Source organism: Erwinia sp. E602 (genome assembly GCF_018141005.1).
Lineage (GTDB): Bacteria > Pseudomonadota > Gammaproteobacteria > Enterobacterales > Enterobacteriaceae > Erwinia.
This window is the reverse complement of the sequence record NZ_CP046582.1, coordinates 4,460,972-4,518,642: the sequence shown is the minus strand read 5'-3', so window position 1 is coordinate 4,518,642 and position 57,671 is coordinate 4,460,972. Positions and strand designations below refer to the sequence as shown.

Genomic DNA, 57,671 nt, shown 5'->3' with positions numbered 1-57,671 from the left:
ATCGGCCACGTTGACCACGGTAAAACTACCCTGACTGCTGCTATCACCACCGTTCTGGCTAAAACCTACGGCGGTTCTGCACGTGCATTCGACCAGATCGATAACGCGCCAGAAGAGAAAGCTCGTGGTATCACCATCAACACTTCACACGTTGAATATGACACCCCAAGCCGTCACTACGCACACGTTGACTGCCCAGGCCACGCCGACTATGTGAAAAACATGATCACCGGTGCTGCGCAGATGGACGGTGCAATCCTGGTTGTTGCTGCGACTGATGGCCCAATGCCACAGACCCGTGAGCACATCCTGCTGGGTCGCCAGGTTGGCGTTCCGTTCATGATCGTATTCATGAACAAATGCGACATGGTTGACGACGAAGAGCTGCTGGAGCTGGTTGAAATGGAAGTTCGTGAGCTGCTGTCTGCTTACGATTTCCCAGGCGACGACATCCCGGTTGTTCGCGGTTCAGCACTGAAAGCCCTGCAGGGTGAAGCTGAGTGGGAAGCAAAAATCATCGAGCTGGCTGGTCACCTGGATTCTTACATCCCGGAGCCAGAGCGCGCGATTGACAAGCCATTCCTGCTGCCTATCGAAGACGTATTCTCCATCTCAGGCCGTGGTACCGTTGTTACCGGTCGCGTAGAGCGCGGTATCGTTAAAGTTGGTGAAGAAGTTGAGATCGTTGGTATCAAAGATACCGTGAAATCAACCTGTACCGGCGTTGAGATGTTCCGTAAGCTGCTGGACGAAGGCCGTGCGGGTGAGAACTGTGGTATCCTGCTGCGCGGTATCAAGCGCGAAGATATCCAGCGTGGCCAGGTTCTGGCTAAGCCAGGTTCAATCAAGCCACACACCAAGTTCGAATCTGAAGTGTACATCCTGTCCAAGGATGAAGGCGGCCGTCATACTCCGTTCTTCAAAGGCTACCGTCCACAGTTCTACTTCCGTACAACTGACGTGACCGGTACCATCGAACTGCCAGAAGGCGTAGAGATGGTAATGCCAGGCGACAACATTCAGATGGTTGTTACCCTGATCCACCCAATCGCGATGGACGACGGTCTGCGTTTCGCCATCCGTGAAGGCGGCCGTACCGTGGGTGCAGGTGTTGTTGCTAAAGTTATCGCTTAATCGCTGATAATATTTGACGCAACGCACGAGAAAAGGGCATCATTTGATGCCCTTTTTCTACGCTGTAACATAGAACCTGGCTCATCAGTGATTTTCGGTCATAATCATTGCTGAGGCAGGCTCTGTAGCACGGCGTAAAAACCCATAATTTTCAAGTATGTCTTGAGATTAATGGCTATGCCGGGTGGTGCCTTTGCACATTATTCGGTTCGGTTGCCTCGTTTTGCGGGGCAAAAGTGTTTCTGATTTATTCTGGCAGGTTGGTTTATGAGTGCTAATACCGAAGCTCAAGGGAGCGGACGCGGCCTGGAAGTGATCAAGTGGTTAGGTGTGGCAGTACTGCTGATCGCTGCTATCGTCGGCAACTATTACTATCGCGGCGTGACTCTGCCGCTGCGCGCGCTGGCCGTCGTTGTTCTGATCGCAGCCGCAGCAGGCGTTGCCCTGCTGACCATCAAAGGCAAAGCGACACTGGCTTTCGCCCGTGAAGCCCGCACTGAAGTTCGCAAAGTCATCTGGCCTACTCGTCAGGAAACGTTGCACACCACGTTAATCGTTGCCGCGGTAACTGCCGTGATGTCACTGATTTTGTGGGGGCTGGATGGCATTCTGGTCCGTCTGGTATCGTTTATCACTGGCCTGAGGTTCTAAGATGTCTGAAGCCCCAAAAATGCGCTGGTACGTCGTTCAGGCGTTTTCCGGTTTTGAAGGCCGCGTATCGCAGTCGCTGCGCGAGCATATCAAATTACACAATATGGAAGAGCTGTTTGGCGAAGTCATGGTTCCAACCGAAGAAGTGGTTGAGATCCGTGGTGGCCAGCGCCGCAAAAGCGAGCGCAAGTTCTTCCCGGGCTATGTGCTGGTGCAGATGGTCATGAACGATGCCAGCTGGCACCTGGTGCGCAGCGTGCCACGCGTGATGGGCTTTATCGGTGGTACATCTGACCGTCCGGCGCCGATCAGCGATAAAGAAGTTGACGCGATCATGAACCGTCTGCAGCAGGTTGGTGACAAGCCACGTCCTAAAACGCTGTTTGAGCCGGGTGAACTGGTTCGCGTTAGCGATGGTCCATTTGCGGACTTCAACGGCGTGGTGGAAGAAGTCGACTACGAGAAAAGCCGCCTGAAAGTATCTGTTTCCATCTTCGGCCGTGCTACGCCGGTTGAGCTGGACTTCGGTCAGGTTGAGAAAGGCTAATCCCCTTTGCGCACAGTGCGAAAAATCGCGCTGTGCGGCATAAAATTTACACAATTGTCCTGAACGGATGGTTGCGAAAGGCGCGAAATTGCACTATTATTTCGCGCCTTTTGTTTTTACACGCTGGCAACGGCGGGTAAATATTAATCACGGGGAGCTTCTCACGAAGCGTTATCACCCAATAGAGGAATTATCATGGCTAAGAAAGTACAAGCCTACGTTAAGCTGCAGGTTGCAGCTGGTATGGCAAACCCGAGCCCACCGGTTGGTCCAGCTCTGGGTCAGCAAGGCGTTAACATCATGGAATTCTGTAAAGCGTTTAACGCCAAAACAGAATCCCTTGAAAAAGGTCTTCCAACTCCGGTTGTGATCACCGTTTACTCTGACCGTTCTTTCACCTTCGTTACCAAAACCCCTCCTGCAGCAGTACTGCTGAAGAAAGCGGCTGGTATCAAGTCTGGTTCTGGCAAGCCGAACAAAGACAAAGTAGGTAAAGTATCCCGTGCTCAGGTACGTGAAATCGCAGAAACCAAAGCTGCGGACATGACTGGTGCTGACGTTGAAGCGATGACTCGCTCAATCGAAGGTACTGCTCGTTCCATGGGCCTGGTTGTAGAGGACTAAGAAATGGCTAAGCTGACCAAGCGCATGCGCGTGATCCGTGACAAAGTTGATTCAACTAAACAGTATGACATCAACGAAGCTGTTGCTCTGCTGAAAGAACTGGCTACTGCTAAGTTCGTTGAAAGCGTTGACGTAGCGGTAAACCTGGGCATCGATGCTCGTAAATCTGACCAGAACGTGCGTGGTGCAACTGTACTGCCACACGGTACTGGCCGTTCCGTTCGCGTTGCCGTATTTGCCCAGGGCGCAAACGCTGAAGCTGCTAAAGCAGCCGGCGCTGAGCTGGTAGGTATGGAAGATCTGGCTGACCAGATCAAAAAAGGCGAAATGAACTTCGACGTGGTTATCGCATCTCCTGATGCAATGCGCGTTGTTGGCCAGCTGGGTCAGGTTCTGGGCCCACGCGGTCTGATGCCAAACCCGAAAGTCGGTACTGTAACCCCTAACGTTGCTGAAGCAGTGAAAAACGCTAAAGCGGGTCAGGTTCGTTACCGTAACGACAAAAACGGTATCATCCATACCACTATTGGTAAGGTTGACTTCGATACCGATAAGCTGAAAGAAAACCTGGAATCCCTGCTGGTTGCGCTGAAAAAAGCAAAACCTTCTCAGGCGAAAGGCGTTTTCATCAAGAAAGTTAGCCTGTCCACCACCATGGGTGCTGGCGTGGCAATCGATCAGGCTGGCCTGAACGCTGCTGCTAACTAATCTGCTTTACGTGGGCTAAATTTTCATCTAGAATCTTTGGCCCATTGTTCTGTTATTATGCAGAACTTCTAATCGAGTCATTCGAGTTGTAGCAAAGCGGCAACTGAGTGAATCCACAGGTGCGTAGTTCACTACGTGACTGGGGTGAATGAAGGCAGCCAACGCAGCGGCAGCTTGAAGGACGATGTATTAGACAGATTTTTAGGTTGGAGCCAGGCCTATCCTGGCCTCCGTCCAAGACCGCAGGTGTTTCGCAAGAGACTTAATTTCCTGCGTAGACGGTGACAGAACCAAAAGAATATTTTTATAGTCTTTGCTGGATCTGCTCACCGTGTTTTAGCGCCTGGCCGTGGTAACACGGTTCAGGTGAAGTGAGTTCCGGGGAAATTCATCTCCGGCTAAAATCCAGGAGCACAAGCTAATGGCCTTAAATCTTCAAGACAAACAAGCGATTGTTGCTGAAGTCAGCGAAGTAGCCAAAGGCGCGCTGTCTGCGGTAGTTGCGGATTCTCGTGGCGTTACCGTAGACAAAATGACCGAACTGCGTAAAGCAGCTCGTGAAGCTGGCGTAGTGATGCGTGTTGTTCGTAACACCCTGCTGCGTCGCGTTGTTGAGGGTACTCAGTTTGAGTGCCTGAAAGACACCTTCACCGGTCCTACCTTGATTGCATATTCTATGGAACACCCGGGCGCTGCTGCTCGTCTGTTCAAAGATTTCGCGAAAGCGAATGCAAAATTTGAGGTTAAAGCTGCGGCCTTTGAAGGCGAGCTGATCAGTGCGGCTCAGATCGACCGCCTGGCAACTCTGCCTACCTACGATGAAGCAGTTGCACGCCTGATGGCAACCATGAAAGAAGCCGCTGCCGGCAAACTGGTTCGCACTCTGGCTGCTGTTCGCGATCAGAAAGAAGCTGCTTAATCAGCCTTTCTTTTCACGTTCATTTGCTTACGTATAAACTTTTTCTGAATTTAGGAACACGAAATGTCAATCACTAAAGACCAAATCATTGAAGGCGTTGCAGCTCTGTCTGTAATGGAAATCGTTGAACTGATCGCCGCTATGGAAGAGAAGTTCGGCGTGTCTGCTGCTGCAGCTGTTGCTGTTGCTGCTGGCCCGGCAGAAGCTGTTGAAGAAAAAACTGAGTTCGACGTTGTACTGAAAGCTATCGGCGCTAACAAAGTTGCCGTGATCAAAGCAGTACGTGGCGCAACTGGTCTGGGCCTGAAAGAAGCCAAAGACCTGGTTGAGTCTGCACCTGCTGCCCTGAAAGAAGGCATCAGCAAAGACGACGCAGAAGCTCTGAAGAAATCTCTGGAAGAAGCTGGCGCAGAAGTTGAAGTTAAATAAGCCAACCTTCCAGGTTGCAGCTTGAGTCTGACATTACGTTAGCTCAGGCTGATGGCTGGTGACTTTTTGGTCACCAGCCTTTTTGCGCTCTATAGCATCAATGGTCTTTCACACTGTTTAGCCATTGATTAGCTTAATATCTTTCTCTATCGACGACTTAATATACTGCCATCCCTCCATGGGCTCCCCGCCCGGAAAGCGGCAATGAAATGGTTTAAGCGTGATAGAAAGAGGTATTACAAAAGGCGTTCTGCCTTTTGCACAACACAAAACAGCGTTGCATGAACTGTCCCCTCTGGACGGACAGAAAGGTTCTACTTTTCAGCGAGCTGAGGAACCCAATGGTTTACTCCTATACCGAGAAAAAACGCATTCGTAAGGATTTTGGAAAACGTCCACAAGTACTGGACATTCCTTATCTCCTTTCTATCCAGCTTGACTCGTTCCAGAAGTTTATCGAGCAAGATTCGGAAGGTCAGTATGGTCTGGAAGCAGCATTCCGTTCCGTATTCCCGATCCAAAGCTATAGCGGTAACTCTGAGCTGCAGTACGTCAGCTACCGTTTAGGCGAACCTGTCTTTGATGTGAAAGAGTGTCAGATTCGTGGCGTCACGTACTCTGCACCGCTGCGCGTTAAACTGCGCCTGGTGATCTACGAGCGCGAAGCGCCGGAAGGCACCGTTAAAGATATCAAAGAACAAGAAGTATACATGGGCGAAATCCCGCTCATGACTGACAACGGTACCTTTGTGATCAATGGTACCGAGCGCGTTATCGTTTCTCAGCTGCATCGTAGCCCTGGTGTCTTCTTCGACAGCGATAAGGGTAAAACCCACTCGTCGGGTAAAGTGCTGTATAACGCACGTATCATCCCTTACCGCGGTTCATGGTTAGACTTCGAGTTCGACCCGAAAGATAACCTGTTCGTCCGTATTGACCGTCGCCGTAAACTGCCTGCGACCATCATTCTGCGCGCGCTGAACTACACCACTGAACAGATCCTTGACCTGTTCTTCGATAAAGTGGTGTACCAGATCCGTGATAACAAGCTGCAGATGGAGCTGGTCCCGGAACGCCTGCGCGGTGAAACTGCGTCCTTCGATATCGAAGCGAACGGCACCGTTTACGTCGAAAAAGGTCGTCGCATTACTGCGCGTCATATTCGCCAGCTGGAAAAAGATGACGTTCAACACATCGAAGTTCCGGTTGAATACATCGCGGGCAAAGTCGTTGCTAAAGATTACATCGACGAAAGCACCGGTGAGCTGCTGGTTGCGGCGAACATGGAGCTGTCGCTGGATCTGCTGGCTAAACTGAGCCAGTCCGGTCACAAGCGCATCGAAACGCTGTTCACCAATGACCTGGACCACGGTTCGTACATGTCCGAAACCGTGCGCGTCGACCCAACCAACGATCGCCTGAGCGCGCTGGTTGAGATCTACCGCATGATGCGTCCTGGTGAGCCACCGACGCGTGAAGCGGCTGAAAACCTGTTCGAGAACCTGTTCTTCTCAGAAGACCGCTACGACCTGTCTGCGGTGGGTCGTATGAAGTTCAACCGTTCTCTGCTGCGTGATGAGATCGAAGGTTCCGGTATTCTGAGCAAAGACGACATCATTCAGGTGATGAAGAAGCTGATCGGGATCCGTAACGGTATTGGCGAAGTGGATGATATCGACCACCTCGGCAACCGTCGAATTCGTTCCGTTGGCGAAATGGCTGAAAACCAGTTCCGTGTTGGTCTGGTGCGCGTTGAGCGTGCGGTTAAAGAGCGTCTGTCCCTGGGCGATCTGGACACCCTGATGCCTCAGGACATGATCAACGCCAAGCCAATCTCGGCGGCGGTGAAAGAGTTCTTCGGTTCCAGCCAGCTGTCACAGTTTATGGACCAGAACAACCCGTTGTCTGAGATCACGCACAAGCGTCGTATCTCTGCACTGGGCCCGGGCGGTCTGACGCGTGAGCGTGCAGGCTTCGAAGTTCGAGACGTACACCCGACTCACTACGGTCGCGTATGTCCAATCGAAACGCCGGAAGGTCCAAACATCGGTCTGATCAACTCCCTGTCCGTGTACGCACAGACTAACGAGTATGGTTTCCTGGAAACCCCATACCGTCGCGTGCGCGATGGCGTGGTGACCGACGAAATTCATTACCTCTCTGCGATTGAAGAGGGTAACTACGTTATCGCTCAGGCTAACACCAACCTCGACGACGAAGGTCACTTCGTAGACGACCTGGTGACCTGCCGTAGCAAAGGCGAGTCGAGCCTGTTCAGCCGCGATCAGGTTGACTACATGGATGTATCCACCCAACAGGTGGTTTCCGTCGGTGCGTCACTGATCCCGTTCCTGGAACACGATGACGCCAACCGCGCATTGATGGGTGCAAACATGCAACGTCAGGCCGTACCAACCCTGCGCGCGGATAAACCGCTGGTAGGTACAGGTATGGAGCGCGCGGTAGCGGTTGACTCCGGCGTAACTGCCGTAGCGAAACGTGGTGGTACCGTACAGTACGTTGATGCATCCCGTATCGTTATCAAAGTTAACGAAGACGAGATGTACCCTGGCGAAGCCGGCATCGACATCTACAACCTGACCAAGTACACCCGTTCGAACCAGAACACCTGCATCAACCAGATGCCATGCGTGAACCTGGGCGAACCGATTGAACGTGGCGACGTGCTGGCTGACGGTCCTTCAACCGACCTCGGCGAACTGGCTCTTGGCCAGAACATGCGCGTAGCGTTCATGCCGTGGAACGGCTACAACTTCGAAGACTCCATCTTAGTCTCCGAGCGCGTAGTACAGGAAGACCGCTTCACCACCATCCACATCCAGGAACTGGCGTGTGTCTCTCGTGACACCAAGCTGGGGCCGGAAGAGATCACCGCTGACATCCCTAACGTGGGTGAGGCTGCGCTCTCCAAGCTGGATGAGTCTGGTATCGTTTATATCGGTGCAGAAGTGACCGGTGGCGACATTCTGGTTGGTAAGGTAACGCCGAAGGGTGAAACTCAGCTGACGCCAGAAGAGAAGCTGCTGCGTGCGATCTTCGGTGAGAAAGCGTCTGACGTTAAAGACTCTTCCCTGCGCGTGCCTAACGGCGTGTCAGGTACCGTTATCGACGTTCAGGTCTTCACCCGCGATGGCGTAGAGAAAGACAAGCGCGCGCTGGAAATCGAAGAGATGCAGCTGAAGCAGGCGAAGAAAGACCTGTCTGAAGAGCTGAAGATCCTCGAAGCGGGCCTGTTCAGCCGTATTCAATACCTGCTGGTTGCCGGCGGTGTGGAAGCGGACAAACTGGACAAGCTGCCTCGCGAGCGCTGGCTGGAACTGGGCCTGACCGACGAAGAGAAACAGAACCAGCTGGAACAGCTGGCTGAGCAGTACGACGAGCTGAAGCACGAGTTTGAGAAGAAACTTGAAGCCAAGCGCCGCAAAATCACTCAGGGCGATGACCTGGCACCTGGCGTGCTGAAAATCGTTAAAGTGTATCTGGCCGTTAAACGTCAGATCCAGCCTGGTGACAAGATGGCAGGTCGTCACGGGAACAAAGGTGTTATCTCCAAGATCAACCCGATCGAAGATATGCCATACGATGAGAACGGTACGCCGGTCGATATCGTACTGAACCCGCTGGGCGTTCCATCGCGTATGAACATCGGTCAGATTCTTGAAACTCACCTGGGTATGGCTGCGAAAGGCATCGGCGAGAAAATCAACGCCATGCTGAAGAAGCAGGAAGAAGTGTCCAAGCTGCGTGAGTTTATTCAGCGCGCCTACGATCTGGGCACCGACGTGCGTCAGAAAGTTGACCTGAACACCTTCACCGACGACGAAGTGCTGCGTCTGGCAGAGAACCTGAAAAAAGGTATGCCAATCGCCACTCCGGTGTTTGACGGCGCGAAAGAGAGCGAGATCAAAGAGCTGCTGCAGCTCGGCGGCCTGCCTTCTTCTGGCCAGATCACCCTGTTCGACGGTCGTACCGGTGAGCAGTTCGAGCGTCAGGTTACCGTTGGCTACATGTACATGCTGAAACTTAACCACCTGGTTGATGACAAGATGCATGCACGTTCTACCGGTTCCTACAGCCTGGTTACTCAGCAGCCGCTGGGTGGTAAGGCGCAGTTCGGTGGTCAGCGCTTCGGTGAGATGGAAGTATGGGCACTGGAAGCATACGGTGCCGCATATACCCTGCAGGAAATGCTGACCGTGAAGTCTGATGACGTTAACGGCCGTACCAAGATGTATAAAAACATCGTTGACGGCAACCATCAGATGGAACCGGGCATGCCAGAATCCTTCAACGTACTGTTGAAAGAGATTCGCTCGCTGGGTATCAACATCGAGCTGGAAGACGAGTAATCACTCCCCCACCTTCGGGATGCACGTCGCTAACGCGCCGGCAGCCTGAAACCGGGGGGTACTCGCACTTGCTGTACTGGTTACAGGGCGCCCGGGTCACTCCGGGCGTTTCTGAGAAGTCTCACTCCGACGGGAGCTAATCCGTGAAAGACTTACTTAAGTTTCTGAAAGCACAAACTAAGACCGAAGAGTTTGATGCGATCAAGATCGCGCTGGCATCGCCAGACATGATCCGTTCATGGTCTTTTGGTGAAGTTAAGAAGCCAGAAACCATCAACTACCGTACGTTCAAACCAGAACGTGACGGCCTTTTCTGTGCGCGTATTTTCGGGCCAGTAAAAGACTATGAGTGCCTGTGCGGTAAGTACAAGCGCCTGAAACACCGTGGTGTGATCTGTGAGAAGTGTGGCGTTGAAGTTACACAGACCAAGGTTCGCCGTGAGCGCATGGGCCACATTGAGCTGGCTTCCCCGACTGCGCACATCTGGTTCCTGAAATCGCTGCCTTCGCGCATCGGTTTACTGCTGGATATGCCGCTGCGTGATATCGAACGTGTGCTGTACTTCGAATCTTACGTGGTGGTTGAAGGTGGTATGACCAACCTCGAAAAGCGCCAGATCCTGACTGAAGAGCAGTATCTTGACGCGCTGGAAGAGTTTGGTGATGAATTCGACGCCAAAATGGGTGCGGAAGCGATCCAGGCCCTGTTGAAAAACATGGATCTGGAGCAAGAGTGCGAGCAGCTGCGTGAAGAGCTGACCGAAACCAACTCCGAAACCAAGCGTAAAAAGCTGACCAAGCGTATCAAGCTGCTGGAAGCGTTCGTACAATCTGGTAACAAGCCAGAGTGGATGATCCTGACCGTGCTGCCGGTACTGCCACCGGATCTGCGTCCGCTGGTTCCGCTGGACGGCGGTCGTTTCGCGACATCAGATCTGAACGATCTGTACCGTCGTGTGATCAACCGTAACAACCGTCTGAAACGCCTGCTGGATCTGGCTGCGCCAGACATCATCGTACGCAACGAAAAACGTATGCTGCAGGAAGCGGTCGATGCGCTGCTGGATAACGGCCGTCGCGGACGTGCGATCACCGGTTCGAACAAACGTCCTCTGAAATCTTTGGCCGACATGATCAAAGGTAAACAGGGTCGTTTCCGTCAGAACCTGCTGGGTAAACGTGTAGACTATTCAGGCCGTTCGGTTATTACCGTAGGTCCATACCTGCGCCTGCACCAGTGTGGTCTGCCGAAGAAAATGGCACTGGAGCTGTTCAAACCGTTCATCTACGGCAAGCTGGAGCTGCGTGGTCTTGCTACCACCATCAAAGCCGCTAAGAAAATGGTTGAGCGTGAAGAAGCTGTCGTCTGGGATATCCTGGATGAAGTGATCCGCGAACACCCGGTCCTGCTGAACCGTGCACCTACCCTGCACCGTCTGGGCATCCAGGCGTTTGAGCCAGTACTGATCGAAGGTAAAGCGATTCAGCTGCACCCGCTGGTTTGTGCGGCATACAACGCCGACTTCGATGGTGACCAGATGGCTGTTCACGTACCGCTGACGCTGGAAGCCCAGCTGGAAGCGCGTGCGCTGATGATGTCGACCAACAACATCCTGTCCCCTGCGAACGGTGAGCCAATTATCGTTCCTTCTCAGGACGTTGTACTGGGTCTGTACTACATGACCCGTGACTGTGTTAACGCCAAAGGCGAAGGCATGGTGCTGAGCGGTCCGAAAGAAGCTGAGCGTATTTACCGCGCCGGCCTCGCGTCTCTGCACGCTCGCGTTAAGGTGCGTATCACCGAACATGAGAAAGACGATCAGGGCATCTGGACCTCTAAAACCAGCCTGATCGACACCACCATTGGTCGTGCGATCCTGTGGATGATCGTGCCAAAAGGCCTGCCTTACTCTATCGTCAACCAGGCGTTAGGTAAGAAAGCGATCTCTAAGATGCTGAACACCTGTTACCGCATCCTGGGCCTGAAACCAACGGTTATCTTTGCTGACCAGACCATGTACACCGGCTTTGCCTATGCGGCACGTTCAGGTGTGTCTGTCGGTATCGACGACATGGTGATCCCAGCGAAGAAAGTGGAAATCATCACCGAAGCGGAAGCGGAAGTGGCTGAGATCCAGCAGCAGTTCCAGTCTGGTCTGGTTACCGCTGGCGAACGCTATAACAAAGTGATCGATATCTGGGCTGCGGCCAACGAACGCGTTGCGAAAGCGATGATGGAAAACCTCTCTACAGAAGCCGTGATTAACCGTGACGGTGAAGAAGAGAAGCAGGTTTCCTTCAACAGCATCTTTATGATGGCCGACTCCGGTGCGCGTGGTTCTCCGGCACAGATTCGTCAGCTGGCGGGTATGCGTGGTCTGATGGCCAAGCCAGATGGCTCAATCATCGAAACGCCAATCACCGCGAACTTCCGTGAAGGTCTGAACGTACTCCAGTACTTCATCTCGACCCACGGTGCGCGTAAAGGCCTTGCGGATACCGCACTGAAAACCGCGAACTCCGGTTACCTGACCCGTCGTCTGGTTGACGTGGCGCAGGATCTGGTGGTGACCGAAGACGATTGTGGTACCCACGAAGGTATCATGATGACCCCGGTTATCGAAGGTGGTGATGTTAAAGAGCCACTGCGTGAGCGCGTTCTGGGTCGTGTGACCGCAGAAGACGTGATCAAGCCAGGTACCGCTGACATCCTGCTGCCGCGCAACACGCTGCTGCACGAAGCCCAGTGTGATCTGTTAGAAGAACACTCTGTTGACAGCCTGAAAGTGCGTTCCGTAGTAAGCTGCGAAACTGACTTCGGCGTGTGTGCGCACTGCTACGGTCGCGACCTGGCACGTGGTCACATCATCAACAAAGGTGAAGCGATCGGTGTTATTGCGGCCCAGTCAATCGGTGAGCCGGGTACCCAGCTGACGATGCGTACCTTCCACATCGGTGGTGCGGCATCTCGTGCGGCTGCGGAATCCAGCATTCAGGTGAAGAACAAAGGTACCCTGAAACTGATCAACGCCAAGTCGGTAACTAACTCCGCTGGCAAGCTGGTGATCACCTCGCGTAACGTTGAACTGAAAATGATCGACGAATTTGGTCGTACCAAAGAGAGCTATAAAGTTCCTTATGGTGCCTCCATGGCGAAAGGTGACGGTGAGCAGGTTGCAGCGGGTGAGACCGTCGCAAACTGGGATCCACACACCATGCCGGTTATCACCGAAGTGAGCGGTTTCATTCGCTTCACCGACATGATTGATGGCCAGACCATTACCCGCCAGACGGACGACCTGACCGGTCTCTCCTCGCTGATCATTTTGGACAGTGCTGAACGTACTGCCGGTGCGAAAGATCTGCGTCCGGCGCTGAAAATCGTTGATGCCAACGGTAATGATGTCCTGATCCCTGGCACCGACATGCCTGCGCAGTACTTCCTGCCAGGTAAAGCGATCGTGCAGCTGGAAGATGGCATCAAGATCAGCTCGGGTGATACCCTGGCGCGTGTTCCGCAGGAATCTGGCGGTACCAAGGACATCACCGGTGGTCTGCCACGCGTTGCTGACCTGTTCGAAGCCCGTCGTCCGAAAGAGCCAGCTATCCTGGCGGAGATCAGCGGTATTATCTCCTTCGGTAAAGAGACCAAAGGTAAGCGCCGTCTGGTGATTACTCCGGTTGATGGCAGCGAACCTTACGAAGAGATGATTCCGAAATGGCGTCAGCTGAACGTATTCGAAGGTGAGCGCGTGGAACGCGGTGACGTGGTTTCCGATGGCCCTGAGTCTCCACATGACATTCTGCGTCTGCGTGGCGTGCATGCGGTGACCCGTTACATCACTAACGAAGTGCAGGAAGTTTACCGCCTGCAGGGCGTTAAGATTAACGATAAGCACATTGAAGTTATCGTTCGTCAGATGCTGCGTAAAGCGACCATCGAAAGCGCGGGAAGCTCTGACTTCCTCGACGGTGAGCAGGTTGAGTTCTCACGCGTGAAGATCTCCAACCGCGATCTGGAAAACAACGGCAAAATCGCAGCGACCTATGCCCGCGATCTGCTGGGTATCACCAAGGCGTCCCTGGCAACCGAGTCGTTCATCTCTGCGGCTTCGTTCCAGGAAACCACGCGCGTACTGACCGAAGCAGCCGTTGCGGGCAAACGCGACGAACTGCGCGGCCTGAAAGAGAACGTGATCGTTGGCCGTCTGATCCCAGCCGGTACCGGTTACGCTTATCATCAGGATCGTATGCGTCGTAAAGCCGCGGGCGAAGCCCCGGTTGTACCGCAGGTGACCGCAGATGAAGCTTCTGCCAGCCTGGCTGAACTGCTGAACGCCGGTCTCGGCGGCGGCAACGACGAGTAATCGTCGCTCAGTTATGGCATAGTAAAAACCGCTCTCCGGAGCGGTTTTTTTTTGCTTATGGAAAAGTAATTCGGGATAACACAATGAAAAAAATAAAGTTATTATTGGCCGCGCTGGGCCTGGCGATGACTGCGCCGCTGCTGGCGGCAGAGAACAGCCAGGTACCGCTGCAGAAGGTGTTTAAACAGTGGCAGGTCACCTGCAACAATGTTAACGACTGCGACGTGCGTAATCTGGATGAAGGGCTGCGGATTATTATCGCACGTCAGGCCGGGCCGCAGGGCGCGGTGTCGCTGCGTTTTCAGGGGTTTGGCAATGACGACCCGCAGGGGGTCTGGCTGGACGGGCAGCGCTGGAACAGCGAGCTGAGCTTCTCAAAGGCCGCTGAGGATGACTTTAACGTGGCCAGCACGGACAGCCTGGCGACCGTGCAGCGGTGGGTGCAGGCAAGTAAGAATGCCCTGAAGCTGGCGCTGGCACCGAACGGCGATGCGGCCTCGCTCAGCGGCCTGAACGCAGCGCTGCTGCTGGTGGATGAGCGTCAGGGGCGGCTGAATAATCAGACCGCGCTGCTGAAGGTTGGCAATAACGAACCAGACCAGGTACCGGCCCGGCCACGGCCGCCGGCGTTCAGCTTTACGCCGCCGAAGGTGGTGGCGCTGACCAACGCGCAGGCGCTGATTGACGGTGCGATCAAAGCCAACCTGCCGCTGCTGCAGAAAGAGGGCTGTGAGCCGGACGCGGAAAGTCGCGAACGCAGTGAGGCGCAGCCGCTGAACGCGCAGCAGGCGCTGGTGATGATCAACTGCGGGCTGGGTGCCTATCAGTCCTCCAGCATGCTTTTTATCAGTGACCGTGCTGATGCCACCCGCTCAACGCAACTGACGCTCCCGCTGCCGGTAGCGGGCGAATCGGGCCAGCCGGAACGTCTGAGCTGGTTTACCGAGGGCGGCTACGATCCTGCCGCCGGTGAACTGTACTTTTCAGGACGCGGGCGCGGCATTGCCGACTGCGGCCATAACGGCAGCTGGAAGTATGACGGTAAGGATTTTCATCTGGCCAGCTATAACAACCAGCCGTCCTGTAACGGCGGTGAGCCGGGTGACTGGCCGTCGTTGTGGGTGAGCGAAGCATCCCCCCGCTAGCCCGCCGTTACCAGGGGCCGCTGCAGAACCCGCGTTCAGCAGGGCTGTGAACATTCCTGCTGAACAGGGTCTCAGACGCCGTAAAGCCAACTGACCGGCGGCCCGTTGCCGCCCGGTTACTGCAATGAGGATACTATGCTTCGTCGTTTTTTTAGCTATTACGCGCCGTACAAGAAACTGTTTATGATCGATTTCGGCTGTGCCGTGCTGGCCGGCCTGCTGGAGCTGGCGTTCCCGATGGCGGTGCGCACCTTTATTGATAAGCTGCTGCCCGCGCAGGACTGGCCGCTGATCGTGATCGCCGCCCTGGCGCTGCTGGCGATCTATCTGATCAATACCGGCCTGATGGCGATCGTTAACTACTGGGGACACGCGCTGGGCGTCGGCATTGAGACCGATATGCGCCAGCAGGCGTTTTCCCATCTGCAAAAATTGTCGCTGCGCTACTACGACAACACGAAAACCGGCCATATTATCACCCACGTGACGAAGGATCTGGAGGAGGTGGGAGAAATTGCCCACCACGGGCCGGAAGATCTGTTCCTGGCAATCATGACCTTTATCGGTGCCTTTATTCTGATGGCCAGCGTGCATCTGCCGCTGGCGCTGATCACCCTGGTGATCGTGCCCGGCATGTCGTGGCTGGTCAGCCGTCACGGTTCACAGATGGCGGAGACCTGGCGCAAGCTGTTCAGCCAGGTGGGTAACTTTAATACGCGTATTGAAGAGAGCATTGGCGGTATCCGCGTGGTGAAGGCCTTTGCCAACGAGCAGAAGGAGGAAGCGCTGTTCGCCGATGACAACGCCAGCTACCGCACCACCAAGCTGCGCGCTTACCGCATTATGACCACCAGTATGACCCTCAGCTACCTGAGCACCCGGCTGGTGCAGCTGATCGTGATGGTAGCGGGTACCTGGTACGTGCTGGCGGGCCAGCTGAGCTACGGTGGATTTGTCGGTTTTCTGCTGCTGGTGGAGGTATTCTTCCGTCCGGTGCAGAAAATCTCGGCGGTGCTGGAGAGCTATCCGAAAGGCATCGCCGGCTTTAAACGTTTCACCCAGCTGATTGATACGCTGCCGGATATTACCGACAAACCCGATGCGGTGACGCTGGACGCGGTGCGCGGGGATATTACCTTCGACAAGGTGACCTTCGGTTATCAGGCCGATCGGCCAGTGCTCAGTCAGATCGACCTGACCATTCGCGCCGGTGAAACCATCGCCTTTGTCGGCCCGAGCGGCGCGGGAAAAACCACGCTCTGCTCGCTGCTACCGCGTTTTTATGATGTACAGAGCGGCGTCATTCGCATTGATGGCGTCGATATCCGCGACGTCACGCAACGGTCGCTGCGCGGTCAGATCGGCATCGTGCAGCAGGACGTATTCCTGTTTGGCGGCACCATCCGTGAGAATATCGCCTACGGCCGGCTGGACGCCAGCGAAGAGGCGATCTGGCATGCCGCACGTCAGGCCCATCTGGACGAGCTGATTGCCAGCCTGCCGCAGGGCATGGACACGGTGGTCGGCGAGCGCGGCGTCAAACTGTCGGGCGGCCAGAAGCAGCGTCTGTCGATCGCGCGGATCTTCCTGAAAAACCCGCCAATCCTGATCCTTGATGAAGCAACCTCGGCGCTGGATACCGCTACTGAACAGGCCATTCAGCAGTCGCTGAGTGAACTGTCCGCAGGCCGCACCTCGCTGGTGATCGCCCACCGCCTCAGCACCATTCAGAATGCAGACCGCATTATCGTGGTGGATGATAACGGCATCGTGGAGCAGGGCGATCATCGACAGCTGCTGGCAAAACAGGGGCACTATGCCCGCCTGCATCAGGCGCAGTTTGCCGCACGGTCACCGAACTGATCGGTAAGGCTAACGGTGGCTCGGCGTACAACGGCCGCGTTGCCGTCAGCCTTCACGCCAGGCCGCCGGGAAACTGCACCGGCAATAAAAAGGGGGCAGCAGAGCACCCTCTGCTGCCCCGGGGTGCAAACCGCGCACCAGGCCACATCACATCATTTGAACCGCTGCACGTCCATACTGGTCATGCCGATATCTTTCAGCTGCTCCTGGCTGAGCCCGGCCAGGATCCTGCGGGTGGCTGCCCGCAGGCGCGCGGCCTGCCAGCGGCGGTAAGGCAGGATAAAAATGGTGCGGACGGTGGCCCAGCTGAATGGCCGGGCTGCTCTGTTCTCGTAAAATTCCATGCTGCTCTCCCCTGATGGCGTCTGAGAGAAATTATGCCGTTAGCCGCCCAGTCGATACAGATGCAAAAATTCTCTTTTATTGCCATACAGAACGGGGGATAGTGTGTCTGAATGGTATTTTTCACCGGCATCTGTACTGGTTTTCAGTCGATGTGTGGAAATGAGAGGATACAATGACGCGTTATCAACATCTGGCCGACCTGCTGGCGCAACGCATTGAGCAGGGGTTGTATCAGGGCGGAGAGCGCCTGCCTTCGGTACGCACGCTCAGCGCCGAACACGGCGTCAGCATCAGCACCGTTCAGCAGGCGTACTACCTGCTGGAAGAGAAGCAGCTGATCACCCCGCAGCCGCGCTCCGGCTACTTTGTCACGCCGCGCAAGGCGGTGCCGCCGATCCCGCCGATGACTCGCCCGGTGCAGCGCCCGGTGGAGGTTACCCAGTGGGACCGCGTGCTGGAGCTGGTCAACGCGCGTCTGGATAACGACGTCTTTCAGCTTGGCAGCGGCATGCCCGACGTCAGCCAGCCAACGCTGAAGCCGCTGTGGAAAATTATCAACCGCCTCGGTCAGCAGATGGATCCGCGGATGCTCGCCTATGACAATCTGTACGGTGTGGTCGAACTGCGTGAACAGATTGCCCGCCTGCAGATCGACAGCGGCTGCCAGCTGACGGCGGATGACATTGTGGTGACCACCGGCTGCCACGAGGCGCTGTCGATTGCCATTCGCGCCGTCTGCCAGCCCGGCGACATTATTGCGGTGGAGTCCCCGACCTTCCACGGCACCATGCAGACCCTCAACGGTTACGGCATCCGCGCCATTGAAATTCCGACCGATTCGGTTTCCGGCATCAGCCTCGAAGCGCTGGAACTGGCGTTTGAGCAGTGGCCGATCAAAGGCGTGGTGGTGGTGCCTAACTGCAATAATCCGCTGGGTTTCATTATGCCGGAAGCGCGCAAGCGGGCGCTGATCGCCCTGGCGCAACGTTTTGATGCGGCGATCATTGAGGATGACGTGTACGGCGAGCTGGCGTTTGACTATCCGCGGCCGGCGACCGTTAAATCGCTGGATCTGGACGGCCGGGTGATGCTGTGCAGCTCCTTCTCCAAAACGCTGGCGCCGGGGCTGCGCGTGGGCTGGATCGCGCCGGGGCGCTATTTCGATCGCGTGCTGCACCTGAAGTATATCGGCACCGGCTCCAGCGCGATTCAGGCGCAGCAGGCGGTGGCCAACTTCATTCGTCAGGGATACTACCTGCCGCACCTGCGGCGAATGCGCATGCTCTACCAGCGCAACCTCGAGATCTTCACGCGGCGGCTGCGCCATCACTTTCCCTGCGGCATCTGCGTCACCCGCCCGCAGGGCAGCTTCCTGCTGTGGGTCGAACTGCCCGAACCGTTTGACGTGCACCGGCTGAATCAGGACCTGCGTGAAACGAAAATACAGGTGGCGGTGGGCTCGCTGTTCTCGGCCTCCGGCAAATACCGTAACTGCCTGCGCCTGAGCTACGGGCATCCGTTTACCGATAAAACCGATCTGGCACTGGCCATTATTGGTGCGGCGCTGACGCGGGCGATGGCGGCCTGCATGCCGGAGATGCCGACCGAAGCCGAAGCTACGGACGCGCTGGCGCTGGTGGAGGAAGGCGGGGCCGGTGGGAAAGGATAACCGGCCCCGGCAGCCAGCCGCCGGGCTGACCACGGTTCTACTCTACCCGCTGTGGGCTGCGGGAAAAGCGCGGGTGCGGCGTTATGGAATGCGTATTCAGCGCTATTGATGACGTTGCCTGCGGTGTCATTTTTTTGTGCACGACTACACAAAAAAGAGTGCCGTGACCGGTGTTGCAGGCCTGGTAGCTGAGAAGCCGGAGTCGAAGAGGGTGTTGCCGTGAGGAAGGAAGGCAGCAGCGCGGGTCTGCTGCCTGAACTGAAATAGGTATTCCTCTGGCATCCGGCCGCTCACTACGTTGTCGGGATAGGTTCCGCCAACGTTAACAGCACGGATCTGCTGCCCGATCGTAAGGTGTACGTCCCCCCTGGCGACCGGCCGCTCGCTACCTCATCTGGCCCGGCTCCGCCAGCGCCAGCAGCTGGCGGGTCGCCGCCTGCCAGTCGTCGGCCTGGGTAATCGCGCTGACCACCGCAATGCTGCCGACGCCGGTTGCCAGTACCGCCGGTGCGCGTTGCAGGCTGATACCGCCAATCGCCACGGTGGAGATCCCCTGCAGGCGTTTAACGTGGCGGCTCAGCTCCTCCAGCCCCTGCGGTGCCGACGGCATCTCCTTGGTCCGGGTCGGGAACACGTGCCCCAGCGCAATATAGGAGGGCTGCTCCGCCAGCGCGCGATCCAGCTCGGCGTCGTCGTGGGTGGAAAGCCCCAGGCGCAGGCCGGCGGCATGAATGGCGTCAAGGTTGGCGACGTTCAAATCCTCCTGGCCCAGATGCACGCCATAGGCCTGATGCTTAATCGCCAGCCGCCAGTAGTCGTTGATAAACAGCCGTGCGTTGTAGCGTTTGCCCAGCGCAATGGCGTCGGCAATCTGCTGTTCTACCTCATCCTCCTGACGGTCTTTAATACGCAGCTGGATTGTGCGCACGCCGCACGCCAGCAGGCGGTCGATCCATTCTACGGTTTCCACTACCGGATAGAGCCCAAGCCGGGCTTCGGTGGCGGGGAAGGCACCACGACTCATACATTTTCCTCGGTTTTTAGCGTGTCGGCGCGATGATACAGTTCACCGCCCCGGTTACGGAACTCTTCAGACATCTGCAGCATGCCTATTTCAACTGGCTGTGCTTCGGCTGCCTGGCGGGCAGCGTACTCGCGCACTTCCTGGGTGATCTTCATCGAACAGAACTTAGGCCCGCACATCGAGCAGAAGTGGGCCACCTTGCCGGACTCCTGCGGCAGCGTTTCATCGTGATAGGCGCGCGCAGTATGCGGATCCAGCGCCAGGTTAAACTGATCCTCCCAGCGGAATTCGAAGCGCGCCTTCGACATGGCGTTATCGCGGATCTGCGCGCCCGGATGCCCCTTCGCCAGGTCGGCGGCGTGGGCGGCAATTTTGTAGGTAATCAGGCCCTGCTTAACGTCCTCCTTGTTCGGCAGGCCGAGGTGCTCTTTCGGCGTCACGTAGCACAGCATGGCACAGCCGAACCAGCCGATCATCGCCGCGCCGATACCGGAGGTGAAGTGATCGTAGCCCGGCGCAATATCGGTGGTTAGCGGGCCAAGGGTGTAGAACGGCGCTTCATGGCAGTGTTCCAGCTGTTCGGTCATATTGACCCGAATGCGCTGCATCGGTACATGACCGGGGCCTTCAATCATCACCTGTACGTCATACTCCCAGGCGATTTTGGTCAGCTCGCCCAGGGTGCGCAGCTCGGCAAACTGCGCTTCGTCGTTAGCATCCTGAATTGAGCCGGGGCGCAGGCCGTCACCCAGCGACAGCGCCACGTCATAGGCGGCACAGATTTCGCAAATTTCGCGGAAGTGGCGATAGAGGAAACTCTCCTGGTGATGCGACAGGCACCACTTAGCCATGATCGATCCGCCGCGTGAGACGATGCCGGTCAGGCGCTTCGCGGTCATCGGCACGTAGCGCAGCAGCACGCCGGCGTGGATAGTAAAGTAGTCCACCCCCTGTTCCGCCTGCTCCAGCAGCGTGTCGCGGAAAATTTCCCAGGTGAGGTCCTCAGCAACGCCGTTGACCTTCTCCAGCGCCTGATAGATCGGTACGGTACCGATCGGCACCGGACTATTACGCAGGATCCACTCACGCGTTTCGTGAATATAGCGTCCGGTAGAGAGGTCCATTACCGTATCCGCCCCCCAGCGTGCCGACCACACCAGCTTCTCCACCTCCTCTTCGATCGAGGAGCTGACCGCCGAATTGCCGATATTGGCGTTGACCTTCACCAGGAAGTTGCGGCCGATAATCATCGGCTCAGACTCAGGGTGGTTGATGTTCGACGGGATAATCGCCCGCCCGGCGGCCACCTCCTGGCGCACAAATTCGGCGGTAATGTTCTCCGGCAGGCTGGCACCAAAGCTGTTACCCGGGTGCTGCTGCAACAGCACCTCGCTGCGGATACGCTCGCGGCCCATATTCTCGCGCACGGCGATAAACTCCATCTCCGGGGTGATCACCCCGAGCCGCGCATAGTGCATCTGGGTGACGCAGCGCCCGGCCTGCGCGCGACGTGGGCGCGGCCGCTTTTCAAAGCGCAGATGATCCAGCCCGTCATCCGCCAGCCGCTGCTGGGTGTAGGTGGAGCTCAGTTCGTCGATCTCTTCACTGTCACTGCGCGCGGCAATCCACCCGCTGCGCAGCTTAGGCAGGCCGCGATGCACGTCAATCGCCGCTGCCGGATCGCCATACGGGCCGGCGGTATCGTAGACCGGCACCGGCTCATTCTGCTCCAGCGTGGGATTGTCTTTACTGCCGCCTGTGACGGTCGGGCTGAGCTGGATTTCGCGCATGGGCACGCGGATATCCGGCCGGGAGCCAGTCAGGTAGATGCGTTTGGAATTCGGAAAGGCGGTGCCCTGCAGGGAATCAATAAACTGCTGCGCTTCGGCGCGCTGCTCACGGCGTGATGACTTTTTTTCAACGGTAGACATAGCAAATTCCTGATTAAAGGGAAATATGCTTGCCTGGAGGCGGGAGTAATTTGCACGATATCAACGCGTACGGCCTGATACCGTTACAGCTGTTTTACTCTTGTTCCCTTCGCAGGTATTAACCTGATCAGGTTCCGCGGATCCCGAATTAACGGTCTCAGCCCCGAGGGGCACTCCGACAAGAAGACGCTGGTACATGGCTCAACAGAGCGTACCGGCTTTGGGCAAAATGCGCCTGCTCAAAGCCCCTGAAGCATAAAGGGGCCGATCACAAATCACAAGGCTTTCACCAATCTCTAACGATTTCAGGCAGGGCGGGCGAGGGTCGGTTCGTTGGCAGCGATCTGTTTTTGCACGTGATTTTCCATCGCTAACTGGATGAATTTATCTTCCAGCGAGAAGCGGGATTCCAGCGCTTCGCCGACGCCTGAGAGCGCCTGCTGGAACTCAAGGCAGTTATCATCATCGATCGCCGTTTCCAGATGCGAGTCATAAATCTGCATAATGCGGTCGGTATTCGCCTGCAACGACGGGTAGATCACTGCCGCCTGTGCCAGCTGTTCGCTGCCTTCCAGCTCTTTAATAAAACGCTCGTACAGGGTGAAATGGCCGGTTGACAGATAGTCCACCAGGCTGTGGCAGAAGTTATCCAGCGCGTTTTCATCGAGTGCGGTCAGGGAATCCTTGTTCGGCTTCAGACCGGCCATTTGGTAATAGGTAACCAGTAACTGCTTACGTGAATGCAGGCAGAGGTCGACCAGTTCGCTGCAACCGCCAACGCGTGCGGTAAGGACGTCTAACTGGTTAAGCATGTTCAACTCCGTCGTGTTATTTTGAACATCTGACCTCAATCCGCTTTGATGAGCTGAGGAAAATGAGCATTTTATGGAACGTCAACTAACAAGCGTAGACGCTGGCTGGTGGGTTGTCAGCACCGAAAACAAAATTTGGTTACCAAAAGGCGAATTACCTTACGGCCAGGCCGGAGCACTGGGTCTGGAGGGATCCCGCGGATCCTTGCTGGGCGAATGGCAGGGCGAACCGGTCTGGCTGATCCGCGAAAGCCGCCCCAAGGAGTGCGGATCGCTGCGCCAGCTGCTGGATCAGGAGCCCGGGCTGTTTCAGCTGGTCGGGCGTGGCGTACAGCTGGCCGAATTCTACCGCTCGCATCGCTGGTGCGGCTACTGCGGGCATGAAATGCACCACAGCAGGACCGAATGGGCCTGCCTGTGCCATCACTGCCGCCAGCGGTATTATCCGCAGATAGCGCCGTGCATGATCGTGGCGATCCGCCGCGGTGAGGAGATCCTGCTGGCGCAGCACACCCGCCACCGCAACGGCATTTACACGGTGCTGGCCGGTTTTACCGAGGTGGGTGAAACGCTGGAACAGACGGTGGCAAGGGAGGTTATGGAAGAGAGTGGCCTCCGGGTGAAAAATGTGCGCTATGTCGCCTCGCAGCCGTGGCCGTTCCCGCAGTCGCTGATGATGGCGTTTATGGCCGACTATGACAGCGGTGAGATTCAGATCGACCCGAAGGAGCTGCTGGATGCCGGCTGGTATCGCTATGATGCACTGCCGCTGCTGCCACCGGCGGGCACCATTGCCCGCCGGCTGATTGAAGATACCGTGGCGCTGTGCCGCGCGGGTGTGGAATGACGTGATACACTATTCCTCTGAAAATGAGAGAGCCTGAAGATGAGTGAACTGAAGAACGATCGTTATCTGCGCGCCTTGCTGCGCCAGCCTGTTGATGTGACCCCGGTATGGATGATGCGCCAGGCAGGGCGTTATTTGCCGGAGTACAAAGCCACTCGTGCCGTGGCCGGTGACTTTATGTCACTGTGCAAAAACGCCGAGCTGGCCTGCGAAGTGACGCTGCAACCGCTGCGCCGTTATCCACTGGATGCCGCGATCCTGTTCTCCGACATTCTGACCATCCCGGATGCGATGGGGCTTGGGCTTTACTTCGAAGCGGGGGAAGGTCCGCGCTTCTCTTCACCGATTACCTGCCGCGCCGACGTCGACAAGCTGCCGATCCCCGATCCGGAAGGTGAGCTGGGCTACGTGATGAACGCGGTGCGTACCATCCGTAAAAACCTCAACGGGGAAGTGCCGCTGATCGGTTTTTCCGGCAGCCCGTGGACGCTGGCCACCTATATGGTGGAAGGCGGCAGCAGCAAGGTGTTCACTAAGCTGAAAAAGATGATGTACGCCGAGCCGCACACCCTGCACCTGATGCTGGACAAGCTGGCGGACAGCGTGACGCTTTACCTGAATGCGCAGATCCGTGCCGGCGCACAGTCGGTGATGATCTTCGATACCTGGGGTGGCGTGCTGACCGGGCGCGACTATCTGGAGTTCTCGCTCCATTACATGCATAAAATTATCGACGGCCTGCTGCATGAAAATGAAGGCCGCCGGGTGCCGGTTACCCTGTTCACCAAAGGCGGCGGGCAGTGGCTTGAACAGATGGCTGCCACCGGCTGTGACGCGCTGGGGCTGGACTGGACCACCGATATCGCCGACGCGCGCCGCCGGGTCGGCGATAAAGTCGCGCTGCAGGGCAACATGGATCCGTCGATCCTCTACGCGCCGCCTGCACGCATCGAGCAGGAAGTGGCGGGCATTCTCAACGGCTTTGGCCAGGGTAACGGCCACGTCTTCAACCTGGGGCACGGTATCCATCAGGACGTGCCGCCGGAACATGCCGGCGCGTTTGTTGAGGCGGTACACCGCCTGTCACGCCCTTACCACCAGGAGTAATTATGGATATCACCGCATTACGCACCGAGCAGTTGCAACGGGCAGCAGAAGCGGTGCACCACGATGACTTTGACGTGTTTCCCCCGCGCCTGATTGGCGGCGCGGACGTCGGCTTTGAACAGGGCGGTGAGGTCACCCGTGCCGCCCTGGCGATTCTTGAGTACCCCTCGCTGCGGGTGATTGACTACCAGGTGGCGCGCATTGCCACCACCATGCCCTATATCCCCGGCTACCTCTCCTTTCGCGAAACGCCTGCGCTGCTGGCCGCGTGGCAGCAACTGACGCATTATCCCGATCTGCTGATGGTCGACGGTCACGGGATGGCGCACCCGCGTCGGCTGGGCGTGGCCAGCCACTTTGGCCTGCTGGTGGACGTGCCGACGCTGGGGGTAGCAAAAAAGCGACTGTGCGGTAAATTTGAGCCGCCGGCGGCTGAACCCGGCAGCTGTCAGCCGCTGACCGATAAGGGAGAGTCGATTGGCTGGGTGCTGCGCAGCAAGCTGCGCTGTAACCCGCTGTTTGTCTCCGGCGGGCATCGCATCAGCAACGACACGGCGCTGACCTGGGTACAAAACTGCCTGCGTGGCTACCGTTTACCGGAACCGACCCGCTGGGCAGACGCTATTGCCTCGCGACGCGCCGCTTTTAGCGCCATCGACCGGGGTTAACCGTGCTGCACGGCGGCTTTTCAGGTACACTGCCCGCAGCGCGTTAATACTGAGATCCCGATATGTTACGTAACCCGATTCATCTGCGGCTGGAAAAGCTGGAAAGCTGGCAGCACGTTACTTTTATGGCCTGCCTGTGCGAACGCATGGCACCGAACTACCGTGAGTTCTGTCAGCAGTCCGGCTTTGGCGACGGCCAGCTCTATCGCCGAATTCTCGATCTGCTGTGGGAAACGCTGGTGGTAAAAGACGCTAAAGTGAATTTCGACTCCCAGCTGGAAAAACTGGAAGAGGCGATCCCTTCCGCGGACGACTATGATATGTACGGCGTCTATCCGGCGATTGATGCCTGCGTCGCCCTGAGCGAACTGCTGCACTCGCGTCTGAGCGGTGAAACGCTGGCGCATGCGATTGCCGTTAGCGAGACCTCGATTACCACCGTTGCGATGCTGGAAATGACCCAGGCTGAGCGGGAAATGACCGAAGAAGAGCTGAAGCTAAACCCGGCGGTAGAAGAGGAGTGGGACATCCAGTGGGAGATATTTCGCCTGCTGGCGGCCTGCGAGGAGCGGGACCTTGATTTGATTAAGGGGCTACGTTCTGACCTTCGCGAATCCGGGATCAGTAACATCGGTATAAATTATCAGCATTAAGACAGCAAAACGTGACTTCAGGCCTGAATTGTAGCGCCTTTGGTCTTCACATCCGCCCCCTGTCTGGTCTACATTTGGGGGGCTGAAAAATGTGGCTATCGGTGCGTGAATGCAGGAGAGTGCCAGACACTGGTTTTTCCCTCGCACTTGATGCTTAGCAAGCGATAAATACACTGTAAGGATAACTTATGAACAAGACTCAACTGATTGATGTAATTGCGGACAAAGCGGACCTGTCAAAGACCCAGGCTAAAGCTGCACTGGAATCGACTCTGGCTGCAATTACCGAGTCTCTGAAAGAAGGTGATGCTGTACAACTGGTTGGTTTTGGTACCTTTAAAGTTAACCACCGTGCTGAGCGTACTGGCCGCAACCCGCAGACTGGCAACGAGATCAAAATTGCTGCTGCCAATGTACCAGCATTCGTTTCTGGTAAGGCACTGAAAGACGCTGTTAAGTAATCGCTTTACGGTGAAAGGTTTTAACAGGGGGGCGCTATCGCCCCTTTTGTTTATCTGTAATTTGTCCCCCGCCCGAACTCGGGTGCTTCTGCTGCGGTGAGAAGATGATGGTGCGAAACGCTTTCATATGACGCTGACCTTGCTAAAACGACTTTTTCCTTCGCTGATGCTGGCCGTGCTGGCAGGCTGTAGCTTGCACTCTTCCCTGCCTGATTTTACCGCCAGCGGCTATCTGGCCGATCGCGGCGCCGTACGTATCTGGCGTAAAAACAGCGATTCCCAGACCACCCACATGCGGGTGGCGGTGACGCCCTTCAGCAGCGGTGCGGGCGAAACCCGTGACTACCTGTGGCAAAAGGGCAAGCTGGTCTCAATTGAGCGGCATCTGCTGGGGGCCCAGTCGGATGACGTGACGCTGCGGTTTGACCATGATGGCAGCCTGAGCTTTATGCAGCGCCAGCTGGCAGGCCGCCGGGAGCCGCTCTCTGCCGATGCGGTAGCGCTGTATCAGTTTGACGCGCAGCGGATGCTGAAGATCAGCGACGACCTGCTGAGCGGGCGCGTGCTGTTGCAGCAGGGGCGCTGGCAGGCAGACGGCAGCGTCACCGGCTGCGACGGCCAGCGGCGTCAGGCGGAATTTGATGCGGGTGAGCAGCAGCAGATCCTGCGCCAGCAGCGGCTGGCCCGGGGAGCACTGAACGTGGCCTGGCTGGAAGCGCCAGGCGGTACGCAGCTGTTGCTGGTGACCGCCGACGACCTGTGCCTGACCGCACCGAAAGAAGCTGACTTCTGAACGTCAGGACAGCAGAGGAACAGAACGCCATAGGGCGTCCCGCAGCCGTGCTGTAAGCCTGAACCCTGACGTCGCAGCGGTGCTGTACGCCTGAGGCCTGGACCCTGACGTCTGCATCAATGCCCAAAAAAAACGGGCCAGACATGATGTCCAGCCCGCAGGTGTAACGTCCGTTCAGGGCAACGCCCCGTCGGGCTTACTTGCGGTCGATCGCCCGGTAGCCGATATCGCTACGGCAGAAGCTGCCATTCCAGCCGATCGGCTTTGCCAGCTCGTACGCGCGTTTTTGCGCGGCGGCCACATCATCACCCAGCGCGGTGACGCACAGCACGCGTCCGCCGCTGGTGACCACGACGCCATCCTCCAGCGTGGTGCCGGCGTGGAACACCTTACCGTCGGCGGCGTCGGTCTGCGGCAGGCCGTGGATTGCTTCCCCGTTGACGTAATCGCCAGGGTAACCACCGGCGGCCAGTACGACGCCCAGCGAAGGGCGCGGATCCCAGACCGAATCTTTCTCGTTCAGCTTACCGTCCACGGCGGCCAGACAGAGTTCGACCAGGTCGGACTGCAGGCGCAGCATGATTGGCTGTGTTTCCGGGTCGCCAAAGCGGCAGTTAAATTCAATCACCTTTGGCTGGCCACTTTTGTCGATCATCAGGCCAGCGTACAGGAAGCCGGTGTAGACGTTGCCTTCGCTGGCCATGCCGCGCACGGTTGGCCAGATCACTTCGTCCATCACACGCTGGTGGACTTCATCGGTCACTACCGGTGCCGGCGAGTAAGCGCCCATACCGCCGGTGTTCGGGCCGGTATCACCGTCGCCCACGCGTTTGTGATCCTGGCTGGTCGCCATCGGCAGCACGTTTTCACCGTCGACCATGACAATAAAGCTGGCTTCCTCACCATCAAGGAACTCTTCCACCACAATGCGGTGGCCGGCGTCGCCAAAGGCGTTGCCCGCCAGCATGTCCTGGATCGCGTCTTCCGCTTCCTGCAGGGTCAGCGCCACAATCACGCCTTTACCTGCGGCCAGGCCATCGGCCTTGATAACGATCGGTGCGCCTTGCTCACGTACGTAAGCCAGCGCCGGCTCCACTTCTGTGAAGTTCTGATAGCCGCCGGTAGGGATCTGATGGCGCGCGAGGAAATCTTTGGTAAAGGCCTTCGAGCCCTCCAGCTGTGCCGCTGCCTGGGTCGGGCCAAAGATTTTCAGACCGGCGGCGCGGAAGGCGTCCACCACGCCGATCACCAGCGGCGCTTCCGGGCCGACGATGGTCAGATCAATCTTCTCGCTTTGTGCAAAGCTCAGCAGGCCGGCAATATCCGTCGCGCTGATGGCCACGTTCTGTAGCGCAGGTTCCAGCGCGGTACCGGCATTGCCCGGTGCCACGAAGACGGCGTCTGCCAGCGGTGACTGAGAGGCTTTCCAGGCCAGCGCATGTTCACGGCCGCCATTACCAATAACTAAAATTTTCATCTGAGACTCCGTAATTAATGGCGGAAATGGCGCATGTCGGTGAAGATCATCGCAATGCCGTGTTCATCCGCGGCGGCGATCACTTCGTCATCACGAATAGAGCCACCCGGTTGAATAACACAGGTAATGCCGACCGCAGCGGCGGCATCAATGCCATCACGGAACGGGAAGAAGGCATCCGACGCCATGGCAGAACCTTTTACTTCCAGGCCTTCATCGGCAGCCTTTATACCGGCGATTTTTGCGGAATAGACGCGGCTCATCTGGCCGGCACCAATGCCGATGGTCATATTGTCACGCGCATAAACGATAGCATTAGACTTGACGAACTTCGCCACTTTCCAGCAGAACAACGCATCACGCAGTTCCTGCTCCGACGGCTGGCGTTTGCTGACCACGCGCAGCTGGCTTTCGCCGACCATGCCCAGATCGCGATCCTGCACCAGCAGGCCGCCATTAACGCGCTTAAAGTCGAGACCGGTCTGGCGTTCCTGCCACTGGCCACAGGTCAGCACGCGAACGTTCTGCTTGGTGGCGGTGACTTTCAACGCGGCTTCGCTGGCTGACGGGGCGATGATCACTTCAACGAACTGACGGCTGACGATCGCCTGGGCGGTCGCTTCGTCCAGTTCACGGTTGAAGGCGATAATGCCACCGAAGGCCGAGGTTGGGTCGGTCTGCCAGGCGCGCTCGTAAGCGTCAAGAATGGAACCGCCAACCGCAACGCCGCACGGGTTAGCGTGCTTGACGATCACACAGGCCGGCTGCTCGAACTCTTTCACGCACTCCAGTGCGGCATCGGTATCGGCGATGTTGTTGTATGAGAGCGCTTTACCCTGAACCTGCTGCGCGGTGGCCACCGAAGCTTCGCTAACGTTCTCTTCTATATAGAAGGCAGCATCCTGATGGCTGTTTTCGCCGTAACGCATATCCTGCTTCTTAATAAAGTTCAGGTTAAGGGTGCGCGGGAAGCGACCGGACGGTTCGGTGGTCTCACCGTGATAGGCCGGGACCAGGCTGCCAAAGTAGTTGGCAATCATGCTGTCATAGGCCGCAGTGTGTTCAAAGGCTTTAATCGCCAGGTCGAAACGGGTCGCCAGGGTCAGCGAGTTATCGTTCGCATCCAGCTCCGCCACGATGGCCGGGTAGTCACTGCTCTTGACCACGATCGCTACATCTTTATGGTTCTTGGCGGCGGAGCGCACCATGGTCGGGCCGCCGATGTCGATGTTCTCGACGGCGTCTTCCAGCGAGCAGCCTTCACGGGCCACTGTCTGGGCAAACGGATACAGGTTAACGACCACCATATCAATCGGAGAGATGCTGTGCTCGGCCATGATGGCATCGTCCTGACCGCGGCGTCCTAAAATGCCACCATGCACTTTCGGGTGCAGCGTTTTAACGCGTCCATCCATCATTTCCGGGAAACCGGTATAGTCAGAGACTTCAGTCACGGGCAGGCCAGCGTCAGCCAACAGGCGGGCAGTACCGCCGGTGGAGAGCAGCTCGACGCCACGTTGAGAAAGCGCCTGAGCGAATTCGAGGATACCGGCTTTGTCAGACACGCTGAGCAGCGCGCGGCGTACAGGACGACGTTGTTGCATTAGGTTTTTCCCTTGGCATTGGATCGCATAGATAAGAGCGTTATATGAAGTCTGCTGTGCTCTCTTCTATATAGAGGAACAGAAAACTTCAGGTAACGCCCCTGGAGGGGGCTTCCATTACGCGCGGGCATTGTAGCGAAAACGTTTGCGCGATGCTCGTCAAAATTGCCGTTTTGCGGCAGCTGTGGATAAGTTTGTGCACAAATGCGTATAAGGCGGGCTTTTGCTGGGGATTGCAGCAAACAGATAAAATATCGCAAATTAGCCCTTGTCACCCGTCGAGAACTCCCTATAATGCGCCTCCATCGACACGGAACAACGGCTTACAGGCCAGCGTGTTGAGAGGTTCAGGAAGTACTCTGAACCGCCGGAAAAAACTTCTAAAAAAGAAGTTGACTCCGAAGGAGGAAAGCGTAATATACGCCACCTCGCAACAGGAAGCTTCGGCACTGATTGCACCGCTCTTTAACAATTTATCAGACAATCTGTGTGGGCACTCGCAGGATTGATATCAGACACCTTCGGGTGTCAAAAAATATCAAGTCTCACGAGTGAACACATAATGAAATTCATTATGACGTTTTACAGATGAGCATCGCTGCACTTGTTGCAGCAAATCGAACTTTTAATTGAAGAGTTTGATCATGGCTCAGATTGAACGCTGGCGGCAGGCCTAACACATGCAAGTCGAACGGTAGCACAGAGAGCTTGCTCTTGGGTGACGAGTGGCGGACGGGTGAGTAATGTCTGGGAAACTGCCCGATAGAGGGGGATAACTACTGGAAACGGTAGCTAATACCGCATAACCTCGTAAGAGCAAAGTGGGGGACCTTCGGGCCTCACGCTATCGGATGTGCCCAGATGGGATTAGCTAGTAGGTGGGGTAATGGCTCACCTAGGCGACGATCCCTAGCTGGTCTGAGAGGATGACCAGCCACACTGGAACTGAGACACGGTCCAGACTCCTACGGGAGGCAGCAGTGGGGAATATTGCACAATGGGCGCAAGCCTGATGCAGCCATGCCGCGTGTATGAAGAAGGCCTTCGGGTTGTAAAGTACTTTCAGCGGGGAGGAAGGCGATGAGGTTAATAACCTCGTCGATTGACGTTACCCGCAGAAGAAGCACCGGCTAACTCCGTGCCAGCAGCCGCGGTAATACGGAGGGTGCAAGCGTTAATCGGAATTACTGGGCGTAAAGCGCACGCAGGCGGTCTGTCAAGTCAGATGTGAAATCCCCGGGCTTAACCTGGGAACTGCATTTGAAACTGGCAGGCTAGAGTCTTGTAGAGGGGGGTAGAATTCCAGGTGTAGCGGTGAAATGCGTAGAGATCTGGAGGAATACCGGTGGCGAAGGCGGCCCCCTGGACAAAGACTGACGCTCAGGTGCGAAAGCGTGGGGAGCAAACAGGATTAGATACCCTGGTAGTCCACGCTGTAAACGATGTCGACTTGGAGGTTGTGCCCTTGAGGCGTGGCTTCCGGAGCTAACGCGTTAAGTCGACCGCCTGGGGAGTACGGCCGCAAGGTTAAAACTCAAATGAATTGACGGGGGCCCGCACAAGCGGTGGAGCATGTGGTTTAATTCGATGCAACGCGAAGAACCTTACCTGGCCTTGACATCCACGGAATTCGGCAGAGATGCCTTAGTGCCTTCGGGAACCGTGAGACAGGTGCTGCATGGCTGTCGTCAGCTCGTGTTGTGAAATGTTGGGTTAAGTCCCGCAACGAGCGCAACCCTTATCCTTTGTTGCCAGCGATTCGGTCGGGAACTCAAAGGAGACTGCCGGTGATAAACCGGAGGAAGGTGGGGATGACGTCAAGTCATCATGGCCCTTACGGCCAGGGCTACACACGTGCTACAATGGCGCATACAAAGAGAAGCGAACTCGCGAGAGCAAGCGGACCTCATAAAGTGCGTCGTAGTCCGGATCGGAGTCTGCAACTCGACTCCGTGAAGTCGGAATCGCTAGTAATCGTAGATCAGAATGCTACGGTGAATACGTTCCCGGGCCTTGTACACACCGCCCGTCACACCATGGGAGTGGGTTGCAAAAGAAGTAGGTAGCTTAACCTTCGGGAGGGCGCTTACCACTTTGTGATTCATGACTGGGGTGAAGTCGTAACAAGGTAACCGTAGGGGAACCTGCGGTTGGATCACCTCCTTACCTCAAGATACATTCCCGCGTAGTGTCCACACAGATTGTCTGATGAAAAAGTAATGAGCAAGACGGCTGCGAAGTCGAGACATGATTCAGTGTCCCCTTCGTCTAGCGGTTAGGACTCCGCCCTTTCACGGCGGCAACAGGGGTTCGAATCCCCTAGGGGACGCCACTTGCTTGGTGACAGGTGAAAGGTGTCTCCATCGTATCTTAAAGATGACTTTCGAGTCTGCTTTAAGATATTGCTCTTTAAAAATCCGGAACAAGCTGAAAATTGAAACGACGTATCGTTTTCATTCTCCGTAATAAGAATGAAGTCAACGATATGTTCGAGTCTCTCAAATGCTTACAACTTTCGAGTTGTCCTTCGGGACGCTTGTGGGTTGTGAGGTTAAGCGACTAAGCGTACACGGTGGATGCCTAGGCAGTCAGAGGCGATGAAGGGCGTGCTAATCTGCGATAAGCGTCGGTAAGGTGATATGAACCGTTACAACCGACGATACCCGAATGGGGAAACCCAGTGTGTTTCGACACACTATCATGTCATGAATACATAGTGGCATGAGGCGAACCGGGGGAACTGAAACATCTAAGTACCCCGAGGAAAAGAAATCAACCGAGATTCCCCCAGTAGCGGCGAGCGAACGGGGAACAGCCCAGAACCTGAATCAGTTTGTGCGTTAGTGGAAGCGTCTGGAAAGTCGCAGGGTACAGGGTGATACTCCCGTACACAAAAGCGCATATTCTGTGAGTTCGATGAGTAGGGCGGGACACGTGACATCCTGTCTGAATATGGGGGGACCATCCTCCAAGGCTAAATACTCCTGACTGACCGATAGTGAACCAGTACCGTGAGGGAAAGGCGAAAAGAACCCCGGCGAGGGGAGTGAAACAGAACCTGAAACCGTGTACGTACAAGCAGTGGGAGCACCTTCGTGGTGTGACTGCGTACCTTTTGTATAATGGGTCAGCGACTTATATTCTGTAGCAAGGTTAACCGTATAGGGGAGCCGAAGGGAAACCGAGTCTTAACTGGGCGTTAAGTTGCAGGGTATAGACCCGAAACCCGGTGATCTAGCCATGGGCAGGTTGAAGGTTGGGTAACACTAACTGGAGGACCGAACCGACTAATGTTGAAAAATTAGCGGATGACTTGTGGCTGGGGGTGAAAGGCCAATCAAACCGGGAGATAGCTGGTTCTCCCCGAAAGCTATTTAGGTAGCGCCTCGTGAACTCATCTTCGGGGGTAGAGCACTGTTTCGGCTAGGGGGCCATCCCGGCTTACCAACCCGATGCAAACTGCGAATACCGAAGAATGTTATCACGGGAGACACACGGCGGGTGCTAACGTCCGTCGTGAAGAGGGAAACAACCCAGACCGCCAGCTAAGGTCCCAAAGTCATGGTTAAGTGGGAAACGATGTGGGAAGGCACAGACAGCCAGGATGTTGGCTTAGAAGCAGCCATCATTTAAAGAAAGCGTAATAGCTCACTGGTCGAGTCGGCCTGCGCGGAAGATGTAACGGGGCTAAACCATGCACCGAAGCTGCGGCAGCGACATGTAAATGTTGTTGGGTAGGGGAGCGTTCTGTAAGCCGTCGAAGGTGGACTGTGAGGTCTGCTGGAGGTATCAGAAGTGCGAATGCTGACATAAGTAACGATAAAGCGGGTGAAAAGCCCGCTCGCCGGAAGACCAAGGGTTCCTGTCCAACGTTAATCGGGGCAGGGTGAGTCGACCCCTAAGGCGAGGCCGAAAGGCGTAGTCGATGGGAAACGGGTTAATATTCCCGTACTCGGTGTTACTGCGAAGGGGGGACGGAGAAGGCTATGTTAGCCGGGCGACGGTTGTCCCGGTTTAAGCATGTAGGCGGAGGTCTTAGGTAAATCCGGGACCTTATCAACGCTGAGGTGTGATGACGAGGCACTACGGTGCTGAAGTAACAAATGCCCTGCTTCCAGGAAAAGCCTCTAAGCATCAGGTAACATCGAATCGTACCCCAAACCGACACAGGTGGTCAGGTAGAGAATACCAAGGCGCTTGAGAGAACTCGGGTGAAGGAACTAGGCAAAATGGTGCCGTAACTTCGGGAGAAGGCACGCTGTCGGTAGGTGAAACCCCTCGCGGGTGGAGCCGAAGGCAGTCGAAGATACCAGCTGGCTGCAACTGTTTATTAAAAACACAGCACTGTGCAAACACGAAAGTGGACGTATACGGTGTGACGCCTGCCCGGTGCCGGAAGGTTAATTGATGGGGTTATCGCGCTGCGAGAAGCTCTTGATCGAAGCCCCGGTAAACGGCGGCCGTAACTATAACGGTCCTAAGGTAGCGAAATTCCTTGTCGGGTAAGTTCCGACCTGCACGAATGGCGTAATGATGGCCAGGCTGTCTCCACCCGAGACTCAGTGAAATTGAACTCGCTGTGAAGATGCAGTGTACCCGCGGCAAGACGGAAAGACCCCGTGAACCTTTACTATAGCTTGACACTGAACATTGAGCCTTGATGTGTAGGATAGGTGGGAGGCTTTGAAGCGTGGACGCCAGTCTGCGTGGAGCCATCCTTGAAATACCACCCTTTAACGTTTGATGTTCTAACCTGGCGCCGTAATCCGGCGTGGGGACAGTGTCTGGTGGGTAGTTTGACTGGGGCGGTCTCCTCCCAAAGAGTAACGGAGGAGCACGAAGGTTAGCTAATCACGGTCGGACATCGTGAGGTTAGTGCAATGGCATAAGCTAGCTTGACTGCGAGAGTGACGGCTCGAGCAGGTGCGAAAGCAGGTCATAGTGATCCGGTGGTTCTGAATGGAAGGGCCATCGCTCAACGGATAAAAGGTACTCCGGGGATAACAGGCTGATACCGCCCAAGAGTTCATATCGACGGCGGTGTTTGGCACCTCGATGTCGGCTCATCACATCCTGGGGCTGAAGTAGGTCCCAAGGGTACGGCTGTTCGCCGTTTAAAGTGGTACGCGAGCTGGGTTTAGAACGTCGTGAGACAGTTCGGTCCCTATCTGCCGTGGGCGCTGGAGAATTGAGAGGGGTTGCTCCTAGTACGAGAGGACCGGAGTGAACGCACCACTGGTGTTCGGGTTGTCATGCCAATGGCATTGCCCGGTAGCTAAGTGCGGAAAAGATAAGCGCTGAAAGCATCTAAGCGCGAAACTTGCCTCGAGATGAGTTCTCCCTGGGTCCTTGAGACCCCTGAAGGGACGTTGAAGACTACGACGTTGATAGGCCGGGTGTGTAAGCGCAGCGATGCGTTGAGCTAACCGGTACTAATGACCCGTGAGGCTTAACCTTACAACGCCAGAAGCGTTCTGGTAGCGTTATGAGAGACGCAAAGATTTTCAGCTTGTACCGGATAAATCTGCGCGGCCTGCGAGGGCGGCGGAGATAACAGAATTTGCCTGGCGGCTTTAGCGCGGTGGTCCCACCTGACCCCATGCCGAACTCAGAAGTGAAACGCCGTAGCGCCGATGGTAGTGTGGGGCCTCCCCATGCGAGAGTAGGGAACTGCCAGGCATCAAATTAAGCAATAAGCCTCATGCGAAAGCATGGGGCTTTTTTGCGTATTCAGCCCGGTGGTCCCGCCTGACCCCATGCCGGACTCAGAAGTGAAACGCCGTAGCGCCGATGGTAGTGTGGGGCCTCCCCATGCGAGAGCAGGACAAAATGGCCGGGAGCCATTTTGAACGGCGCTCAGCGCCGGCCCGAAGTGTGGCCCACAGGGATGTGGGCCATAAACTGCCAGGCATCAAATAAACAGACAAGCCTCATGCGAAAGCATGAGGCTTTTTTGTGCGTGTGATATAAAAAATGGCGTAAAAAACCCCAAAAACGGTAAGACCCAATGGGAATTTCAGGCGACTGACAGCCAGAAAAGCCAGAGATCTCTGTTTCAGTCGTTATTACGCTTACTTTTGTCGTATTTATAACCGCATCTGTTACCTGTTTTGCTTCCATTCCCATATTCCCATGTTTGTATTCGCCACAGCTGTCACAGTTTCTCTTCTTAATTTCCTTTTTTACCGCAGACCCGCACTAAATCCCTCAACAGGTTGCGTGCCTCACCTCAGGATAGAATCTTTTCTGACCACCACCGGGCGAGGATATGTTTAAAATGAGATACAGCACTCGCCTGGTACCTGGAAACGGGTGTTTTACGCTGGCCTTTCTGCCCGGCAGACCGGGCGCAAAACGGAGAATTATCCGCAAAGGAGTGACCCATGAAAGAGCAGTTTCAGCAGCTGGATGACAGCACCCCGAACCCTCTTATCCGAACAATTGTTGTTGCCTCATCGGGTAATCTGGTGGAGTGGTTTGATTTCTATATCTATTCATTCTGTTCGCTCTATTTTTCCCACCTGTTTTTCCCCGACAGCGATCCCACTACGCAACTGCTGAAGTCGGCGGCTATTTTCGCCGTTGGTTTCCTGGTGCGTCCACTGGGCGGTTGGATCTTTGGCCGATTTGGAGACCGGCATGGGCGCAAAAACGCCATGCTGATCTCCGTATGCATGATGTGTATTGGTTCACTGGTGATCGCCTGCCTGCCGGGATACGCCGTCATTGGCGTCTGGGCACCGACGCTGCTGCTGCTGGCGCGCATATTTCAGGGAATTTCGATTGGCGGCGAATACGGCACCACTGCGACCTATATGAGTGAAGTGGCGCACACTGGCCGGCGCGGGTTCTATGCCTCCTTTCAGTATGTCACCATCATTGGTGGTCAGATGCTGTCGCTGCTGGTACTGGTGATACTGCAGGCCATCATGACCCGGGAAGCACTTTATGAGTGGGGCTGGCGTATTCCGTTTGTAGTCGGGGCGTTGCTGGCCGTGGTGGCGCTATGGCTGCGGCGCTCACTGAGTGAAACCACCGACAGTACCATCCGCCATCACCGTGACGCGGGGCGGATTTCCGCATTATGGCAACATAAAAAATCGGTCGCGCTGGTACTGGTATTCACCGCCGGCGGGACGCTGAGTTATTACGTGTTTACCGTCTATATGAAGAAATATCTGGTGAATACGGTCGGGATGGCCCCAGAACTGGCCAGCAGGATCATGATTGGCGCGTTGATTATCTATATGCTGCTGCATCCGCTGGTTGGTGCGTTGTCGGACAGGATTGGCCGGCGGCGATCGATGATGATTTTCGGGGTGCTGGCAACATTATGTACGGTTCCGATCCTGACGCTGTTGCGCAGTGCGGACAGTCCGTGGTACGCGTTTTTTCTGGTAATGCTGGCACTGACCATTACCAGCTTCTATACCTCAATCAGTGGTGTATTGAAGGCGGAAATGTTTCCGACCGAAGTACGTGCCCTGGGTGTTGGCCTTTCTTACGCAGTGGCGAATGCGCTTTTTGGCGGCTCGGCCGAATATGTGGCGTTGTCGCTCAAAGTCGCCGGCCATGAAGCCTGGTTTTACTGGTATGTCACTGCAATGAGTGTGCTGGTGCTGGTGACGGCCTTTATGATCCCGTCGAAAGAGCACGAAGCACTGCTGCAGAGGCCGCCCGGCAGTTGAAACATTTTCAACAATCCGATGAAGCCTCGACATTATCAGGTGTCCAGGGTATCTTCAGGCATCTGGATGTCTAAACGTATAAACGTATGTATTGAGGAAGCAGGTTATGCCGATCAGGGTACCCGACGAATTACCAGCCGCGAGTTTTCTGCGTAACGAGAACGTCTTTGTTATGACGTCCAGCCGTGCGAGCACGCAGGAGATCCGCCCGTTAAAGGTGCTGGTACTGAATCTGATGCCGAAAAAGATCGAAACGGAAAACCAGTTTCTGCGCCTGCTTTCTAACTCACCGCTGCAGATCGACATCCAGCTGCTGCGCATCGACAGCCGCGAGTCACGTAATACTCCCAACGAGCACCTGAACAACTTCTACTGTAACTTTGATGATATTCAGCATGAGAATTTTGACGGCCTGATCGTCACCGGTGCCCCGTTAGGGCTGGTCGACTTTTGCGACGTTGCCTACTGGCCACAGATCCAGCGGGTGCTGCACTGGGCGAAAGAGCACGTTACTTCCACGCTGTTTGTCTGTTGGGCGGTGCAGGCTGCGCTGAATATTCTTTACGGCATCCCTAAGCAGACGCGGGATAACAAACTGTCTGGCGTCTTCGAGCACCAGATCCTGCATCCGCACGCGCTGCTGACCCGCGGCTTTGACGATAGTTTCCTCGCGCCGCACTCGCGTTACGCTGACTTCCCGACACAGCTACTGCGTGACTATACCGACCTTGAAATCTTTGCCGAATCAGAACAAACCGGTGCTTACCTGTTTGCCAGCAAAGACAAGCGGCTGGCCTTCGTCACCGGTCACCCCGAGTACGATGCGCTGACGCTCTCCGGTGAATATCATCGCGATTTTGACGCCGGGCTCAACCCGGAAGTGCCCTTTAACTACTTCCCGCAGGACAACCCGGCCCTTCCACCGCGTGCCAGCTGGCGCAGCCACGGCAACCTGCTGTTTTCAAACTGGCTAAACTACTACGTTTATCAGATTACGCCGTTTGACCTGCGTAATATGAACCCAACGCTGGAATAACTTTACCGGGCCGTTTTTCGCCGAAGTTAGCGACACGTTGCCCCGTCAGGACGGTAATTTCGTGCTGAATTTTCGTACCCTGCTCACCCTGACCGAACGCTAATGGCATTCGACGGAATGCCATATTTAGCCTCTCTCCCCGCTGGCATGCTCCTGTCTGCTGTTTATGCCCTTTATCCCTCAAACAGAATACAAATCTTCAGACCCTACCCTGGAGACTTTTACGTTAATCCGAAGAGGGTCGTGCCATAGCACCTACCCTTAATGAAGCATGAACCCCCTGCCAGTGCAGGTAGGTTTACTCCGCCACCTGCTAACCGATGCTCACCCCGTATCCGCCGATCTCACGGCGCTAAGCCCTGTCTCTCTTTAATTTTTGAAATGCCAATCATTCCGTTGGTTGTTTTTTTATCTAGAAAAATCATTATTTTGCATATATTAACTATAAAAAATGGAAATTGTTTTTGATTTTAAATTTAAGCTGATGCTATTTTGATCGGGAAGGTTAAAGTTTGTGCATCCATATGGATCGTCTGCGATAGCGACGATCGGGCAGATTCTGACAGGGGAGCGGGCTTATGACAGAGCAGGCAACAGGCGAAAAACTGCATTTTCAGACCCGGAGAGGCGTGCAGGAACAGCAAATTCTGACCGAAGATGCCGTCGGGTTCCTGACGGAGCTGGTTATGCGATTTATGCCGCAGCGGCAGGCGTTACTGGAGGAGCGGGCGCGCGTTCAGCAGCGGATCGATGGGGGAGAACTGCCGGATTTTAATATGGAAACAGTTTCCATTAAAAATGAAGAGTGGCAGATCCGCGGTATTCCGCAGGATCTGCAGGACCGTCGCGTAGAGATCACCGGCCCGGTCGAGCGCAAGATGGTGATTAACGCGCTGAACGCCCGGGTGAAGGTGTTTATGGCCGACTTTGAGGATTCGCTGGCGCCGGGATGGGAAAAAGTGATCGACGGTCAGATCAACCTGCGCGATGCGGTTAACGGCACCATCAGCTACCGCAACGAGCAGGGCAAGATCTACCAGCTGCAGCCCGATCCCGCGGTGCTGATCTGCCGGGTGCGCGGCCTGCACCTGCCGGAAAAACACGTCAGCTGGCAGGGTGAGGCGATCCCCGGAAGCCTGTTTGACTTCGCGCTCTATTTTTACCACAACCACCGCGCGCTGCTGGCCAAAGGCAGCGGCCCGTACTTCTACCTGCCGAAAACTCAGTCTTACCAGGAAGCCGCCTGGTGGAGCCAGGTGTTCAGCTTTGCGGAAGATCGTTTCGATCTGCAGCGCGGCACGATAAAGGCAACGCTGCTGATCGAAACGCTGCCGGCGGTATTTCAGATGGACGAGATCCTCTGGCACCTGCGCGATCATATCGTCGGGCTGAACTGCGGGCGCTGGGATTACATCTTCAGCTATATCAAAACGCTCAAAGCACACCCGGATCGGGTACTGCCGGATCGCCAGGCGGTGACGATGGATCAGGGCTTCCTTGATGCCTACTCCCGCCTGCTGATCAAGACCTGTCACCGGCGCGGTGCGCTGGCAATGGGGGGAATGGCCGCGCTGATCCCGGATAAAGATCCGCAGAAAAATGAGCAGGTGCTGAACAAGGTCCGCGCCGACAAGCAGCGCGAAGCGGCCAACGGCCATGACGGCACCTGGATTGCGCATCCGGGGCTGGCCGACACGGCGATGGCGGTGTTTGACCAGCGGCTGGGCGATCGGCCCAACCAGCTCAGCGTGCTGCGTGAACAGGACGCTGAAATCGCCGCCGCCGAGCTGCTGGCCCCCTGCGCCGGTGAACGCACCGCCGCAGGGATGCGCGCCAACATTCGCGTGGCGGTGCAGTATCTGGAGGCCTGGATCGGCGGTAACGGCTGCGTGCCGATCTACGGCCTGATGGAGGATGCCGCCACCGCGGAAATTTCCCGCACCTCGATCTGGCAGTGGATCCGCCACGGTAAAACGCTGCAAAGCGGCGAGGTGGTCACCGAAACGCTGTTCCGCCAGATGCTGGCGGAGGAGATGCAGGTGATCCGTGCGGAGCTGGGCGAGGCGCGCTTTAACGCAGGGCGTTTCACCGAAGCCGCCGCACTGATGGCACGGATTACCACCGACCGCGAACTGGTAGAGTTTCTGACCCTGCCCGGTTACGAGCTGCTTACCTGAACCTGAACTTGAACCCTGAACCCTGAACCCTGAACCCTGAACCCTGAACCCTGAACCCTGAACCCTGAACCCTGAACCCTGACAAGGAGCACCATGATGACTTCTCGTACCGAACAGATTCAGCAGACCGAACAGACCTGGCGCGACAGCCGCTGGAACGGCATCCTGCGCCCCTACAGCGCGGCAGAGGTGGTGCAGCTGCGCGGATCGGTTAATCCGGCCTGTACGCTGGCGCAGCAGGGGGCGGAAAAGCTGTGGGCGCTGCTCAACGGCGGTGCCGGCAAAGGCTACGTTAACTGCCTCGGCGCGCTGACCGGCGGCCAGGCGTTGCAGCAGGCGAAGGCCGGCATTGAAGCGATCTACCTCTCCGGCTGGCAGGTGGCGGCGGATGCCAACCTGGCGGGCAGCATGTATCCGGATCAGTCGCTCTACCCGGCGAACTCGGTGCCGTCGGTGGTGGAGCGCATCAACAACAGCTTCCTGCGCGCCGATCAGATCCAGTGGGCCGCCGGCATTGAGCCGGGCGACCCGCGCTATACCGACTACTTCCTGCCGATCGTCGCCGATGCCGAAGCGGGCTTTGGCGGCGTACTCAACGCCTTTGAGCTGATGAAAGGGATGATTCAGGCGGGGGCGGGCGGGGTGCATTTCGAAGATCAGCTGGCGTCGGTGAAGAAGTGCGGCCATATGGGCGGTAAGGTGCTGGTGCCAACCCAGGAGGCGATTCAGAAGCTGGTCGCCGCCCGGCTGGCCGCCGACGTGATGGGCGTGCCGACGGTGCTGATTGCCCGCACCGATGCTGAAGCCGCCGACCTGATCACCTCGGACTGCGACCCGTATGACCGCGAATTCATCAGTGGCGAACGCACCGCCGAGGGTTTCTTCCGCACCCACGCCGGGGTGGAGCAGGCGATCGCCCGTGGGCTGGCCTACGCCCCTTACGCCGACGTGGTGTGGTGCGAAACCTCGACCCCGGACCTGGCGCTGGCGCAGCGCTTCGCCGGGGCGATCCACGCCCGTTTCCCCGGCAAGCTGCTGGCCTATAACTGCTCGCCGTCGTTCAACTGGAAAAAGAACCTCGATGACGCCACCATCGCCCGCTTCCAGCAGGCGCTGGCGGAGATGGGCTACAAATACCAGTTCATCACCCTGGCCGGCATCCACAGCATGTGGTTCAACATGTTTGACCTGGCAAAAGCCTACGCGCAGGGGGAAGGGATGCGCCACTACGTGGAAAAGGTGCAGCAGCCAGAGTTTGCCGCCATCGAGCACGGCTACACCTTCTCCTCCCACCAGCAGGAGGTCGGCACCGGCTATTTTGACCGGGTCACCAACACTATCCAGGGCGGCGCTTCGTCGGTCACCGCACTGACCGGCTCCACCGAAGAGCAGCAGTTCTGAGTCGCACCGTCGGCAGACCGTGCCAGAGAGGCTTACGGCTGCCTTATTAAGCGTTGGGGATTGGAGGGCGCACGGACTCACGCAGTGGGGCGGTCGTGCCAGCAGAGAGACTAACGGCGCTCATCTGATGCCTTATTGAACGCCGGGATTGCAGGGCGCACGGACCAACGCAGCGGGGCGGTCGCGCCAGCAGAGAGGCTAACGGTGTTCCTCTGATGCCTTATTGAACGCAGGGGAACGGAGGGTGTACGGGCTAACGTATTGGAGCGATCGCGCCAGCAGGATGCTCTGAATCATTGATGTCATAGCGGGTGGAGGTAGCCGATGGCTTCAGAAACATTGATTGCACAAACGATTCTGCAGGGCTTTGACGCCCAGTACGGGCGCTTTCTGGAGATTACCGCCGGGGCGCAACAGCGCTTCGAACTGGCCGACTGGCAGGCAGTTCAGCAGGCGATGAAGGCGCGTATCCACCTCTACGACCATCACGTCGGGCTGGTGACCGAGCAGCTGCGCTGCATGGCCGGGCCGGAGGTGGCGGACCAGCATTTTCTGCAGCAGGTCAAAGCCGTCTACACCGGCCTGCTGCCGGACTATCCGCGCTTTGAAATTGCCGAAAGCTTTTTTAACTCGGTTTACTGTCGCCTGTTCAGCCATCAGTCGCTGACCGAGGAGCGGCTGTTTATCTTCAGCTCACAGCCTGAACGTCGTTTCCGCACTATCCCCCGCCCGCTGGCGAAATCCTTTAGTGCCGTGCAGGGCTGGCGGCCGCTGCTGACGGCGCTGCTGGCCGACCTGCCGCTGCGCCTGACGTGGCAGGATCTGCCGCGCGACGTCGGTTTTATCCTCGCGCATCTGCAGGAGCATTTCCCGGCGGCGGCGCTGCAGCAGGCCACGCTGCAGGTGGCTAACGAATTGTTTTACCGTAACAAGGCCGCCTGGCTGGTGGGCAAACTGCGCACACCGGACGGCGTGTTCCCCTTTCTGCTGCCGATCCACCGCAGCGACGAGGGCGAGCTGTGGATCGATACCTGCCTGACCCAGCCGCGCGAAGCCAGCATCGTGTTCGGCTTTGCCCGTTCCTACTTTATGGTTTACGCGCCGCTGCCCGCCGCGCTGGTGGAGTGGCTACGCGAGATCTTACCGGGCAAAACCACCGCCGAGCTGTATATGGCGATTGGCTGCCAGAAGCACGGTAAAACCGAAAGCTACCGCGAGTACCTCAATTATATGGCGGGCAGCGAGGAGGCTTTTGTTATCGCGCCCGGCGTGCCGGGGCTGGTGATGCTGGTGTTTACCCTGCCGGGGTTCGATCGGGTGTTTAAGGTGATTAAGGACCAGTTTGCGCCGCAGAAAGAGGTCACGCCGGCCCGCGTGCGCCAGTGCTATCAGCTGGTCAAAGAGCACGATCGCGTTGGCCGTATGGCGGACACCCAGGAGTTTGAGCACTTTGCCATCGAACGCGGCCGCATCAGCCCGCCGCTGCTGGCGGCGCTGCAGCGCGACGTGCCGTCGATCCTGCGTGAGGAGGGTGAAATGCTGGTGATAGGCCACCTGTATATGGAACGGCGGATGACGCCGCTCAACCTGTGGCTGGAGCAGGCCAGCCCGCTGCAGCGCCGTGAGGCGATCGAAGAGTACGGCAACGCGGTGAAACAGCTGGCCGCCGCCAACATCTTTCCCGGCGATATGCTGTATAAAAACTTTGGCGTCACCCGCCACGGTCGGGTGGTGTTCTATGACTACGACGAAATCAGCTATATGACCGAGGTGAACTTCCGCGATGTGCCGCCGCCGCGTTATCCGGAAGATGAGCTGAGCGCCGAACCCTGGTACAGCGTGGCGCCGGAAGACGTGTTCCCCGCCGAATTCCGCCACTGGCTCTGCGCCGATCCGGCGATTGCCGCGCTGTTTGACGAGATGCACGGCGAACTGTTCAGCGCGGCGTACTGGCGCGGACTGCAGCAGCGCATCCGCGACGGGCATATTGAGGACGTGTTTGCCTACCGCCGCCGCCAGCGCTTTGCTCAGCGCTACGGCAGCGGCGTGACGGCTCAGGTGTAGAAGTAGCGCACCACGTGGAAGAATACCGGCGCGGCGAAGCACAGGGAATCAATGCGATCCATCATGCCGCCGTGCCCCTCGATCATCGCGCCGAAGTCTTTCACCCCGCGATCGCGTTTGATGGCGGACATGCACAGCCCACCGAGGAAGCCGAGCAGGGTGATCAGCAGCGAGATCAGAAACGCCTGCCACGGGGCAAACGGCGTGATCCACCATAAACCCATTCCCACCAGGCTGGCAGAAAGGATGCCGCCGACAAAGCCCTCAACGGTTTTGTTCGGGCTGAGCTTCGGCACGATCGGCCGCTTACCGAACAGCTTGCCGAACACGTACTGCAGCACGTCGGAGATCTGCACCACAATCATCAGGAACAGCAGCAGCTTGATGTTCTGCTGCTCAAAGCCGGGGATCTGCAGCATCAGCAGCGCCGGGGCGTGGCTGATGCAGTAAACGGCGATCATCATGCTCCACTGGATCTTCGCCGCCCGCTCCAGAAAGTGCTGCGTATCACCGGCCAGCGCCAGCCGCGCCGGAATAAACAGCCAGGCGTACACCGGGATCAGAATGACAAACACCCCGTACCACTGCACGCCCACCAGCAGATACTGCAGCGGCAGGATGATAAAGAAGCACCAGAACAGCGTCTCGTGATCGCTGCGGCGGGTGGGCAGCAGCGTGATGCACTCGCGCAGGGCGAAGAACGACATCAGCATAAACAGCACCACCGAGCCGATCGGCCCGATCAGCATCGCCAGCACCGAAATAATACACATCACCCACCAGGCGCGGATGCGCGCGTTAAGGTTGCTGACGGTGGCGTTCTGTTTAAAGTGGGCGATGATGCCGCCGGTGATGCTGGCGAACAGCAGCAGGCCAAACAGGCCGCTGAGCAGCCAGATCAGAGAATCATCCCATTGGGTCATGGTGCCAGCGCCTCCAGCGCGGATTGGGTTCGGTCCAGAAATGCCTGCTTATCTTCACCGTCCTGCACGCCCGGCAGCGGGCTGCCGAAGGTGGCGCTGCAGATGATCGGCACCACCAGCCGCGAGCCTTTCGGCAGCACGCGGTTAAGGTTATCCAGCCACACCGGCACCAGCTCCACCTCCGGCCAGGCTTTGGACAGATGATAAAGCCCGCTTTTAAAACGGTTCAGCTGTTCGCCGTCGCCGCGGGTCCCTTCCGGGAACAGGATCAGCGAGTGCTGCTGCGCCAGCGCCTGTTTCAGCGGTTCCAGCGGATCCGGGCGCACCGCAGCACCGGCCTGCGCCGTGGCGGCGCTGCGGCGCTCCACCAGCACCGCGCGGAACACCTGCAGCGCCAGATAGCGGCGCAGGCGGGAGCCCAGCCAGTAGTCGGCGGCGGCCACCGGATGCACCGTATCGCGCAGCGGCTTCGGCAGGCTGGCCCAGATCACCAGCCCGTCGAGGTGGCTGCTGTGGTTGGCGAAGTAGATGCGGGTTTTACCGGCGTCCGGCTCGCTGTGCCAGCGCGAGCGGATACCGGTCAGCAGGCGGCACGCCGTCACCAGCAGTCTGCTGACCAGCCGTGCGGATAAACGGCGCTTACTCATGTGGCACCTCCTTACGCAGTGCGGCGGCCACCAGCCGGGTACGCCGCACGCAGGTCACCAGCGTACCGGCGATAATCAGCCACAGCGCGATGCTCAGCAGCGTCTGCCCCCAGCCGGGCAGCAGCAGGGTGATTGCCGCCGCCAGGGTCAGCAGCGCCATACGATGCTGCTTGGCCATCGGCCCGGCGAAGCGCTGCGCCAGGCCGCAGCTGCCGCCCAGCAGGCGGATATAGGCGGTCATCATCGCCAGCAGCGCGGCGGCCCAGCCCAGCGTCGGGCCGAGCGGCAGGCTGGTCAGGCCGTAGCCGACGCCAAGCAGAATCAGCGAGTCAGAGATGCGGTCGGGCATATCGTTATAGATTGCGCCCACCGCGCTCTTCAGCCCGCCCTCAACGGCGACCATGCCGTCAAACAGGTTACACAGCAGCCGGCCCTGAATGCCGATAATGGCACCGGCCATCGCCAGCTGGGTCAGCCCGTCGCCGTCGCCACGGAAGGCAACGGCAAAGCAGACGGCGGCCAGCAGCGCAAAGACGATACTGGCGACGGAGATTCCGTTAGGGGTGGCGCCGGCGCGCTGCAGCCAACGCGCGCCGGCGGTGGCCCAGCGCGCGTCGCGCGTTTTGACCGGACGGCGGTCCTGAACGTCCTTATCCATATTTATCCTCCAGAGGATGAAAGTAAGGTGGGGCAGGCTCCCGGTGCCGCCGTGACGGCGCGGCCCGGGACGATTTTTTATCAGCGCACGCCGCCGTATTCGCGGGTGATCTCTTTCGCTGCCTTGATCACCAGAGCGCCGATCTCGGTGACGCGGTCATCGGTGATGCGCGAGATCGGCCCGGAGATCGACAGCGCGGCAAAGGGCTCATGGTGTTCGTCGTAGATGCAGGCCGCCACGCAGCGCAGGCCGAGCGCGTGCTCTTCATCATCAAAGGCGTAGCCGCTTTTGCGCACCCGCGCCAGATCTTCTTTCAGGCTGTGCGGCGACATCAGCGTTTTTGGCGTGTAGTGATGCAGCCCCTGGCGGTGCAGCAGCCCGGTCACCTGCTGCTCGCTCAGGTTGGCCAGAAACGCCTTGCCGGCCCCGGAGGCGTGCATCGGCAGCTTGCCGCCGATCGGTGCCGACATGCGCATCAGCTGGGTACACTGCACCTGATCGATGATCACCGCCTGATGGTCGCTGAGATCCAGCACCGCCAGATTAACGGTTTCGCCCGACTGCTCCATCAGCGTGCGCAGCATCGGGTGCACCAGCGCCAGCAGGTTGCGGCTCTGCAGGAAGCTGCTGCCGACCACAAAGGCGTGCGCGCCGATGGTCCACAGCCCGAGATCGCCCACCTGACGCACAAAGCCCTGCTGCTGCATGGTGCTTAGCAGCCGGTGGGTGGTGGAGTTGGGCAGCCCGGCCTGCTGGGCCAGTTCGGTCAGCGCCACGCTGCCGTGGGACTCGGCGATCAGTTCCAGCAGCGTCAGACCACGGGTCAGCGACTGCACCTGACCGGTAGCATTAGGTCCTTGCGCGGTGGTCTGGCGCGGTTTTTTGCCGCGTTTAGCCACGACGGGGGTAGCCATAACGAACTCCTTAACGTTTCATCCTGTGGAAATCATTTTCGTTTTATTGGCTAATAATGCAACGGCTACGAATCAGGTCTGACCAGCAGGGCATAAGCTGAACAACTCTCAACTGCGATTGCTGTTACCCGTACAAAAGTTGTGCCAGTATGGCGTACTGGCGCTGGGGCCAGCAGGCGATGGCGAAGAGGCAGGAACGGTGAGCAACAGGACTGAAGCGCTGCATCAGCAGCTGGCAAAACGCATTATGCTGCTGGACGGCGGTATGGGCACCATGATCCAGAGCTACAGGCTGCAGGAGGACGATTTTCGCGGTACGCGTTTCGCCGGCTGGCCCTGCGATCTGCAGGGCAACAACGATCTGCTGGTGCTGACCCAACCCGACATTATCCGCGATATCCATAACGGCTACCTCGCGGCGGGTGCCGATATCCTCGAAACCAACACCTTTAACGCCACCACCATCGCCATGGCCGACTATGAGATGGCATCGCTGTCGGCGGAGATTAACCGGGTAGCCGCACAGCTGGCCCGCGCCTGCGCCGATGCGTGGACGGCGAAAACGCCCGAGCGCCCGCGCTACGTTGCCGGTGTGTTAGGGCCCACTAACCGAACCTGCTCGATCTCGCCGGACGTCAACGACCCCGCCTTCCGTAACGTCACCTTTAACCAGCTGGTGGAGGCCTACCGTGAATCAACGCGGGCGCTGATCGAGGGCGGTTGCGACATCATCATGATCGAAACGGTGTTCGACACCCTCAACGCCAAGGCGGCGATCTTCGCCGTGCAGAGCGAGTTTGAGGCGCTGAGCGTGACGCTGCCGCTGATGATCTCCGGCACCATTACCGATGCCTCCGGCCGTACCCTCTCCGGCCAGACCACCGAAGCCTTCTATAACTCGCTGCGCCATGCTGAACCGCTGTCGTTTGGCCTGAACTGTGCGCTGGGCCCGGACGAACTGCGCCAGTACGTCGCCGAGCTGTCGCGCATTGCCGAAGGTTACGTTAGCGCGCACCCCAATGCCGGGCTGCCCAACGCCTTTGGCGAATACGATCTCGACGCGGCCATCATGGCGGAGCAGATTGGCGAATGGGCGCGGGCCGGCTTCCTGAATATCGTCGGCGGCTGCTGCGGTACCACGCCGGAACATATCGCGGCGATGGCCAGAGCGGTGGAAGGCGTGGCGCCGCGCCCGCTGCCGGCCATCCCGGTCGCCTGCCGCCTGGCGGGGCTGGAAGCGCTGACCATCAGCCCGGAAACGCTGTTCGTTAACGTCGGCGAACGTACCAACGTCACCGGCTCCGCCAGATTTAAGCGGCTGATCAAAGAAGAGAAGTACAACGAAGCGCTGGACGTGGCGCTGCAGCAGGTGCAGAGCGGCGCGCAGATCATCGACATCAACATGGATGAGGGGATGCTCGACGCCGAAGCGGCGATGGTGCGCTTTCTTAACCTGATCGCCGGCGAGCCGGATATCGCCCGCGTGCCGATTATGATCGACTCCTCAAAATGGGAAGTGATCGAGAAGGGCCTGCAGTGCATCCAGGGCAAGGGCATCGTCAACTCAATCTCGATGAAAGAGGGCATTGAGCCGTTCCTGCACCACGCGCGGCTGGTGCGCCGCTACGGCGCGGCGATGGTGGTGATGGCCTTTGACGAAGTCGGCCAGGCCGACACCCGCGAACGCAAAATCGAGATCTGCCGCCGCGCCTACAACATTCTCATCGAACAGGTGGGCTTCCCGCCGGAAGACATCATCTTTGACCCGAATATCTTCGCGGTCGCCACCGGCATTGAAGAGCACAACAACTACGCGGTGGACTTTATCGGCGCCTGTGAGGACATCAAACGCGAACTGCCGCACGCGATGATCTCCGGCGGCGTCTCCAACGTCTCGTTCTCGTTCCGCGGCAACGAGCCGGTGCGCGAGGCGATCCACGCGGTGTTCCTCTATCACGCCATCCGCAACGGCATGGATATGGGCATCGTCAACGCCGGCCAGCTGGCGATCTACGACGACCTGCCGGCCGACCTGCGCGAAGCGGTGGAGGACGTGGTGCAGAACCGCCGCGACGACGGCACCGAACGGCTGCTGGCGCTGGCGGAAAAATACCGCGGCAGCAAGGGCGACGACGACAGCACCAGGCCGCAGGCCGAATGGCGCGGCTGGGAGGTGGCGAAGCGGCTGGAGTATTCGCTGGTGAAGGGCATCACCGAATTTATTGAAGAAGACACTGAAGCCGCCCGCCAGCAGGCCGCGCGGCCGATTGAGGTGATCGAAGGCCCGCTGATGGCCGGTATGAACGTGGTCGGTGACCTGTTCGGCGAGGGTAAAATGTTCCTGCCGCAGGTGGTGAAATCGGCCCGCGTGATGAAGCAGGCGGTGGCCTGGCTGCAGCCCTATATTGAAGCCAGTAAAGAGAAGGGCAGCACCAACGGTAAAATCGTCCTCGCCACGGTGAAGGGTGACGTACACGACATCGGTAAAAACATCGTTGGCGTGGTGCTGCAGTGTAACAACTACGAAATTATCGACCTCGGCGTGATGGTGCCGGGGGAGAAAATCCTCAAAACCGCCCGCGAGCACAACGCCGACATTATCGGCCTCTCCGGGCTGATCACCCCGTCGCTGGATGAGATGGTCAACGTGGCGAAGGAGATGGAGCGCCAGGGCTTTACCCTGCCGCTGCTGATCGGCGGAGCTACCACCTCGAAGGCGCATACGGCGGTAAAAATTGAGCAGAACTACAGCGGGCCGACGGTCTACGTGCAGAACGCCTCGCGCACGGTGGGCGTGGTCTCCGCGCTGCTTTCTGCCGGCCAGCACGACGAGTTTGTTGCCCGCACCCGCAAAGAGTATGACACCGTGCGCATCCAGCACGCGCGCAAAAAGCCGCGCACGCCGCCGGTCAGCCTGGCGGTGGCGCGCGCCAACGACACGAAAATTGACTGGGAAAACTACACGCCACCCCCTGTCCGGCAGCAGGGCGTCAGCGAAGTGAGCGCTAACATCGAAACCCTGCGCCACTACATCGACTGGACGCCGTTCTTTATGACCTGGTCGCTGGCCGGCAAGTATCCGCGCATTCTGCAGGATGAGGTGGTGGGCGAAGAGGCGCAGCGGCTGTTTGCCGATGCCAACGCAATGCTCGACCAGCTGAGCCGCGACGGCACGCTCAATCCGCGTGGGGTGGTTGGTCTTTTCCCGGCTAACCGGGTGGATGACGATATCGAAATCTACACCGACGAGTCGCGCACGGAAATTTTGCAAGTGAGTCATCACTTACGCCAGCAGACAGAGAAGACGGACTTTCCGAACTACTGCCTGGCCGATTTTGTTGCGCCGAAGTCGAGCGGCAAAGCCGATTACCTGGGTGCTTTTGCGGTCACCGGCGGCCTGGAAGAGGATGCGCTGGCCGCGGCGTACGACGCGCAGCACGACGACTACAACAAAATCATGCTTAAGGCGCTGGCAGACCGCCTGGCGGAGGGCTTTGCCGAATACCTGCACGAGCAGGTGCGTAAGACGATCTGGGGCTTCGCACCGGACGAGAGCCTGAGCAACGAGGAGCTGATCCGCGAAAACTACCGGGGCATCCGCCCGGCACCCGGCTACCCGGCCTGCCCGGAACACACCGAAAAGGCCACCATCTGGCAGTTGTTGGACGTGGAAGCCCGCACCGGGATGAGGCTGACCGAGTCCTTCGCCATGTGGCCCGGCGCGGCGGTCTCCGGCTGGTACTTCAGCCACCCTGACAGTAAATATTTCGCCGTCGCCCAGCTGCAGCGCGATCAGGTAGAAGATTACGCCCGCCGTAAAGGCATGCCGGTCAGCGAGGTCGAGCGCTGGCTGGCACCGAACCTCGGGTATGACGCTGACTAACCCACCATCGGCACTCCACTAGTTCGGTCGGCAGCCTGCGTAAACGGCTGCCGACCGCGTGTCTGAGATGCACCTTGCCCGCCATGATAACCCTCACATTTTCAGCAAAATCCTTACTGCATTTGTCCCTTACTCAAACATATCATGCTGATTAAAAACCTGATTTTTGATTTAGCAGCTAAACTTTCACCTGAAGGTTTATGATTGAAAACGTGCGTCGGCCGGACGGCTGCAAAGAAGTGAGGTAAAAGAACGGTGTTAACCCTGTTGAACTTATTATCCGCCGTGGCGCTGCTGGTGTGGGGTACCCATATCGTGCGTACCGGCATTATGCGCGTCTACGGTGCCGACCTGCGCCGGGTGCTGAGCCACAGCGTCGCCAAAAAACCGATGGCCTTTATGGCCGGTATCGGCGTGACCGCGCTGGTGCAGAGCAGCAACGCCACCACGCTGCTGGTCACTTCGTTTGTCGCCCAGAACCTTGTGGGGCTGACCCCGGCGCTGGTAATTATTCTCGGTGCCGACGTCGGTACCGCGGTGATGGCGCGCATCCTGACTTTCGATCTTTCGTGGCTGTCGCCGCTGTTTATCTTCTTCGGCGTGGTGTTCTTCCTCGGGCGCAAACAGAGCCGCGCCGGGCAGGTGGGGCGGGTGTTTATCGGGCTGGGGCTGATCCTGCTGGCCCTGCAGCTGATCGTCGCCGCCGCCACGCCGATCACCCAGGCCTCCGGGGTGAAGGTGATCTTCTCATCGCTGACCGGCGACGTAATGCTCGATGCGCTGATCGGCGCGGTGTTTGCCATTATCAGCTACTCCAGCCTCGCGGCGGTGCTGATCACCGCCACGCTGACCGCCACCGGGGTGATCTCGTTTAAGGTGGCGCTGTGCCTCGTCATCGGGGCCAACCTCGGCAGCGGGCTGCTGGCGATGCTTAACAACAGTACCGCCAACGCCGCCGGCAAGCGGGTGGCGCTGGGCAGCCTGCTGTTTAAATTTATCGGCCTGCTGATCGTGCTGCCGTTCGTTGAGCCGCTGGCGGCGTGGCTGGACCGGCTGCCGGTGGATGATGAAGAGCTGGTGATCTTCTTCCACGTGTTCTACAACCTGATCCGCTGCCTGGCGATGGTGCCGTTTGCCGGCGCGATGGCGGCGCTGTGCGAACGGCTGATCCGTGAAGAACCGGAAAACGACCTGCGGCTGAAACCGCGCCATCTTGACGCCTCCGCGCTGGATACGCCAACGCTTGCGCTGGCGAATGCCTCCCGCGAGACGCTGCGGATGGGCGACGTTATGGAGCAGATGCTGGCGTCGTTCAGTAAAGTAATCCACGGCGAAGTACGCCAGGAACGCGAGATCCGCAAGCTGGATGATGACGTCGACGTGCTCTATACCGCTATCAAGCTCTATCTGGCGCAGATGCCGAAGGAGGATCTGGCCGAGGAGGATTCCCGCCGCTGGGCGGAGATTATCGAGATGGCGCTGAACCTGGAGATGGCCGGCGATATCCTGGAGCGAATGGGCGGCGACGTGGCGAGTAAGTCGCTGACCGCGCGGCGGGCATTCTCCGTGGAAGGGCTGCAGGAGCTGGACGAACAGCTGGAGCTGTTGGGCAGCAATCTGCGCCTCAGCCTGTCGGTATTTCTTTCACGCGATATCACCAGCGCCCGGCGGCTGCGCCGCGCCAAGCACCGTTTCCGCATCACCAACCGGCGCTTCTCCCACGCCCACGTGGACAGGCTGCACCAGCAGAACGTGCAGAGCATTGAGACCAGCTCGCTGCATCTCGGCCTGCTGGGGGATATGAAACGCCTGAATTCGCTGTTCTGCGCGGTGGCCTACAGCGTGCTCGAGCAGCCGGACGATGACAAGAACGATGACGATCGGGGATAAATCGTCACCTGCCTCCCAACGGACTTCCTGTCTGGCTGTGGCTTTGTACTCAGGTGCCTGGTTCGGCGGCCTATTTGCTGCCAGGGCATCGCTGCTGATTCCGGCGATCGGGTCGCCCGTTGCGGGCAGATCGCCGGGTCGCCGTGAACCCTTCCCTGGGGGCTCGGACGGCGCATCCGTGCGCCGTACGCCCGGCTAACCTGTCCCCCAACGGACTCCCTTTTAGGCTGCATTGTTGCTGTTAAGGGCTTCGCTGCTAATTCCAGTGTTCAGCTCGTCGGGAACGATATGATCCCCAAAGCTTGAATGCCGATAAAGCGATTCAATCGCAAAAAGGCAATCGGGGGGTGATGCGGATAAGCGGACTGTCAGCGCCCATGGATGGGCGATGCCAAGCCCCCAGGGACGGGTTTACGGCGTGTCCGCGTTCCGCATCACCCCCCGATAAGCCAGGCTCCGGTTTAGCAGCCATACCCCTAACCAGAGGCACCATTTTTGCAGCAAAGCCCAAAAAAAAGCCGGAGCATCTCGCCCCGGCTTCTTCCTGACAAAAAGAGAACCTTACTTATTCTTGTCCTTAATCTCTTTCCCCGACCAGTAGCCCGCCAGCAGCGACCCGGACAGATTGTGCCACACCGAGAACAACGCACCTGGCAACGCCGCCAGCGGTGAAAAGTACAGCTTGCCCAGCGTCGCCGCCAGACCGGAGTTCTGCATCCCCACCTCCAGCGCCAGCGTGCGGCAGGTTGACTCATCAAAACCGAACAGCTTGCCGCCCCAGTAACCGCCCAACAGACCAATGGCGTTATGCAGCATCACCGCAATAATCACCACCAGGCCCACCGAGGCAATATGGCTCTGACTGCCCGCCACTACCGCACTGATGATCAGCAGAATACAGACCATTGAAAACGCCGGCAGATACGGCTCCACGCGCTTCACCACGCCGTTCAGCGTATGGTGTATCACCAGCCCGAGGCTAATCGGCACCACCACGATCTTCACGATGCTCAACAGCATCCCCACCACGTCCACCTGAATATGGGTATCAACGTAGAACTTGGTTAACAGCGGGGTGGCAAACACGCCGACCAGCGCCGACACGGACGAGATGGTCACCGACAGCGCCACGTCGCCCTTCGACAGATAGATCATCACGTTCGACGCGGTACCGCTGGCCACGCTGCCGACCAGAATCATCCCCGCCGACAGATCCGGTGGCATATTAAACAGCTTCGCCAGCGCCCATGCGGCCAGCGGCATCACCAGATAGTGCAGAAACGTCCCGGCAATCACCGGTGCCGGACGAGTCAGCACCCGCTTAAAATCATCAATATTCAGCGTCACGCCCATGCCGAACATAATCAGCATCAGCAGATAAGTGACGTACGGACCAAAGCCGGTAAAGGTATCCGGCGTATAGTAGGCGGCAGCAGAGAGCAGGACCGCCCACAGGGGGAACAGTCGCGTTACGGTGGCGAGCATAGCCAGACTTCCTTTTATCATGTTGTATGTATCCCGCGTGTAAACTCCGCAGGTAAGACGGTAAACCCAATTTGCCATAGCAGACGGCGCCGTTACCAGAAACGGCGGGAACAGATCATAGCATTAAAAGTGGGGTGAAAAAGCAGCAAACCTGCGGTGAATATCAGCAGAAAAAGCTAAGTCAGTGCGGTGAAAGCAGTGCGATCGGCTAACGCGGGGCGAGGCGCGGGCCAGAGACCGCCTGTTTATTCCGGGCGTAAAAAAACCGGGCCAGGCCCGGTTTCGCGATGACTCAGTGACCCGATTACTCGAACAGGTTGCGGTGCAGCCGCTGAACCACCTGCTCCGCGTCCTGGCCTGGGACCAGGAAGCACAGGTTATAGCTGCTGGCACCGTAGCAGATCATCCGCAGATTGAACCCTTCCAGCACGCCAAACACCTCTTTGCCTACGCCGCAGGCCTGGGAGAGTTTGTTGCCGATCAGCGCGATCAGCGCCAGGTTCTCTTCCACTTCCACCCGGCACAGCGATGACAGCTCGGTCAGCAGCGCCTGAGTCAGCAGACTGTCGCCGGTCGAGGTCGACCCGGTGGTATCCAGCGTCAGCGCCACGCTCACTTCAGAGGTGGTGATCAGGTCCACCGAGATACTGTGGCGCGCGAGGATATTGAACACCTCGGCAAGGAACCCGCGCGCGTGCAGCATGTTCATGCTGTGCAGGGTCAGCAGCGTCTGACGACGACGCAGCGCCAGCGCGCGGAACAGCGGCGGGTTCTGGCCCTTATTGCACACCAGCGTGCCGCCGGCGGATGGATCTTTGCTCGAACCGACAAACACCGGAATATCGCTGCGCACGGCCGGCAGAATGGTCGCCGGGTGCAGCACTTTGGCTCCGAAGGTGGCCATCTCAGCGGCTTCTTCAAAGGTAATCTCATCGATACGCTTGGCGGCAGACACCACGCGCGGATCGGTGGTGTAGATGCCCGGTACGTCGGTCCAGATATCAATACGGCTGGCACCCAGCGCTTCGCCGAGCAGGGCAGCGGTATAGTCGCTGCCGCCGCGGCCAAGGGTGGTGGTGCGGCCTTTATCTTCGCTACCGATAAAGCCCTGGGTTACCACCAGCGCTTCGGCAATACGTGGCTGCAGCTGGGTCGACGCCAGCGTCGACAGGGTAGCGATCTCCGGCTCGGCACGGCCAAAACGATCGTTGGTGCGCATCACTTTACGCACGTCAAACCACTCGGCGTTAACCTGGCGCTCGCGCAGGATTTCAACGAACAGCAGGGTCGACATCAATTCGCCGTGGCTGACCAGCTCGTCGGTCAGCGCGGTGGAGGTCGCCAGCGCGGTGGCCTCGGCCAGCATGGCGATATTCTCCAGCATGCGGTCGATCTCATCGCTGATTACGCCGGGCTCTTGCAGGCAGTCGATAATGGCGTACTGAATGCGGCGGATATCGTCCAGCAGGTACGCGCGTTCCTCCAGCTGTTTACCTTCAGCCAGCGTCACTAAAAGATTGGTTACACCCGCAGAGGCGGAGAGAACGACCAGACGCACGTCCGGGTTGGACAGCACCACATCGGCGCTGCGATTCATAGCGGTAAAATCGGCCACGCTGGTGCCGCCAAACTTCGCTACGATCAGATTTTGAGACATGACTACCTCGTGTCAGGATATTTTCCATCAGCCTTGGCACAAGGGGGAGAGCAGGAACGGGTCAGACGTAGAAACTACGAGTCACCCGGAAGCGCCCCACCTTGCAAAACGTCTGTTCATCAGACGTTCCGGTGACAACCCAGAGGATTCAGCCCCTGTGGTCGATACGTCCCACTCCGCGTGGGTAATACCTCGGCGTCGCACCCCATCATATGCCTTCGCTGGATACGGTTCCTCCAACACACTGCCTGGGCGACGCGCCTCTTCCAGGTTGCGCACGGGTGCGCAAACAGGCGCATAGAAATATCGGTTTATCCCCCCGCTGTCAACGACAGTCGGCCGATGATTACTGATATTCCTGAAGGGGCTGGCGGTATTACCGCTGCTAATCGCCAGCGGCAAAAAAAACGCCCGTCTGGGCGAAAACATCAATTTTTCTGCGCACATCACGGACTATAATTTTCAGCCTGATGCCGTCATACTGAAACGATTAGTGCGAATCATCCGCAGTTAGCATAACGATACCGCCCGGACGACGCCGCAATGATAGCTCGTGCCTGTTACAGGAAAAGGTCAGCGTCGCGCGACGAACGCGTACACTGTCGTCCGGCTGATTTACGATTCTTAAATAAAAAGAGTGTGTTGCTATGAAAAATATCAATCCGACACAAACCGCTGCCTGGCAGGATCTGCAGCAGCATTTTGAACAGATGAAAGATGTGCAAATTGCTGACCTGTTTGCTAAGGATAGCGCCCGTTTCACCGCGTTCTCCGCCACCTTCGACGATCAGATCCTGGTGGACTACTCCAAGAACCGTATCACCCGCGAGACCCTCGATAAGCTGCAGGCGCTGGCAAAAGAGACTGACCTGCAGTCGGCAATCAAATCAATGTTTTCCGGTGAGAAGATCAACCGCACTGAAGATCGCGCGGTACTGCACGTTGCGCTGCGTAACCGCAGCAACACGCCAATCCTGGTCGATGGCAAAGACGTGATGCCGGAAGTCAACGCGGTGCTGGAAAAGATGAAGGGCTTCTCTGAGCGCATCATCAGCGGTGACTGGAAAGGCTATACCGGTAAAGCGATCACCGACGTGGTG

At 57.6% G+C, this 57,671-nt stretch carries 38 protein-coding genes, 1 tRNA gene, 4 rRNA genes and 2 riboswitches (2 of these 45 running past the window's edge); of the genes, 31 read left to right on the top strand and 12 right to left on the bottom strand.

Annotated elements, in window-relative coordinates; genetic code table 11:
• The 11 genes from tuf to GKQ23_RS22235 all read left to right on the top strand — a co-directional run.
• Positions 1-1,134: the 3' portion of an elongation factor Tu gene (gene tuf, locus GKQ23_RS22285; RefSeq protein ID WP_212409460.1), read on the top strand. 51 nt of this gene lie to the left of the window's left edge; the window shows 1,134 of its 1,185 coding nt (coding positions 52-1,185); its start codon lies off the left edge, out of view; its stop codon occupies positions 1,132-1,134.
• Positions 1,135-1,401: 267 nt separating this feature from the next.
• Entirely contained in the window at positions 1,402-1,785 is a 384-nt protein-coding gene (gene secE, locus GKQ23_RS22280) for a preprotein translocase subunit SecE (RefSeq protein WP_056234878.1), read from the top strand.
• Position 1,786: 1 nt separating this feature from the next.
• Positions 1,787-2,332 (top strand): transcription termination/antitermination protein NusG, encoded by a 546-nt coding sequence (gene nusG / locus GKQ23_RS22275; RefSeq protein WP_056234880.1) that lies wholly within the window; start codon positions 1,787-1,789, stop codon positions 2,330-2,332.
• A gap of 195 nt (positions 2,333-2,527) precedes the next feature.
• The gene (gene rplK / locus GKQ23_RS22270) at positions 2,528-2,956 is read left to right on the top strand and encodes a 50S ribosomal protein L11 (protein ID WP_034828899.1); all 429 of its coding nucleotides are present in this window, start codon (positions 2,528-2,530) and stop codon (positions 2,954-2,956) included.
• A 3-nt stretch (positions 2,957-2,959) separates the two neighbouring features.
• On the top strand, positions 2,960-3,664 hold the full coding sequence (gene rplA, locus GKQ23_RS22265; protein ID WP_056234883.1) for a 50S ribosomal protein L1: 705 nt from the start codon (positions 2,960-2,962) through the stop codon (positions 3,662-3,664).
• Positions 3,665-4,085: 421 nt separating this feature from the next.
• Positions 4,086-4,583, top strand: coding sequence for a 50S ribosomal protein L10 (rplJ, locus tag GKQ23_RS22260; RefSeq protein ID WP_056234885.1), 498 nt, complete (start codon positions 4,086-4,088; stop codon positions 4,581-4,583).
• A 63-nt stretch (positions 4,584-4,646) separates the two neighbouring features.
• Entirely contained in the window at positions 4,647-5,012 is a 366-nt protein-coding gene (gene rplL / locus GKQ23_RS22255; protein WP_056234886.1) for a 50S ribosomal protein L7/L12, read from the top strand.
• 341 nt (positions 5,013-5,353) lie between these two features.
• Positions 5,354-9,382 carry a DNA-directed RNA polymerase subunit beta gene (gene rpoB, locus GKQ23_RS22250; RefSeq protein ID WP_056234888.1) on the top strand — a complete coding sequence of 1,343 codons (4,029 nt, stop codon included), beginning with the start codon at positions 5,354-5,356 and terminating at the stop codon, positions 9,380-9,382.
• 143 nt (positions 9,383-9,525) lie between these two features.
• Positions 9,526-13,749, top strand: coding sequence for a DNA-directed RNA polymerase subunit beta' (gene rpoC / locus GKQ23_RS22245; protein WP_212409459.1), 4,224 nt, complete (start codon positions 9,526-9,528; stop codon positions 13,747-13,749).
• Positions 13,750-13,832: 83 nt separating this feature from the next.
• Positions 13,833-14,894, top strand: a complete 1,062-nt coding sequence (locus tag GKQ23_RS22240; RefSeq protein ID WP_212409458.1) for a DUF1176 domain-containing protein — start codon at positions 13,833-13,835, stop codon at positions 14,892-14,894.
• A gap of 135 nt (positions 14,895-15,029) precedes the next feature.
• Positions 15,030-16,757 (top strand): ABC transporter ATP-binding protein, encoded by a 1,728-nt coding sequence (locus GKQ23_RS22235; RefSeq protein ID WP_056234896.1) that lies wholly within the window; start codon positions 15,030-15,032, stop codon positions 16,755-16,757.
• 152 nt (positions 16,758-16,909) lie between these two features.
• Here GKQ23_RS22235 and GKQ23_RS22230 read toward each other — a convergent pair whose 3' ends face one another.
• Positions 16,910-17,101 (bottom strand): DUF1127 domain-containing protein, encoded by a 192-nt coding sequence (locus GKQ23_RS22230; RefSeq protein WP_056234899.1) that lies wholly within the window; start codon positions 17,099-17,101, stop codon positions 16,910-16,912.
• Between the two features lie 173 nt (positions 17,102-17,274).
• On the opposite strand from GKQ23_RS22230, the gene GKQ23_RS22225 reads away from it, so the two are divergent.
• Positions 17,275-18,771 carry a PLP-dependent aminotransferase family protein gene (locus tag GKQ23_RS22225; RefSeq protein ID WP_212409457.1) on the top strand — a complete coding sequence of 499 codons (1,497 nt, stop codon included), beginning with the start codon at positions 17,275-17,277 and terminating at the stop codon, positions 18,769-18,771.
• A gap of 385 nt (positions 18,772-19,156) precedes the next feature.
• Here the strand turns inward: GKQ23_RS22225 and thiE are convergent, their stop codons facing one another.
• From thiE to GKQ23_RS22210, 3 genes are all read right to left on the bottom strand, one after another.
• Positions 19,157-19,795, bottom strand: coding sequence for a thiamine phosphate synthase (thiE, locus tag GKQ23_RS22220; RefSeq protein ID WP_212409456.1), 639 nt, complete (start codon positions 19,793-19,795; stop codon positions 19,157-19,159).
• Positions 19,792-21,726, bottom strand: a complete 1,935-nt coding sequence (gene thiC, locus GKQ23_RS22215) for a phosphomethylpyrimidine synthase ThiC (RefSeq protein ID WP_249168452.1) — start codon at positions 21,724-21,726, stop codon at positions 19,792-19,794. The genes thiE and thiC overlap by 4 nt, the downstream gene beginning before the upstream one ends.
• Before the next feature lie 87 nt (positions 21,727-21,813).
• Positions 21,814-21,914, bottom strand: a riboswitch (TPP riboswitch).
• Positions 21,915-22,031: 117 nt separating this feature from the next.
• A complete protein-coding gene (locus tag GKQ23_RS22210) occupies positions 22,032-22,538 on the bottom strand; it encodes an Rsd/AlgQ family anti-sigma factor (protein WP_056234910.1) in 507 nt (168 codons plus the stop codon).
• Between the two features lie 73 nt (positions 22,539-22,611).
• On the opposite strand from GKQ23_RS22210, the gene nudC reads away from it, so the two are divergent.
• The 6 genes from nudC to GKQ23_RS22180 all read left to right on the top strand — a co-directional run bounded on the left by nudC (position 22,612) and on the right by GKQ23_RS22180 (position 27,067).
• On the top strand, positions 22,612-23,385 hold the full coding sequence (gene nudC / locus GKQ23_RS22205; RefSeq protein WP_056234912.1) for an NAD(+) diphosphatase: 774 nt from the start codon (positions 22,612-22,614) through the stop codon (positions 23,383-23,385).
• A gap of 39 nt (positions 23,386-23,424) precedes the next feature.
• Positions 23,425-24,492: a uroporphyrinogen decarboxylase gene (hemE, locus tag GKQ23_RS22200; protein WP_212409455.1), complete on the top strand. Its 1,068-nt coding sequence runs from the start codon at positions 23,425-23,427 to the stop codon at positions 24,490-24,492.
• A gap of 2 nt (positions 24,493-24,494) precedes the next feature.
• Positions 24,495-25,160, top strand: a complete 666-nt coding sequence (gene nfi / locus GKQ23_RS22195) for a deoxyribonuclease V (RefSeq protein WP_056234917.1) — start codon at positions 24,495-24,497, stop codon at positions 25,158-25,160.
• A 62-nt stretch (positions 25,161-25,222) separates the two neighbouring features.
• Entirely contained in the window at positions 25,223-25,813 is a 591-nt protein-coding gene (locus tag GKQ23_RS22190) for a YjaG family protein (protein ID WP_056234919.1), read from the top strand.
• Between the two features lie 188 nt (positions 25,814-26,001).
• Positions 26,002-26,274 (top strand): nucleoid-associated protein HU-alpha, encoded by a 273-nt coding sequence (gene hupA, locus GKQ23_RS22185; RefSeq protein WP_017803060.1) that lies wholly within the window; start codon positions 26,002-26,004, stop codon positions 26,272-26,274.
• A 127-nt stretch (positions 26,275-26,401) separates the two neighbouring features.
• Entirely contained in the window at positions 26,402-27,067 is a 666-nt protein-coding gene (locus tag GKQ23_RS22180) for a DUF1481 domain-containing protein (RefSeq protein ID WP_212409454.1), read from the top strand.
• Between the two features lie 196 nt (positions 27,068-27,263).
• On the opposite strand, the gene purD is transcribed toward GKQ23_RS22180, so the two are convergent.
• Together purD and purH are read right to left on the bottom strand one after the other, a co-directional pair.
• A complete protein-coding gene (gene purD, locus GKQ23_RS22175) occupies positions 27,264-28,544 on the bottom strand; it encodes a phosphoribosylamine--glycine ligase (protein WP_056234923.1) in 1,281 nt (426 codons plus the stop codon).
• 14 nt (positions 28,545-28,558) lie between these two features.
• The gene (gene purH / locus GKQ23_RS22170; RefSeq protein ID WP_212409453.1) at positions 28,559-30,148 is read right to left on the bottom strand and encodes a bifunctional phosphoribosylaminoimidazolecarboxamide formyltransferase/IMP cyclohydrolase; all 1,590 of its coding nucleotides are present in this window, start codon (positions 30,146-30,148) and stop codon (positions 28,559-28,561) included.
• Between the two features lie 626 nt (positions 30,149-30,774).
• Here purH and GKQ23_RS22165 point away from each other — a divergent pair.
• The 10 genes from GKQ23_RS22165 to aceK all read left to right on the top strand — a co-directional run bounded on the left by GKQ23_RS22165 (position 30,775) and on the right by aceK (position 44,514).
• Positions 30,775-32,314 (top strand): 16S ribosomal RNA (locus GKQ23_RS22165).
• A gap of 91 nt (positions 32,315-32,405) precedes the next feature.
• A tRNA-Glu gene (locus GKQ23_RS22160) sits at positions 32,406-32,480 on the top strand.
• A 217-nt stretch (positions 32,481-32,697) separates the two neighbouring features.
• Positions 32,698-35,605, top strand: a 23S ribosomal RNA gene (locus GKQ23_RS22155).
• A gap of 106 nt (positions 35,606-35,711) precedes the next feature.
• Positions 35,712-35,827 (top strand): 5S ribosomal RNA (gene rrf / locus GKQ23_RS22150).
• A gap of 41 nt (positions 35,828-35,868) precedes the next feature.
• Positions 35,869-35,979: ribosomal RNA gene (rrf, locus tag GKQ23_RS22145) — 5S ribosomal RNA — on the top strand.
• Together the 16S, 23S and 5S rRNA genes with 1 tRNA gene alongside form the textbook arrangement of a ribosomal RNA operon.
• Positions 35,980-36,531: 552 nt before the next feature.
• Entirely contained in the window at positions 36,532-37,836 is a 1,305-nt protein-coding gene (locus GKQ23_RS22140; RefSeq protein WP_212409452.1) for an MFS family transporter, read from the top strand.
• 106 nt (positions 37,837-37,942) lie between these two features.
• Positions 37,943-38,872: a homoserine O-succinyltransferase gene (gene metA, locus GKQ23_RS22135; RefSeq protein ID WP_056234985.1), complete on the top strand. Its 930-nt coding sequence runs from the start codon at positions 37,943-37,945 to the stop codon at positions 38,870-38,872.
• 578 nt (positions 38,873-39,450) lie between these two features.
• Positions 39,451-41,049, top strand: coding sequence for a malate synthase A (aceB, locus tag GKQ23_RS22130; RefSeq protein ID WP_212409451.1), 1,599 nt, complete (start codon positions 39,451-39,453; stop codon positions 41,047-41,049).
• A 93-nt stretch (positions 41,050-41,142) separates the two neighbouring features.
• On the top strand, positions 41,143-42,450 hold the full coding sequence (aceA, locus tag GKQ23_RS22125) for an isocitrate lyase (RefSeq protein ID WP_212409450.1): 1,308 nt from the start codon (positions 41,143-41,145) through the stop codon (positions 42,448-42,450).
• Between the two features lie 324 nt (positions 42,451-42,774).
• Complete coding sequence (gene aceK, locus GKQ23_RS22120; RefSeq protein ID WP_212409449.1) at positions 42,775-44,514, top strand: bifunctional isocitrate dehydrogenase kinase/phosphatase; 1,740 nt, start codon at positions 42,775-42,777, stop codon at positions 44,512-44,514.
• Here the strand turns inward: aceK and GKQ23_RS22115 are convergent.
• The 4 genes from GKQ23_RS22115 to iclR form a co-directional block, all read right to left on the bottom strand.
• A complete protein-coding gene (locus tag GKQ23_RS22115) occupies positions 44,505-45,437 on the bottom strand; it encodes a phosphatidate cytidylyltransferase (RefSeq protein ID WP_212409448.1) in 933 nt (310 codons plus the stop codon). The genes aceK and GKQ23_RS22115 overlap by 10 nt on opposite strands.
• The gene (locus GKQ23_RS22110; RefSeq protein WP_056235001.1) at positions 45,434-46,084 is read right to left on the bottom strand and encodes a 1-acyl-sn-glycerol-3-phosphate acyltransferase; all 651 of its coding nucleotides are present in this window, start codon (positions 46,082-46,084) and stop codon (positions 45,434-45,436) included. Before GKQ23_RS22110 ends, GKQ23_RS22115 begins: the two co-directional genes overlap by 4 nt.
• Positions 46,077-46,742, bottom strand: coding sequence for a CDP-alcohol phosphatidyltransferase family protein (locus GKQ23_RS22105; RefSeq protein ID WP_212409447.1), 666 nt, complete (start codon positions 46,740-46,742; stop codon positions 46,077-46,079). Before GKQ23_RS22105 ends, GKQ23_RS22110 begins: the two co-directional genes overlap by 8 nt.
• A gap of 80 nt (positions 46,743-46,822) precedes the next feature.
• The gene (gene iclR, locus GKQ23_RS22100) at positions 46,823-47,656 is read right to left on the bottom strand and encodes a glyoxylate bypass operon transcriptional repressor IclR (RefSeq protein ID WP_056235008.1); all 834 of its coding nucleotides are present in this window, start codon (positions 47,654-47,656) and stop codon (positions 46,823-46,825) included.
• Between the two features lie 247 nt (positions 47,657-47,903).
• On the opposite strand from iclR, the gene metH reads away from it, so the two are divergent.
• Both metH and GKQ23_RS22090 read left to right on the top strand, forming a co-directional pair.
• Positions 47,904-51,539 carry a methionine synthase gene (metH, locus tag GKQ23_RS22095; RefSeq protein ID WP_371820227.1) on the top strand — a complete coding sequence of 1,212 codons (3,636 nt, stop codon included), beginning with the start codon at positions 47,904-47,906 and terminating at the stop codon, positions 51,537-51,539.
• A gap of 255 nt (positions 51,540-51,794) precedes the next feature.
• Positions 51,795-53,429 carry a Na/Pi cotransporter family protein gene (locus GKQ23_RS22090; protein ID WP_056235014.1) on the top strand — a complete coding sequence of 545 codons (1,635 nt, stop codon included), beginning with the start codon at positions 51,795-51,797 and terminating at the stop codon, positions 53,427-53,429.
• Positions 53,430-53,990: 561 nt separating this feature from the next.
• Here GKQ23_RS22090 and panS read toward each other — a convergent pair.
• Positions 53,991-54,914: a ketopantoate/pantoate/pantothenate transporter PanS gene (gene panS, locus GKQ23_RS22085; RefSeq protein WP_212409445.1), complete on the bottom strand. Its 924-nt coding sequence runs from the start codon at positions 54,912-54,914 to the stop codon at positions 53,991-53,993.
• 304 nt (positions 54,915-55,218) lie between these two features.
• Positions 55,219-56,571, bottom strand: coding sequence for a lysine-sensitive aspartokinase 3 (gene lysC / locus GKQ23_RS22080; protein WP_056235025.1), 1,353 nt, complete (start codon positions 56,569-56,571; stop codon positions 55,219-55,221).
• 81 nt (positions 56,572-56,652) lie between these two features.
• Positions 56,653-56,845: riboswitch (Lysine riboswitch) on the bottom strand.
• A gap of 373 nt (positions 56,846-57,218) precedes the next feature.
• Here lysC and pgi point away from each other — a divergent pair.
• Positions 57,219-57,671, top strand: the 5' end (the start) of a protein-coding gene (pgi, locus tag GKQ23_RS22075) for a glucose-6-phosphate isomerase (protein WP_056235028.1). 1,194 nt of this gene lie beyond the right edge of the window; 453 of the gene's 1,647 nt are visible here — the first part of the coding sequence; the start codon lies at positions 57,219-57,221; the stop codon falls past the right edge of the window.

Excerpts from the sequence above, each read along its gene's own strand:
- panS (WP_212409445.1), bottom strand. The coding sequence starts at position 54,914 with ATGCTCGCCACCGTAACGCGACTGTTCCCCCTGTGGGCGGTCCTGCTC.
- GKQ23_RS22225 (WP_212409457.1), top strand. The coding sequence starts at position 17,275 with ATGACGCGTTATCAACATCTGGCCGACCTGCTGGCGCAACGCATTGAG.
- rplK (WP_034828899.1), top strand. The coding sequence starts at position 2,528 with ATGGCTAAGAAAGTACAAGCCTACGTTAAGCTGCAGGTTGCAGCTGGT.
- aceK (WP_212409449.1), top strand. The coding sequence starts at position 42,775 with ATGGCTTCAGAAACATTGATTGCACAAACGATTCTGCAGGGCTTTGAC.
- GKQ23_RS22115 (WP_212409448.1), bottom strand. The coding sequence starts at position 45,437 with ATGACCCAATGGGATGATTCTCTGATCTGGCTGCTCAGCGGCCTGTTT.
- GKQ23_RS22105 (WP_212409447.1), bottom strand. The coding sequence starts at position 46,742 with ATGGATAAGGACGTTCAGGACCGCCGTCCGGTCAAAACGCGCGACGCG.
- GKQ23_RS22235 (WP_056234896.1), top strand. The coding sequence starts at position 15,030 with ATGCTTCGTCGTTTTTTTAGCTATTACGCGCCGTACAAGAAACTGTTT.
- iclR (WP_056235008.1), bottom strand. The coding sequence starts at position 47,656 with ATGGCTACCCCCGTCGTGGCTAAACGCGGCAAAAAACCGCGCCAGACC.
- nusG (WP_056234880.1), top strand. The coding sequence starts at position 1,787 with ATGTCTGAAGCCCCAAAAATGCGCTGGTACGTCGTTCAGGCGTTTTCC.
- GKQ23_RS22140 (WP_212409452.1), top strand. The coding sequence starts at position 36,532 with ATGAAAGAGCAGTTTCAGCAGCTGGATGACAGCACCCCGAACCCTCTT.
- purD (WP_056234923.1), bottom strand. The coding sequence starts at position 28,544 with ATGAAAATTTTAGTTATTGGTAATGGCGGCCGTGAACATGCGCTGGCC.
- GKQ23_RS22210 (WP_056234910.1), bottom strand. The coding sequence starts at position 22,538 with ATGCTTAACCAGTTAGACGTCCTTACCGCACGCGTTGGCGGTTGCAGC.
- GKQ23_RS22230 (WP_056234899.1), bottom strand. The coding sequence starts at position 17,101 with ATGGAATTTTACGAGAACAGAGCAGCCCGGCCATTCAGCTGGGCCACC.
- purH (WP_212409453.1), bottom strand. The coding sequence starts at position 30,148 with ATGCAACAACGTCGTCCTGTACGCCGCGCGCTGCTCAGCGTGTCTGAC.
- rplL (WP_056234886.1), top strand. The coding sequence starts at position 4,647 with ATGTCAATCACTAAAGACCAAATCATTGAAGGCGTTGCAGCTCTGTCT.
- aceB (WP_212409451.1), top strand. The coding sequence starts at position 39,451 with ATGACAGAGCAGGCAACAGGCGAAAAACTGCATTTTCAGACCCGGAGA.
- thiC (WP_249168452.1), bottom strand. The coding sequence starts at position 21,726 with ATGTCTACCGTTGAAAAAAAGTCATCACGCCGTGAGCAGCGCGCCGAA.
- hemE (WP_212409455.1), top strand. The coding sequence starts at position 23,425 with ATGAGTGAACTGAAGAACGATCGTTATCTGCGCGCCTTGCTGCGCCAG.
- nfi (WP_056234917.1), top strand. The coding sequence starts at position 24,495 with ATGGATATCACCGCATTACGCACCGAGCAGTTGCAACGGGCAGCAGAA.
- metH (WP_371820227.1), top strand. The coding sequence starts at position 47,904 with ATGCTGCTGGACGGCGGTATGGGCACCATGATCCAGAGCTACAGGCTG.
- hupA (WP_017803060.1), top strand. The coding sequence starts at position 26,002 with ATGAACAAGACTCAACTGATTGATGTAATTGCGGACAAAGCGGACCTG.
- aceA (WP_212409450.1), top strand. The coding sequence starts at position 41,143 with ATGATGACTTCTCGTACCGAACAGATTCAGCAGACCGAACAGACCTGG.
- thiE (WP_212409456.1), bottom strand. The coding sequence starts at position 19,795 with ATGAGTCGTGGTGCCTTCCCCGCCACCGAAGCCCGGCTTGGGCTCTAT.
- nudC (WP_056234912.1), top strand. The coding sequence starts at position 22,612 with ATGGAACGTCAACTAACAAGCGTAGACGCTGGCTGGTGGGTTGTCAGC.
- secE (WP_056234878.1), top strand. The coding sequence starts at position 1,402 with ATGAGTGCTAATACCGAAGCTCAAGGGAGCGGACGCGGCCTGGAAGTG.
- metA (WP_056234985.1), top strand. The coding sequence starts at position 37,943 with ATGCCGATCAGGGTACCCGACGAATTACCAGCCGCGAGTTTTCTGCGT.
- GKQ23_RS22240 (WP_212409458.1), top strand. The coding sequence starts at position 13,833 with ATGAAAAAAATAAAGTTATTATTGGCCGCGCTGGGCCTGGCGATGACT.
- GKQ23_RS22190 (WP_056234919.1), top strand. The coding sequence starts at position 25,223 with ATGTTACGTAACCCGATTCATCTGCGGCTGGAAAAGCTGGAAAGCTGG.
- rplJ (WP_056234885.1), top strand. The coding sequence starts at position 4,086 with ATGGCCTTAAATCTTCAAGACAAACAAGCGATTGTTGCTGAAGTCAGC.
- rpoB (WP_056234888.1), top strand. The coding sequence starts at position 5,354 with ATGGTTTACTCCTATACCGAGAAAAAACGCATTCGTAAGGATTTTGGA.
- GKQ23_RS22180 (WP_212409454.1), top strand. The coding sequence starts at position 26,402 with ATGACGCTGACCTTGCTAAAACGACTTTTTCCTTCGCTGATGCTGGCC.
- GKQ23_RS22110 (WP_056235001.1), bottom strand. The coding sequence starts at position 46,084 with ATGAGTAAGCGCCGTTTATCCGCACGGCTGGTCAGCAGACTGCTGGTG.
- lysC (WP_056235025.1), bottom strand. The coding sequence starts at position 56,571 with ATGTCTCAAAATCTGATCGTAGCGAAGTTTGGCGGCACCAGCGTGGCC.
- rplA (WP_056234883.1), top strand. The coding sequence starts at position 2,960 with ATGGCTAAGCTGACCAAGCGCATGCGCGTGATCCGTGACAAAGTTGAT.